This window comes from Peribacillus butanolivorans (assembly GCF_001273755.1).
GTDB lineage: Bacteria > Bacillota > Bacilli > Bacillales > DSM-1321 > Peribacillus > Peribacillus butanolivorans.
Map to the genome: position 1 here is coordinate 1,916,262 of NZ_LGYA01000001.1, position 57,671 is coordinate 1,973,932.

45 protein-coding genes and 8 pseudogenes (1 of these 53 only partly in view) are annotated in these 57,671 nt (G+C 36.5%); 41 read left to right on the forward strand and 12 right to left on the reverse strand.

Features of this window, described 5'->3' with window-relative positions; all coding sequences use genetic code 11:
- Window positions 1-177, reverse strand: a pseudogene (locus AKG34_RS09020) (IS110 family transposase); the annotation flags it as partial.
- A 588-nt stretch (window positions 178-765) separates the two neighbouring features.
- On the opposite strand from AKG34_RS09020, the gene AKG34_RS09025 reads away from it, so the two are divergent.
- Window positions 766-1,473, forward strand: a complete 708-nt coding sequence (locus tag AKG34_RS09025; RefSeq protein ID WP_053345770.1) for a DUF421 domain-containing protein — start codon at window positions 766-768, stop codon at window positions 1,471-1,473.
- A 53-nt stretch (window positions 1,474-1,526) separates the two neighbouring features.
- Here the strand turns inward: AKG34_RS09025 and AKG34_RS09030 are convergent, their stop codons facing one another.
- A complete protein-coding gene (locus tag AKG34_RS09030; protein ID WP_053345771.1) occupies window positions 1,527-1,859 on the reverse strand; it encodes a YmaF family protein in 333 nt (110 codons plus the stop codon).
- A 52-nt stretch (window positions 1,860-1,911) separates the two neighbouring features.
- Complete coding sequence (locus AKG34_RS29265; protein ID WP_269083727.1) at window positions 1,912-2,046, reverse strand: hypothetical protein; 135 nt, start codon at window positions 2,044-2,046, stop codon at window positions 1,912-1,914.
- A gap of 633 nt (window positions 2,047-2,679) precedes the next feature.
- On the opposite strand from AKG34_RS29265, the pseudogene AKG34_RS28715 reads away from it, so the two are divergent.
- The 13 genes and pseudogenes from AKG34_RS28715 to AKG34_RS26755 all read left to right on the forward strand — a co-directional run.
- Window positions 2,680-3,264 (forward strand): annotated as a pseudogene (locus AKG34_RS28715) (sigma 54-interacting transcriptional regulator).
- Window positions 3,249-3,473, forward strand: a pseudogene (locus tag AKG34_RS29810) (AAA-type ATPase lid domain-containing protein); the annotation flags it as partial. The pseudogenes AKG34_RS28715 and AKG34_RS29810, both read left to right, overlap by 16 nt.
- Window positions 3,392-3,628 (forward strand): helix-turn-helix domain-containing protein, encoded by a 237-nt coding sequence (locus tag AKG34_RS29605; RefSeq protein WP_053345772.1) that lies wholly within the window; start codon window positions 3,392-3,394, stop codon window positions 3,626-3,628. The pseudogene AKG34_RS29810 and the gene AKG34_RS29605, both read left to right, overlap by 82 nt.
- A gap of 504 nt (window positions 3,629-4,132) precedes the next feature.
- Window positions 4,133-4,759 (forward strand): YitT family protein, encoded by a 627-nt coding sequence (locus AKG34_RS09040; RefSeq protein ID WP_083450734.1) that lies wholly within the window; start codon window positions 4,133-4,135, stop codon window positions 4,757-4,759.
- A gap of 514 nt (window positions 4,760-5,273) precedes the next feature.
- Window positions 5,274-6,686: an amino acid permease gene (locus AKG34_RS09045; protein WP_053345773.1), complete on the forward strand. Its 1,413-nt coding sequence runs from the start codon at window positions 5,274-5,276 to the stop codon at window positions 6,684-6,686.
- A gap of 318 nt (window positions 6,687-7,004) precedes the next feature.
- Window positions 7,005-7,824: pseudogene (gene phnX / locus AKG34_RS09050) on the forward strand (phosphonoacetaldehyde hydrolase).
- Window positions 7,825-8,018: 194 nt separating this feature from the next.
- Window positions 8,019-9,782, forward strand: coding sequence for a sulfoacetaldehyde acetyltransferase (xsc, locus tag AKG34_RS09055; RefSeq protein ID WP_053345774.1), 1,764 nt, complete (start codon window positions 8,019-8,021; stop codon window positions 9,780-9,782).
- A 175-nt stretch (window positions 9,783-9,957) separates the two neighbouring features.
- Entirely contained in the window at window positions 9,958-11,316 is a 1,359-nt protein-coding gene (locus AKG34_RS09060; RefSeq protein WP_176527411.1) for an aminotransferase, read from the forward strand.
- 135 nt (window positions 11,317-11,451) lie between these two features.
- A complete protein-coding gene (locus tag AKG34_RS09065; RefSeq protein WP_053345775.1) occupies window positions 11,452-12,195 on the forward strand; it encodes a PIG-L family deacetylase in 744 nt (247 codons plus the stop codon).
- 72 nt (window positions 12,196-12,267) lie between these two features.
- Window positions 12,268-13,338: a YeiH family protein gene (locus tag AKG34_RS09070; protein ID WP_053345776.1), complete on the forward strand. Its 1,071-nt coding sequence runs from the start codon at window positions 12,268-12,270 to the stop codon at window positions 13,336-13,338.
- 461 nt (window positions 13,339-13,799) lie between these two features.
- Entirely contained in the window at window positions 13,800-14,510 is a 711-nt protein-coding gene (locus AKG34_RS09075) for a GntR family transcriptional regulator (RefSeq protein WP_053345777.1), read from the forward strand.
- 284 nt (window positions 14,511-14,794) lie between these two features.
- The gene (locus tag AKG34_RS09080) at window positions 14,795-15,796 is read left to right on the forward strand and encodes an LLM class flavin-dependent oxidoreductase (protein ID WP_053345778.1); all 1,002 of its coding nucleotides are present in this window, start codon (window positions 14,795-14,797) and stop codon (window positions 15,794-15,796) included.
- 330 nt (window positions 15,797-16,126) lie between these two features.
- Window positions 16,127-16,265 (forward strand): annotated as a pseudogene (locus AKG34_RS26755) (DDE-type integrase/transposase/recombinase); the annotation flags it as partial.
- A gap of 326 nt (window positions 16,266-16,591) precedes the next feature.
- Here AKG34_RS26755 and AKG34_RS09085 read toward each other — a convergent pair.
- The gene (locus tag AKG34_RS09085; protein WP_407946250.1) at window positions 16,592-17,242 is read right to left on the reverse strand and encodes a YczE/YyaS/YitT family protein; all 651 of its coding nucleotides are present in this window, start codon (window positions 17,240-17,242) and stop codon (window positions 16,592-16,594) included.
- 2 nt (window positions 17,243-17,244) lie between these two features.
- A complete protein-coding gene (locus AKG34_RS09090) occupies window positions 17,245-17,682 on the reverse strand; it encodes a GNAT family N-acetyltransferase (protein ID WP_053345779.1) in 438 nt (145 codons plus the stop codon).
- A 123-nt stretch (window positions 17,683-17,805) separates the two neighbouring features.
- On the opposite strand from AKG34_RS09090, the gene AKG34_RS09095 reads away from it, so the two are divergent.
- Window positions 17,806-18,258 carry a MarR family winged helix-turn-helix transcriptional regulator gene (locus AKG34_RS09095; protein WP_053345780.1) on the forward strand — a complete coding sequence of 151 codons (453 nt, stop codon included), beginning with the start codon at window positions 17,806-17,808 and terminating at the stop codon, window positions 18,256-18,258.
- Window positions 18,259-18,528: 270 nt separating this feature from the next.
- Here AKG34_RS09095 and AKG34_RS09100 read toward each other — a convergent pair whose 3' ends face one another.
- The 3 genes from AKG34_RS09100 to AKG34_RS09110 are packed head-to-tail and all read right to left on the reverse strand — an operon-like array spanning window position 18,529 to window position 22,588.
- Window positions 18,529-20,388: an ABC transporter ATP-binding protein gene (locus tag AKG34_RS09100; protein WP_053345781.1), complete on the reverse strand. Its 1,860-nt coding sequence runs from the start codon at window positions 20,386-20,388 to the stop codon at window positions 18,529-18,531.
- Window positions 20,385-22,109 carry an ABC transporter ATP-binding protein gene (locus AKG34_RS09105; protein ID WP_053345782.1) on the reverse strand — a complete coding sequence of 575 codons (1,725 nt, stop codon included), beginning with the start codon at window positions 22,107-22,109 and terminating at the stop codon, window positions 20,385-20,387. The genes AKG34_RS09100 and AKG34_RS09105 overlap by 4 nt, the downstream gene beginning before the upstream one ends.
- On the reverse strand, window positions 22,106-22,588 hold the full coding sequence (locus tag AKG34_RS09110; RefSeq protein ID WP_053345783.1) for a MarR family winged helix-turn-helix transcriptional regulator: 483 nt from the start codon (window positions 22,586-22,588) through the stop codon (window positions 22,106-22,108). The genes AKG34_RS09105 and AKG34_RS09110 overlap by 4 nt, the downstream gene beginning before the upstream one ends.
- A gap of 860 nt (window positions 22,589-23,448) precedes the next feature.
- On the opposite strand from AKG34_RS09110, the gene AKG34_RS09115 reads away from it, so the two are divergent.
- The 7 genes from AKG34_RS09115 (at window position 23,449) to AKG34_RS09145 (ending at window position 30,821) form a co-directional block, all read left to right on the forward strand.
- Window positions 23,449-24,444, forward strand: coding sequence for a thiamine pyrophosphate-dependent dehydrogenase E1 component subunit alpha (locus AKG34_RS09115; protein ID WP_053345784.1), 996 nt, complete (start codon window positions 23,449-23,451; stop codon window positions 24,442-24,444).
- A gap of 12 nt (window positions 24,445-24,456) precedes the next feature.
- The gene (locus tag AKG34_RS09120) at window positions 24,457-25,440 is read left to right on the forward strand and encodes an alpha-ketoacid dehydrogenase subunit beta (protein WP_053345785.1); all 984 of its coding nucleotides are present in this window, start codon (window positions 24,457-24,459) and stop codon (window positions 25,438-25,440) included.
- 25 nt (window positions 25,441-25,465) lie between these two features.
- Window positions 25,466-26,728, forward strand: a complete 1,263-nt coding sequence (locus AKG34_RS09125; RefSeq protein ID WP_053345786.1) for a dihydrolipoamide acetyltransferase family protein — start codon at window positions 25,466-25,468, stop codon at window positions 26,726-26,728.
- Window positions 26,729-26,779: 51 nt separating this feature from the next.
- On the forward strand, window positions 26,780-27,649 hold the full coding sequence (locus AKG34_RS09130; protein ID WP_053345787.1) for an aminoglycoside 6-adenylyltransferase: 870 nt from the start codon (window positions 26,780-26,782) through the stop codon (window positions 27,647-27,649).
- 405 nt (window positions 27,650-28,054) lie between these two features.
- Window positions 28,055-28,654 carry a nitroreductase family protein gene (locus tag AKG34_RS09135; RefSeq protein WP_053345788.1) on the forward strand — a complete coding sequence of 200 codons (600 nt, stop codon included), beginning with the start codon at window positions 28,055-28,057 and terminating at the stop codon, window positions 28,652-28,654.
- 464 nt (window positions 28,655-29,118) lie between these two features.
- Complete coding sequence (locus tag AKG34_RS09140) at window positions 29,119-30,096, forward strand: ring-cleaving dioxygenase (RefSeq protein WP_053345789.1); 978 nt, start codon at window positions 29,119-29,121, stop codon at window positions 30,094-30,096.
- A 125-nt stretch (window positions 30,097-30,221) separates the two neighbouring features.
- The gene (locus tag AKG34_RS09145; RefSeq protein WP_053345790.1) at window positions 30,222-30,821 is read left to right on the forward strand and encodes a nitroreductase family protein; all 600 of its coding nucleotides are present in this window, start codon (window positions 30,222-30,224) and stop codon (window positions 30,819-30,821) included.
- A gap of 152 nt (window positions 30,822-30,973) precedes the next feature.
- Here the strand turns inward: AKG34_RS09145 and AKG34_RS09150 are convergent, their stop codons facing one another.
- Window positions 30,974-32,317, reverse strand: a complete 1,344-nt coding sequence (locus AKG34_RS09150; protein ID WP_053345791.1) for an aminotransferase-like domain-containing protein — start codon at window positions 32,315-32,317, stop codon at window positions 30,974-30,976.
- A 116-nt stretch (window positions 32,318-32,433) separates the two neighbouring features.
- Between AKG34_RS09150 and AKG34_RS09155 the strand changes: the two genes are divergently transcribed.
- Both AKG34_RS09155 and AKG34_RS09160 read left to right on the forward strand, forming a co-directional pair.
- Entirely contained in the window at window positions 32,434-33,402 is a 969-nt protein-coding gene (locus AKG34_RS09155; protein WP_053345792.1) for a DMT family transporter, read from the forward strand.
- Complete coding sequence (locus AKG34_RS09160) at window positions 33,395-34,279, forward strand: DMT family transporter (RefSeq protein WP_053345793.1); 885 nt, start codon at window positions 33,395-33,397, stop codon at window positions 34,277-34,279. The genes AKG34_RS09155 and AKG34_RS09160 overlap by 8 nt, the downstream gene beginning before the upstream one ends.
- A gap of 268 nt (window positions 34,280-34,547) precedes the next feature.
- On the opposite strand, the gene AKG34_RS09165 is transcribed toward AKG34_RS09160, so the two are convergent.
- The 3 genes from AKG34_RS09165 to AKG34_RS09175 form a co-directional block, all read right to left on the reverse strand.
- Window positions 34,548-35,105: an MFS transporter gene (locus AKG34_RS09165; protein WP_053345794.1), complete on the reverse strand. Its 558-nt coding sequence runs from the start codon at window positions 35,103-35,105 to the stop codon at window positions 34,548-34,550.
- Window positions 35,102-36,532, reverse strand: a complete 1,431-nt coding sequence (locus tag AKG34_RS09170; protein WP_053345795.1) for an FAD-binding oxidoreductase — start codon at window positions 36,530-36,532, stop codon at window positions 35,102-35,104. Before AKG34_RS09170 ends, AKG34_RS09165 begins: the two co-directional genes overlap by 4 nt.
- 159 nt (window positions 36,533-36,691) lie before the next feature.
- Window positions 36,692-37,300: a TetR/AcrR family transcriptional regulator gene (locus tag AKG34_RS09175; RefSeq protein WP_053345796.1), complete on the reverse strand. Its 609-nt coding sequence runs from the start codon at window positions 37,298-37,300 to the stop codon at window positions 36,692-36,694.
- Window positions 37,301-37,791: 491 nt separating this feature from the next.
- On the opposite strand from AKG34_RS09175, the gene AKG34_RS09180 reads away from it, so the two are divergent.
- The 17 genes and pseudogenes from AKG34_RS09180 to AKG34_RS09250 form a co-directional block, all read left to right on the forward strand.
- Window positions 37,792-39,111 carry an MFS transporter gene (locus tag AKG34_RS09180; protein ID WP_053345797.1) on the forward strand — a complete coding sequence of 440 codons (1,320 nt, stop codon included), beginning with the start codon at window positions 37,792-37,794 and terminating at the stop codon, window positions 39,109-39,111.
- A 506-nt stretch (window positions 39,112-39,617) separates the two neighbouring features.
- Window positions 39,618-41,087: a response regulator transcription factor gene (locus AKG34_RS09185; RefSeq protein ID WP_053345798.1), complete on the forward strand. Its 1,470-nt coding sequence runs from the start codon at window positions 39,618-39,620 to the stop codon at window positions 41,085-41,087.
- A gap of 192 nt (window positions 41,088-41,279) precedes the next feature.
- On the forward strand, window positions 41,280-42,959 hold the full coding sequence (hutU, locus tag AKG34_RS09190) for a urocanate hydratase (RefSeq protein WP_053345799.1): 1,680 nt from the start codon (window positions 41,280-41,282) through the stop codon (window positions 42,957-42,959).
- Entirely contained in the window at window positions 42,956-44,215 is a 1,260-nt protein-coding gene (gene hutI / locus AKG34_RS09195) for an imidazolonepropionase (RefSeq protein WP_053345800.1), read from the forward strand. The genes hutU and hutI overlap by 4 nt, the downstream gene beginning before the upstream one ends.
- Window positions 44,216-44,490: 275 nt before the next feature.
- On the forward strand, window positions 44,491-44,661 hold the full coding sequence (locus AKG34_RS28720; protein ID WP_236694898.1) for a hypothetical protein: 171 nt from the start codon (window positions 44,491-44,493) through the stop codon (window positions 44,659-44,661).
- A gap of 83 nt (window positions 44,662-44,744) precedes the next feature.
- On the forward strand, window positions 44,745-46,067 hold the full coding sequence (locus tag AKG34_RS09200) for an MFS transporter (protein ID WP_053345801.1): 1,323 nt from the start codon (window positions 44,745-44,747) through the stop codon (window positions 46,065-46,067).
- 408 nt (window positions 46,068-46,475) lie between these two features.
- A pseudogene (locus AKG34_RS09205) lies at window positions 46,476-46,700 on the forward strand (glutamate dehydrogenase); the annotation flags it as partial.
- Window positions 46,701-47,524: 824 nt separating this feature from the next.
- Window positions 47,525-48,910 (forward strand): MFS transporter, encoded by a 1,386-nt coding sequence (locus AKG34_RS09210; RefSeq protein WP_053345803.1) that lies wholly within the window; start codon window positions 47,525-47,527, stop codon window positions 48,908-48,910.
- A 93-nt stretch (window positions 48,911-49,003) separates the two neighbouring features.
- The gene (gene hutH, locus AKG34_RS09215; protein ID WP_053345804.1) at window positions 49,004-50,563 is read left to right on the forward strand and encodes a histidine ammonia-lyase; all 1,560 of its coding nucleotides are present in this window, start codon (window positions 49,004-49,006) and stop codon (window positions 50,561-50,563) included.
- 174 nt (window positions 50,564-50,737) lie between these two features.
- Window positions 50,738-51,106 (forward strand): annotated as a pseudogene (locus AKG34_RS28725) (FAD-dependent oxidoreductase); the annotation flags it as partial.
- Between the two features lies 1 nt (window position 51,107).
- Window positions 51,108-51,862 (forward strand): annotated as a pseudogene (gene solA / locus AKG34_RS09220) (N-methyl-L-tryptophan oxidase); the annotation flags it as partial.
- Between the two features lie 463 nt (window positions 51,863-52,325).
- Window positions 52,326-53,087: a 5-oxoprolinase subunit PpxA gene (locus AKG34_RS09225; protein WP_053345805.1), complete on the forward strand. Its 762-nt coding sequence runs from the start codon at window positions 52,326-52,328 to the stop codon at window positions 53,085-53,087.
- A 122-nt stretch (window positions 53,088-53,209) separates the two neighbouring features.
- Window positions 53,210-54,352: an NRAMP family divalent metal transporter gene (locus AKG34_RS09230; protein WP_152952354.1), complete on the forward strand. Its 1,143-nt coding sequence runs from the start codon at window positions 53,210-53,212 to the stop codon at window positions 54,350-54,352.
- A gap of 73 nt (window positions 54,353-54,425) precedes the next feature.
- Window positions 54,426-55,217 (forward strand): putative hydro-lyase, encoded by a 792-nt coding sequence (locus AKG34_RS09235; RefSeq protein ID WP_053345807.1) that lies wholly within the window; start codon window positions 54,426-54,428, stop codon window positions 55,215-55,217.
- 13 nt (window positions 55,218-55,230) lie between these two features.
- Window positions 55,231-55,998: a 5-oxoprolinase subunit PxpB gene (gene pxpB / locus AKG34_RS09240; protein ID WP_152952264.1), complete on the forward strand. Its 768-nt coding sequence runs from the start codon at window positions 55,231-55,233 to the stop codon at window positions 55,996-55,998.
- Window positions 55,995-56,990, forward strand: coding sequence for a 5-oxoprolinase subunit C family protein (locus AKG34_RS09245; RefSeq protein ID WP_053345809.1), 996 nt, complete (start codon window positions 55,995-55,997; stop codon window positions 56,988-56,990). The genes pxpB and AKG34_RS09245 overlap by 4 nt, the downstream gene beginning before the upstream one ends.
- Before the next feature lie 324 nt (window positions 56,991-57,314).
- Window positions 57,315-57,671: the 5' end (the start) of a hypothetical protein gene (locus tag AKG34_RS09250; protein ID WP_053345810.1), read on the forward strand. Its footprint extends 726 nt past the window's final position; 357 of the gene's 1,083 nt are visible here — the first part of the coding sequence; it begins with the start codon at window positions 57,315-57,317; the stop codon falls past the right edge of the window.

Here is a 57,671-nt window from a genome sequence, read left to right on the forward strand (position 1 = left end):
CATCACAACATCGGATACCTGAAGGGTAGTTAACCAATCACTTAAAGCCAAGAGTCCTGTTGTTGTAGTTGAAAACGTTTCAATAGAGGTATTTGGCTTTTTATCTAATGGACCAAATAATACACAGGCTACTACTGTTTCTTGGTGTACATCTAGGCCAGCACACCGTTCAATCATTGCTTCCAAAGGAGAATCACCTCAATAAAAGATTAACAATACATATGACAGGAGATTTGTTGCAAAAATTTTTGTATACGTACTTGTAGTACACTAAATGGTTCTTCAATACTGTCACAACCAGTTTCTTATACAGGGTATCTTCCTTAAGATCCACCAAAAAAGGTTCAGCCTAGTTGTATTGTTATCATCCATTATCGTCAAGGTGTTAAAGAGTTAGACTCTATTTTGAGTATAGATTTTCGTAGTAGATGGTGGCGGCGAGGAGCGCCGCCATAGAAGTTTCTTATGGAGCTAAAGGGGCAGTTTTGTTGAAGAAGGTGTCTCAGTAAAAATAGAGAAATATTATATGAAGCTACCTATGCCATGGTAATACTGAAATGAGGAGCTACCTATATCTTTTTTTCAAGAAGTTTAATTGAACATATTGAGCATTTAAGTCGTGTTTGTCTAAAATGATTTACTTGACTTTTGCAAATCCAAAATATCCGGTTTAGATACGAATTAAATTTCTAATACTAAAGATATCTTTTATTCAGTTAGGACGTTTGATAAAAGTTGAGAATTTTTATAAGAGGTGATGCAAAATTGGAAACATTTTACCGTGCATTCTTGATTTTTGTTGTAGGATATTTATTTTTAAGGTTGAGTGGAAAAAAAGCAGTAGCTCAAATGCACTCATTCGATTTATTGTATATTCTTGTCCTAACCAATATCATCAGTACCCCAGTAGAGGTTAGTAATATGGGAAAGGCTATTACCTATGCTGGAATCACAGTAATTCTATATAAAATCTTTATACGTTTATCCCTACATAATAAATTAAGATGGATCTTATATGAAAGTCCAACGGTATTAATTCAAAACGGAGATATTGATAGAAAAGGGTTGAAAAAGGTACGTATGCCAATAAATGAATTACTGTCACATTTAAGAGAAAAAGGGTATACCGATACTCGAAACATTGCCATTGCAGTGATGGAGGAAACAGGAAGTATTAGTGTTATCCCCAAGTCGGAATATCGACCAGTTCAACCAAATGATTTAAATTTACAAGTAAAGAAAGAATATCTTCCTATCCCACTCATACTGGACAGTCAAATTGTTTACCATAATTTAAAATATCTACAATTAAACCAAAGTTGGCTAATTAACGAGCTCGAAAAAATGGGTGAAAAAATAGAGAATATTACATTAGCAACTTTTTTAGAAGATGGAAAGTTATTTATAGATAATAATGAAATTAAGGAACATAAAAGCGATCCTTATTACTACAAGCCAGGGAGAGACAATTAATTACAGAGAAGCATTAATAAAAAAGTAAAGGTGTTTGAAACAGTTGGATTACTTTACTTGTTTCCTCGGGCTGGCTGGTCAACGCTCTTCACTCGATGGCGTTGTCCATTGGCTTCTGTTGCATAAAAATCATAATAAAGAACATGCATTCCATTTCCTACAGGAAAAGCAGGGCCGGAGTATTTCTGGTAATAGTGAGTATGGCCATCTTCATAGACAACATATCCTTCCGTGTAATGCACATAGTTATCATCTTTACTCATAACAGGAGGAGAAGTTACATCTAAACACTGATGAACATGGCCAGCATCAACAGATGTATAGTAAACGGATCCATGATTATGGTTTGGCACAAATCCTTGAATAAAATCATTCTTTCCTACCATTTATCCACTCCCAATCATCTCACTTTTTCAATACATATAGATTTCGGTTTTTTTACTGTTCACTCATATTCATACGTTTTTCCAATACCTTAATCAAGTAAAAGCCATGTTCACTTATTACCTCATCATGAATCTGGCATGTTTGAATTAACACTAATGTTTGGTCTTGATATAGTGTTTTTCCCATCTTTTCCCCTCCCTAACATAAATATAATCATATAATTGATTCCAATTATGAAAATATAGAAAAATTACAATATACCAATATAATTTTTATCATTCTAAGAAGGGGAAGGACAACCAAAAGGGTTGATTTCCTATATATAACGCTTTATTACTAGTATCCCAATTAGCAAAATTGACATCTCTTAAAACTTATCGCTTGAGTGTGTAAGCATCTTTCATGTGAGCTGTATTTGATACATGCCTGACAGAGGTAAACTTTTTTCATACAGTTGGAAATAGGGAGTGCAGTGCATATCTCTATAAAAGACGAACATATCGTTATAAAGAACACCTATTTAAGAAAGTGACATCTATTTAATCTCTAGGTGTCATTTTTTCTTTTATGTTTAAGGAGTTTGTACTATTGATTTACTGATGCAAGAACTATGCCGAAGTTTGAATGTTCGTAATATTTAGGGGTTATATATCAACTTAAATAATAATGGTGTTGAATTGTCACCAACCTGGTAATAAAATGACTACAAAAGGAGAGTGGATAATGGTGGAAATAATTGAACCTGATAAAGAAATTGAAGCAAAACAAAGAATTAATTCTTCACAAATTGTTATTAGAAGTCAGGAAATGCAAAATTAAATGGAAAAGGTAAAAAAGGTTGCTGCTTTCCCTACATCTGTACCTATCACAGGTGATTCCGGAACAGGAAAAGAAGTGTTAGCAAATTATATTCATTAGTATAGTCCTCAAAAGGATGCCCCCTTTATTAAAATCAATTGTGCTGCGATTCCAGCTGAATTATTTGAGTCTGAATTATTTGGATATGCTGAAGGAGCCTTTACTGGGCCCAAAAAAGGAGGGAAGGCTGGTCTTTTTGAAAAAGCTAATACAGGCACCATACTCTTAGATGAAATTGGTGAACTACCAAAGTTGATGCAAGCTAAATTGCTTCGTGTTCTTCAAGATTAAGCAATTACTCGAATAGGTGATTCGAAGCTAATTCCTCTTACGTTTCGGTTAGTTTGTTCTACCAATAGAGACCTCAGGGATCTTGTTAATAAAAAACAATTCAGAGAAGACTTGTGGTACCGAATTAATGTGATTCATTTGAATATTCCACCGTTATACAAGCGGAAATCCGACATTTTACCTCTTATTGACGTTTACCTTACAATGCTTTGTGAGCAGTACGGAATAAAAAAACAAATCATGCCGAATCTTTAAAGATTATGGAAAGCTATCAATGGCCTGGTAATGTTCGTGAATTAAAAAATATTATAGAGTTTTTAGTAGTATCAACATCAGTACCATTCATAACCCATAGAGACTTGCCAGAACATATAAGAGATTATTGGAAATTAGAAATTCCCCAAGAAAGTTCCGCGATGAAAAGTCAGATAATAATCTATTATCCACAAATAATCTTAATCTAAAGGAAGCCATGGCTCAATTTGAATCTCAGATGATCTTAAATGCCCTTCAATCTTCACAAAGCCTTAGAAAAGCTGCCATTAAGCTCGACATTGACCATGCAAATCTGATAAGGAGAATGAAACATCTCGGAATCCAATTTTCATACAAAAGATAAGATTCTTAATTTTAGCAATAATATTCTTCAATTGAGTATTCCCTCAGAATAGGTTTGGTTTGCAAGAATATACTCTTATGCTTTCTCGAACATATCTGATAGTTCTGGAAGAAATGTTGCTGACTGTCACTTGATAACTCCGCGATTTTTTACTTTGTCTCCCATTGTATTTACTACTTTTGATAATGAATCAGATTCTGAGAGTAGGACTATTTCAAAAAATTAGATTCTTTTTAGGTTTAATACAATTCTTGTCAGGTTACCTAAATTCTTACGGTAATTAGGAGGGAAGAGAGCTTCTAGCAAGGGGTTCATTCTACTTTTATCAAAAAGCAGTGGCGGTAAAGACTTAATGTAACTTAAACGAATCTTTAATATTTGAACTTAGTAATGAATGTTGTTCATATAGTTCAAGTATAAATATATATATCGAAGGAGGAGAAAGCTTTAACTATCTAATTTTTAGACTTTTTCTTAAATTGTTATAGAAAGGTGACAAAATTAATGAAGGACTTAATTAAAATTATTGTGGGAAATATTTCAATGACCTTTGCCTATGCTTATTTAATTGTACCGAATGAAATTATTAATGGTGGTGTGACGAGTTCCGCGTTACTATTAAATGCTTTATCTGGCTATAACATAGCCATGCTTGCTAATTTTGTTACAGGACTATTATTAATTATATGTTTAGTTTTTCTAGGGAAAGAATACTTTTTCAAATCAATAGTAAGTTCCCTTAGTTATATGCTTTTTTTTAACTTATTTTATTCACTGAGTATAAGCATTGATGTAAACATCATTGTAGTAATTATTATTTCGGCGATTTTGATAGCACTAGGATACTATTTATGTATAACAGCAAATGCATCCACTGTTGGGTTTGATGTTATAGCTTTAATTTTACATCACAAAAATAAAAAAATAGATATAGCAGCGACAATCAGGATAATTAATCTTATCGTACTATTATTGGGTCTGCTTGTTTATGGTTATACTTCGATCATTAAGGGTGTTGCGTTTACGCTGATCTTTTCGTCACTTTTAAAGAAAATGCTTAATAGAAATCAGAAGGCAGTAATGATAGATATCGAAGGGCAATTGGACAAAACAGCTAAAACGGAAAAATAGAATTACGAGATCAGGAGTCAGTCTGGTGTTTTGTAAACATTAAAATTATGTTCTTATAATGATTCCTGAACGGTTGTCCAAATATTCTGATTTTTAAATTGACTTTAAAAAAGTCAGAGTGTATTATACACATAGAAAGTGGTACTAACATCATGACGTTGTGATCTTAGTTCCATTTCGATTGTCATAATAAACTATATGGAGGAGGAAATAGGATAACAGAAAATCTAGAGCTTCGTCTCTTTGGTTGCGTGAATAATATTAAGCAATAAGCTGAAAAGACCTATTCTTATGTGTCTATACACATAAGAATAACGCTAGTGTTTGTTTCGAAAATGTCTATTTATTGGTAAATCTGCACCGTTTTATGGTTATGTATGATTTTTTGCACTATTTTGTGAGTATGTAAGGGAAAAGTAGTTTATGTAGTTGTGTTAGAGTAGCCTGGCTTTTTAAGTAGATGTAAGCGTTATCAATAAGTGGTTCCCTAAATTACTGAAAGTTGGTGGAGGTTATGAAACATCAACAAGAAGAATTGAAACCTGGTCTTAAACAAAGACATTTAACAATGATATCTTTGAGTGGTGTAATAGGAGCTGGTTTATTCGTAGGAAGCGGTATTATTATTGGTCAAACAGGCCCCGGAGCGATTTTATCATACGTATTAGCAGGCTTAATCGTTGTTTTAGTCATGAGAATGCTCGGAGAAATGGCTACAGTAAACCCTAATACAGGATCTTTTGCTGTTTATGCAAGAGAAGGGATTGGTGAGTGGGCCGGTTTTACTACAGGTTGGTTATATTGGTTTTTTTGGGTTATTGTAATTGCACTAGAAGCAACAGCAGGGGCAGCGATAATACATGAGTGGCTTCCTTCAGTTCCAGTCTGGTTAATAAGTCTCTCATTAATAATTCTATTAAAACTAACAAATATATTTTCTGTTAAATCATTTGGCGAATTTGAATATTGGTTTTCTATTATTAAAATAGTCAGTATTATTCTATTCTTATGTCTAGGAGTAGCGGTGATATTGGGTTTAATACCAACTATTAAGTCACCTGGCGCCTCTAATCTTTTAAACTTTGGTGGTTTTATTCCTAACGGGATTAGTTCAGTACTAGTTGGTGTTGCGATTGTCTTTCACGCTTTCGTTGGAGTCGAGATTCCCGCCATTGCAGCAGGGGAGACTAGTGATCCAGTAAAGTCTGTAAGAAGTGCATTAAATAGCGTGGTATGGCGTATACTTATTTTTTATATCGGTTCAATTGCTATACTAGTGACACTTTTACCTTGGAATTCAGCATCTTTGCTGAAAAGTCCTTTTGTTGCTGTTCTTGAAATGATGGGTATTCCTTCGGCTGCTTTAATTATGAATATCGTAGTTCTAACGGCTTTGCTTTCCTGCTTAAATTCAGGACTTTATACGAGCTCTCGTATGTTATTTTCTCTTGCAAAAAAGGGTGATGCGCCAAAATTATTTTCAAAAGTGAGCAAGAATGGGGTCCCTGTTCTTGCAGTAATTGCAAGTACAGTGTTTGCCTTTATTAGCACAATTTTTAGTTATATTTCTCCTGACAAAATATTTTTCTTTTTAGTAAATTCTTCTGGTGGAATTGGAATTCTTGTCTATCTAGCCATTGCGATTTCTCATCTCCGCTTAAGGAAAAGGATGGAAAAAGAGAATCCTGGGATTTTCAAGATAAAAATGTGGTTATTTCCGTATTTAACTTATGCAACCATCATTTCTATGATTTCCGTTTTAATATTAATGGCATTTATAGATTCACAGCGTCCACAGTTTATTTTTACGATGCTATTCAGTTTTATAGTTATTTGTTCTTTCTTTTTATTTCGACGAAAAAAAGCGAAGTATATGGAGAATGAATTAAATATTGTTCCTAGGCCCCCTAATTCTGAGAAATTCTAAATATAATTAATATACACTTCTACGCCATCAATAGACATTGGTAATATGGCAATTACAAAGCTAGTTCGATTCAACTTAACAAATTAAATCAGTATATTTATTGCTATGTTTGCTTCTATGGATTTCCTCAGATGAACATTCTTCAATTATCTGCATTTTTTAGCTAGACTATATGTTTTAAAAAAATGAGACATTCCTTCATTGTCAGTCCACAATTACCGCAAAGTCTCAAGAGGACTTTACGTGCTTTTTTAGAATAAGCCCTTTTTGTGAGGGAATAAATGGGGAGGGGGAAACAGATTGGAAAGTACAAATGAACTGAATGGGAGGGTTCAGGCAGTTATATTTGATTGGGCTGGCACAACGGTTGATTATGGTTGTTTTGCACCGGTCCAAGTGTTTGTAGAAGTATTTAGTATAAGGGGGATTGATATTACCATTGAGGAAGCAAGAAAACCAATGGGCTTATTAAAAATTGACCACATAAGGGAACTCCTGAAAATGACTAGGATCTCGAATTTATGGGTTACAGCATTTGGGAAAGAACCAAATGAAAAAGATGTAAATGCTCTATATAGGGACTTTGAGGATTTGTTATTCAAGGTTCTCCAAAATTACGCCAAGCCTGTACCTGGTTTAATTGAACTCGTTAGCAGTTTAAGACAACAAGGAATAAAAATTGGTTCAACAACTGGCTATACTCGTGAAATGATAGATGTTGTAGCAGGAGAGGCAAAAAAGTGGGGCTATCAACCAGACTCTATTGTCGCGTCTTCAGAAGTGCCTACAGGACGTCCCGATCCTTGGATGTGCTTTCAAACGGCTATAAACCTACAAGTATATCCACTAAGTAAGATTGTAAAGGTTGGTGATACAATCAGTGACATCAAAGAGGGGGATTCATGCTGGAATGTGGACTGTTGGTGTATTAAAAGGCGGCAGCGAAATAGGCCTTTCTGAACAAGAAATCAACGAAATGGATCCGTATGAGCTCAAAAAGCGAATGAAGAATGCTGAGAATCGTTTTCTAAATGCAGGTGCCGACTTTGTTATTGATGAAATAGGAGATTTATTAGAAATAATTGATAGAATTAATTACAGATTGACAGAAAAAAAAGATGCATTTATCAGCGGCTAAAAAAGATATATTAATAAAAAATGTGATAGTACCACTTTTATCTGTACGTGCTAGGATATTAATTTTAAATAAATTCAAAATATTCAATTTATTCATTGACTGTTCGATGGAATGGTAGTATTATACATCTTATAACTGGTACGGACGTTGCAACGTCATTATCAGAAATACATTAAAGTTAAGGAGAATGTGCAATGGTCGAAACAAAAATGTTAAGAGGAACGAAAGTAAAAATGACACCAAGTGAAGCTATTGTTGAGACATTAGTGGCAGAGGGAGTCAAACATATATCGGGAATTCTAGGTTCTGCTTTTATGGATATGCTGGATTTATTGCCAACAGCAGGCATTCGATTTATTGGAGTTCGACATGAACAAAGTGCTGCTCATATGGAAGATGCTTATTGTCGTGTCTCAGGTGTTGCTGGGGTTGTTATCGGTCAAAACGGACCAGGAATGACCAATATGGTAACCTCTGTAGCAGCGGCCAATCAAGCTCATACTCCTATGGTAGTAATATCTCCTTCAGCAGGTACACCAACTGTTGGATGGGATGGTTTTCAGGAATGTGATCAGGTTTCCATTTTCAAGGCTATCACAAAAGAAACGGTGAGAGTGACCCACCCAGGTCGAGTCGCTGATTGTCTACGGACAGCATTTCGAATTGCTTATGCTGAAAGAGGACCTGTATTATTTGATATCCCTCGTGATTATTTCTATGGTGAAGTGGAGGATCAAATTCTTCAACCACATCAATATCGCGTAGATTCACGAGGATGCGGGTCATCTGAATCCTTGGATAGAGCAGCTGAAATTTTAGCTGAGGCTGAGTATCCAGTTATTATTTCAGGTAGAGGGACAGTTGATTCAGATGGTATTGAGGAAATTAAGAATATAGCAGAACACTTGACAGCTCCGGTAGCTGTATCCTATATGCATAATGATGCATTTCCTGCAGATCATCCGTTAGCTGTTGGCCCAATAGGATATATGGGATCAAAAGCTGCTATGAATACACTAAAGAAAGCAGATGTTATTTTAGCGGTTGGTACAAGATTATCCGTATTTGGTACATTACCATGTTATGACATTGAATATTTCCCTAAAGAGGCAAAAATAATTCAAATAGATATTAATCCAAGGCAAATCGCTAGAACCCACCCAGTTGAAGTTGGTATTATCGGTGATGCTCGTGAAGCTAGTCGAGAAATTATGAAACGGTTAAAGGAAATTAAACCTAACCTAAAACAAGAAAAAGCGCGGATGGTAGAGGTAACAAATGAAAAACAAAAATGGGAAGAAGAACTAGTAGAACTTGCGATGATAGATGGGACGCCAATTAACCCGCGTCGCGCCCTCTTAGAATTAACAAAAGTGTTACCTGAGAATGCTATTGTTTCAACAGATATTGGTAATGTATCATCAACTGCAAACGCTTACTTGAAATTTAACCAGAGTCGTAGACACATCGCTGCCCTTACATTCGGAAACACCGGTTTTGCTTATCCATCTGCACTTGGTGCCAAATTAGCTGAGCCGAATACACCTGTTTTAGCAATCGTTGGAGATGGAGCATGGGGAATGAGCTTACATGAAGTAAGTACAGCAGTTGAAGAAAACATTCCAGTCATCGCGTGCGTCTTTAATAATAATGCATGGTGTGCAGAGAAAAAGAACCAAGTCGATTTTTATAATAATCGTTTTGTGGGGGCAGATATCCAAAATCCAGATTTTGCAGAGGTTGCTCGTTCGATGGGGGCAGTTGGAATTAGAGTGGAAAAACCTGAAGAATTAGGGCCTGTCATAGAAGCGGCAATAAAATCAAACAAACCTACCGTCATTGATATTCAGGTGGATGGAACACAATTAGCGCCTCCATTTAGAAAAGACGCTTTAAAAATGCCTACTAGATTATTAGAAAAGTACGCTCATTTAGATCATAAAAACTGGGATAAATAATTACTAAAAAAGAATGTGGTAATGGGCGCGATACTTAATGGATGTATTTTGAGTTATCGCGTCTATTTACTCCTTAACATCAATATTTTTATACTCTTGTTTTCTATTTTGGGTTGGATCGGTATAGGTTACTTAACTAAAATTCATTTCAATAAATAAAAAGGGGGTTTCAATATTGAAATTAGAAACTGAAACGAAAGACCTTGTTCAAATGGATAAAGATCATTTATGGCATGCGATGCATCGTTATAACGAAAAGGAAAGTCCCATGATTGCAACGGAAGGAAGCGGCTCATGGTTTACCGATACAAAAGGGGATAAATATTTAGATGGGGTTTCTGGATTATGGTGCTTGAATTTAGGACATGGACGAAAAGAAATTGCTCAGGCAGCGTATGAGCAAATGGTGAATTTATCTTACTTCCCATTAACTTTAAGCCATAAGCCAGCTATTGAACTATCTTCTAAAATAAGTGAACATTTAAAAGGTTCATATACAACCTTTTTCACTAACAGTGGATCTGAAGCGAATGAGACCGCTTTTAAAATCGCTCGCCAATATCATTCTCAAAATGGAAACCCGGGGAAATACAAATTCATCTCTAGGTATCGTGCCTATCATGGTAATACTTTCGGTGCTTTAAGTGCAACAGCTCAGGCGAATCGGAGAGTGAAATATGACCCAGCGGTTCCGGGTTTTCTACATGTGCCACCACCATATAGTTATCGAAGCCCATTTGGAGAAAACGCAGAGAACTCTGACCTCCTTGCAGCAGAATATCTTGATCAGGTTATTAACTTTGAAGGATCAGAGACTGTAGCTGGCGTTATACTTGAACCATTCATTTCAGGCGGCGGGGTCCTTATTCCTTCAAAAGAGTACTTAACAAAAGTTTCGGAAATTTGTAAGAAGCATGATGTTCTTTTAATTGTGGATGAAGTGGTTTCAGGATTTGGCAGAACAGGAAAAATGTTTGGATTTATGCACTCTGATGGGGTTCAACCTGATATTGTAACAATGGCAAAGGGATTGACCAGCGGTTATCTTCCACTAGGAGCAACAGCTGTGAACTCTAGGATTTATGAAAAATTTAAGGAGAACGGAAATTTAAATCATTTTAGACATGTGTCAACCTACGGAGGGCACCCTGCATCTTGCGCAGTTGCCCTCAAGAACATTGAAATTATCGAAAATGAAAATATTGTTCAACGAGTATCTGAACTCAGTGAATCAACACTAAGTGAACTCTTTGAATTGACTGCTCTAGAAAAAGTTGGAGAAGTGCGAGGAATTGGATTTTTATATGGAATTGAACTAGTAGAAGATAAAAAATCAAAAACACCTGTATCTGAAGAGCTAATGGGAAAGGTAATTGGGGCTTGTAAGAAAAAAGGCCTGATTATTGGCCGAAACGGAGATACAGTTCCTGGATACGGGAATGTATTAATTATTGCACCGCCTTTATCCTCAACTGTTGAAGATTTACACTTTGTCATTGAAACTGTTAAATCTGTTTTGTATGAATTGTGTTAACCCTTAATGTAGATAAAGGCTTCAGATAACTTTATTGGTCACCATTAAAGTGGGCATGATATGTCTAACAGTTTTGACATCCATGTCCGTTTTTTTATATAAATGCTGATAGACTAATACAAAAGCGGAGGTATTATGGTATCTCAAGAAAAGTTATTGGTAATACTTGCGCATCCTGATGATGAGTCATTTCTTTGTGGAGGAACGATCGCCAAAATTTCTAAACTTGGTGTACAGATAACCTTACTTTGCGCAACAAAAGGTGAGATGGGCAGGCGTATGGGCAATCCCATTCTTACAACGAGAGAATCATTGCCGAAATTACGAGAACTAGAGTTAAAAAACGCATGCGAAGTATTAGGGATTAACGACCTGCGTTATTTAAATTTAAGGGATAAAACAATTGAGTTTGAAGATATAGATTTATTAGTGGAGCGAATTGTAAAAGTGATTCGAGAAATTAAACCTCAAGTAATAGTAACGTTTAATGAGAAATACGGGGGACATCCAGACCATTGTGCAATTGGTCGTGCAGCGACATTAGCATTTTCAAAATCAGGTGATTCAGATTTTTATCCAGATTCTGTTTTCTCTGCCTTTAAGGCTCAGAGACTGTACTTTGTCCTTTGGCATACATATTATGAAAAATGGATAAAAGAGAGCATGCTGAAAAGTGTGACTAAAGTAAATATCTCAGAAACTCTGCAAAAAAAGATTCGGGCTTTAAGGTCTCATCGTTCCCAAACTTTAGCCGTTCCTGAATTATGGGATAATAAAAAACCTACTTTACCTTTTTTAACAGAATACGAGTATTTTATTAAAGGAAATCCCCCCTATATTATAGAAGAAACTGATCTTTTTCAAACAATAGAAATGTAGCGATGATACATGATTTTTAAAGCAAACCGGGTTACAGTGGTCTTAATTTATCTGGAAAGGAGGAAGGAATGAATGCAATTAGAAAAATATAAGCCCCTAGAGGAAACAAGTGAGGAACAACAATATTCAAAATTACCTCTTCAAGAAAAGAAATCAAGCTTACTATTGTGGATTGGTGGTATTGCTTTTACATTTTTTATCGCACTTTTAGGTTTGGGGCTGTCCAAAATTACAGGATTTGATCGAATTGGACCGCTTGCTTGCTCAATTATTATTGCGGTCATTTATCGCCAAATTGCAGGCTATCCAGAAAAATTCCGTAAGGGCATTGAATTTTCCGCTAAAAAACTTCTCCGTTTTGCAATTATTTTATATGGTTTGAAATTAAATATTGATGTGATTTTTAATCAAGGTTTGCCATTATTGGTTCGTGACATAGGAACCGTAGCTTTTGCGATAATCGTAATGGTTCTGATTGCAAAGTGGTTAAAAGCTGATCCTTCAATTTCGCTTCTTCTCGCGGTAGGAACGGGTGTGTGCGGTGCAGCAGCAATCGCAGCAATATCTCCTATCGTGAAAGCAAAAGAAGAAGATACGGCCATAGGTGTAGGTATAATCGCCTTAATGGGGACACTTTTTTCTATAATTTATACCCTAATACGACCTATCCTTCCGATATCAGCGATGGATTATGGTATATGGTCTGGTATCAGTCTTCATGAAATAGCTCATGTTGCATTGGCAGGAGCCCCAGCAGGTGAAGATGCGCTAGCTATTGCGCTATTGGCAAAATTAGGTCGTGTCTTTTTACTTATCCCATTATGCTTCATTTTTATGTATTGGATGAAAAAACGTTCATCGGAAAAAACGGGTAAAGATGCAAAAATTGATTTTCCATGGTTCCTCGTTGGTTTTATAATGATGAGTTTAATTGGAAGCTATGTGTTTGGAACATATATCTCAGTTTCTCCAATCGTAATGGAGGGTATTTCTAAAACTACTACATTTATTTTGACTATGGCGATGATTGGTCTTGGACTTAATGTCAGTTTGCAGGCTCTTCGTACAAAAGCCATGCGTCCACTTTTGGCAATGACCATTACCTCGTTGCTACTTTCTATAATCTCGTACTTTATAGTATAGAGCTAGAGGATCTTATAATTGGAGGGGACAGCCTTCCAGTGTTGTCTATAGAATCACAAGGGTATTATTGAATACAGATGACATCATACGGAAGTGAGGGTATTTTTTGAACGAAAACATCTTTTCCCATTTTGAACTGTACCCTGAATAGTTGGCACTATTCAGGGTTTTCTATATCCATAGATACTCGTTTAATTCATGCGAAGAGTTTGAACATAGGAAATTATTTATAATAATCATTGGAACCGTTTAGAGACCAAACACTGTACAAAACTTTTCTGATTGTTCGAAAGTGAGAGTTGTAATAGAACACAAGACAGGGAACATCTCAGTTAATTTCAAAACTAGATAAGTATAAGAATCAATTGATGCCGATTTATTTGAATATTATTACAATTTGGTTTACAATATAATCACTGATACGAACATCACAATGTCTTTTTCTGTTTGGAGGAAATTTTATGGAGCTAGACTTTAACAATCCAATCCCATTACATGTTCAATTAAAAATAATATTAGAAGACCAAATTTTACAAGGTTATTATAAGGACAAGATCCCAAGTGAAAGAGAACTCATGGATATGTATTCTGTTAGTAGAAGCACTGTAAGAGAAGCTGTATCTATTTTAGTTCGTGATGGGATATTAGAAAAAAGGCATGGTAAGGGGACCTTTGTATCTCTTAAACCAGTTCAAGAATGGCTTAAGATGATTAGTTTTACTGAGACGACTAAAAATATGGGGATTAAATTACTAAATCATGGTCGTGTATTGACTCCTGAAAATATAGCCGATGCAAATGGGTTTGAGGATGAATCATACCATATTAAGAGGCTACGGTTACAGGGGGATTTACCAATCGCAATTGAATTGCATTACTATTCTTTAGAACTTGGACAAAAATTAACGAAATTTGATTTAAGTACTACTGTTTTGTATGATGCGCTCGAAGGTGATCTAAACATTAACTTTTGTGAAGCAGAACAAATTATAACATGCGGATTTCCAACAAAAGAAGATGCTGAACATTTAGGTATATCAGAAGCTATGTGCTTGCTAATTACAGAACGAATGATTTTTGATTCTGATGGTAATTTAGTAGAATATTATAAAGGTTTATTCCGATCAGATATGTACTCATTTGCGATGAAAATGTCCCGAAAGAACAACTAATTTTGTAAATGTACTAATAAGTATTACCGACTGGATAAAATAACCTAAGCCTTTCTAAGAAAGTAGAGAGGCTTAGGTTATTTTTGGTTCTCTAATCGTTAATGTAGATTTAGATGGTTTTGAACAGGTAAAAACGCCAGTCAAGTTATTCCTTTAAAGGGCCTGATTGACCAACCTGAGGCACTAATTATGCATTTGATTTCCACCCAAGCATTTAAGTTTGTTTCTAGGGTTTCAATTGTTAGTATAGAATTGAAACTTTATCAAGAAAGGACAAATTTTAAATGTCAAAAATACAAATACCTGTATCGGTCTTAAATTTGGCCCCTATTCGCAAAGGGCAGGGGGCTAAAGAAGCCATTGATGCAATGGTTGATTTGGCGCAAGCCACTGAGAAAATGGGTTATAAACGATATTGGGTTGCAGAGCATCATAATACGCCAACACTAGTGAGCTCAGCTACTTCGATTTTAATTAAACATATCTTGGAACATACAGAACACATACGAGTTGGGTCTGGCGGAATTATGCTGCCTAACCATTCTCCTTTGGTAGTAGCCGAACAATTTGGAACCATGGCAACTATCTATCCTAATCGATTGGACTTGGGTCTTGGCCGGGCTCCTGGTACAGATATGATGACCGCAAGTGCATTGAGACGTTCTCAAAATGATTCAGTCTACACATTTCCAAAAGATGTAAAGGATTTGCTTGCTTATTTTGGGCCCGAAGAGCTTCAAGGTTATATAAAAGCTTATCCAGGTGTTGGCACGAATCTTCCGATTTATATCCTCGGTTCATCAACGGATTCAGCGGTTTTAGCAGCTAAATTAGGTTTGCCGTATGTATTTGCTTCCCACTTTGCACCAAGGTATATGGATGAAGCCATTTCAATTTATCGTAATCAATTCCAGCCATCAGAATATCTGGACTCTCCATATATGATAGTATGTCTTAATGTGATTGCAGCAGAAAGTGATGAAGAGGCCAAATTTGAATCGACAACGATGCAGCAATTTTTCTTGAATGTTGTGCGAGGCTCACGAACACTGTTAAGTCCTCCAATTGAAAACATGGATCACATTTGGAGTCAGCCAGAGAAAGAAATGGCTACATCGATGTCCAGTGTGACTTTGTTAGGAAGTAAACTTTCGATACGAGAACAGTTAACGAGTTTTCAAGAGAAGTATAACGTGGACGAAATCATGGCCGTATCTTATATTTATAATCCTGACAAACAAAAACGTTCTTATGAACTTTTAAAAGAAGTGGTTGATGGCAATTAACGAAAAAAGTAAAAAGCAAACCCTGTCTAAGCGATAGGGTTTGCTTTTTATTAGAAGGACCATATCGTAGATTGGATTGTTATTCAACAATCGGGGCGCTATAGTTGAAGATTATTGTATAAGCTAACTTCCTATGCGAAATACCTTTTGTTTACATAGAACAGAATATTGGCAATTTAAAAGTTTTTATACTCAAAATAAAAAGTTTGAGAATCAACTTCTGTTAATTAAAGCTATTTTAGTTTTTCTTGAGGATTAGTATTCAACTATCATTATAATTTTATATTACTTTATTGATATTCTTAAGCAGCTACCATAAATGACTCCTGAAGAGTCGACAAAACGTATATCAAGTAAAAGGTCAATAAATGTATCTGTATCGTGCAGTGGATTCCAAAGGAAACACGATTGATTTTTATCTCAGTAAAACAAGAGACAAAAAGGCTGCAAACACTTCTTCAAGAAAGCTTAACGGTCTTTTCATGTTTCTAAACCTCGCGTCATTACGTAAAATGGGGTTTAGGTGGATAAATTCAAGGTTATACATACTCTATACTTTCGGATTCAATAGTATTTTGCTTGAGCACCAAAACAGATGGAGAGTATAAGGTTAAGGCGAATGAATATCACTGATTTACTGATTTTTTCTGTGGTTTTAGGTTGTCTTTAAGGCAGCTTTTTCATTATTAAACTGAGGGAGTTCAAGAGTGCATGTTGATCTTTGTTCATGCCAGATTTGTGGACTAAAGATTATTGTGCAAACTATAGGATAATTCTTTGCAAATAAAAACCATTCTATATCGAATGGTTTTTATCTGTATCTCTATTTGCTGTTGGATTAGGGTTATCTAATAAACTACCAATTAGTGGGATGAAATAATTGAGAATTGGACCTCCTAAACAAACGGTTAATAGAGTTCCGATACCAATTGGTCCATTGAATGTAATTGCCGCTATTAAGAAAACAAGATAAATTAATGTTTTTGAAAACACTATATTCATTCCAGTTAAATCTTGAATGATTAACATCAAACGGTCTACAGGAAGTGGGGCAAAGTTTGCATGTAAGTAGATAGCCGTTCCTAGTCCTATAACAACTAATCCACCCCCTAAACAAACAAGTTTAATGAGTATTTGTTCTGGCTGTACCAAGTTTTGTAATAAAAAAAGCCATATATCAATACCAAGACCTGTTATAAAAGCAGTTAGTAATCCAAAAAATTCTGGTTTTTGTCTTTTTAAAAGTGAGTTACAAAATATCATGATAAATGCTATTATGAATTCCCAGCTTCCAACCGTAAGACCTACTTGTATAGAAAGGCCTACCAAAAGGGCATCAAATGGTGATGTTCCAAGGTCTGATTGTATCGTTAAAGAACAACCAAGGGCTAATATTATGATTCCTAACACATAGAGGATAAATTTGGTTTTACTCACATTTAACACATTTATTCATTAGCTAATTCTTTTATCATTAAAATATGTGGACTACCATCTTCCATAAAAACATTTGATGAAGTTTGGTAGCCGAGTTTTTTATAAAAACCCTCTGCTTGTGTTTGCCCATGTAATTTAACCTGGGATATTTCCTTTTCTTTTGCGATTTCTTCTAATGTTTTAATAATTATTTTTCCAAGACCAAATTTACGGAAAGGCTCTAAGATACATATTCTCTCCAATTTACCTAAACCATCAACAACTCTTAACCTTCCAGTTCCGACAGGTTGTTCATTATGATAGACTAAAATGTGTTCAGAACCATTAAGTGTATCAAATTCATCAAATTCATCTTCTAATGAGAATCCTTGTTCCTCAACAAATACTTCTTTTCTTATATGAAAAGCATTTTTTAAATCGCTATCTACTGTTATTCTCTTTGAATCCAATGATCTTTCCCCCTTTTCTAGATTTATTTAATTAGACAAGTCATAATAACTTTATGACCTTTTATTAGTATAAATGAAATTATTTTTGTTGTAAATACAACAAAAAAGTTAGGGGTTTTTTTGATGAAGGAAATACTTCGTGAAATTGGAATGATAGCAAGGGCATTGGACTCTATAAGTAATATAGAATTTAAAGAATTTGACCTTACAAAAGGGCAGTATTTGTATCTTGTTCGAATATGTGAAAATCCTGGTATCATTCAAGAAAAGTTAGCAGAAATGATAAAAGTGGATCGCACGACAGCAGCTCGTGCAATTAAAAAACTGGAGATTCAAGGTTTTATTGAAAAGAAAAATGATGATAACAACAAAAAAATTAAAAAGTTATATCCAACTGATAAGGGCGAAAATGTTTATCCCTTTTTAAAGAAAGAAGGAGAGTATACCGACAAGGTTGCATTATCTGGATTTTCTTTTGAAGAAACAGAAACAATATTTCATCTTCTTCAAAAGGTCAGAAAAAATATTGAGGTAGATTGGGAATTTGTAAAAAAAGGAAATAAAAGAGGGTATTGATATAGGCTTATATATTATCCCTGCTTCATAGATGACTAAATGGGGCATTAGTTGAAGCAACATAAGCTAATTTGCATCTGTACTTCTAAGTTGAGAAAGATATGTAAAGTGAATAAAGTAAAAACCTCCAACACCTGTAACCCGTTCTGGAGATTAATTTGGATAACCTTTGTGTTGTAAGATGGAGTTGTTCAAAATTTTATATAGTTGTGGATATGAATTTAATAGAAAGAGGCTCGAATTTCGATTTGAAATTGAGCCTCTTTCTTATTATCCAGCTACATTTTCAGTAAACTGACTATTGTAAAGATCTGCGTAGAAACCATTTACCTCTAAAAGTTCTGAATGTGTTCCTTGCTCAATCACCTTTCCTTGATCCATAACAAGAATCAAATCTGCATCCTTAATCGTTGAGAGACGATGGGCAATTACAAAGCTAGTACGTCCTTCCATCAGTCGCTTCATCGCCTTTTGGATAAAGACTTCGGTCCTAGTGTCCACACTTGACGTCGCTTCATCCAATATCATAATTGGTGGATCTGCCAGGACAGCTCGTGCGATTGTCAAAAGCTGCTTTTGACCTTGTGAGATGTTCGAGGCTTCTTCGTTTAAGACTGTCTCATAACCATCTGGTAGTGTCCGAATGAAATGATCGGCATGTGCCGTACGAGCAGCTGCGAAAATTTCTTCATCTGTTGCTCCATTTTTTCCATAAGCGATATTGTCTTTAATCGTACCATTAAAGAGCCAGGTGTCTTGAAGCACCATCCCAAAGTTCTTTCGAAGGTCATTCCGAGACATATTCCGTGTATCTAGACCATCAATCTTAATCTTTCCGCCATTGAGTTCATAAAATCTCATCAAGAGATTTATCATTGTCGTTTTTCCAGCACCAGTCGGTCCAACAATTGCGACCGTCTGTCCAGACAAGACATCAATGTTCATATCTTTAATTAACAAGTCTTCACCGTATCCAAAATCTACATGTTCAAAAGTTACATCGCCATTTGCTCTCATTATACTAGCTGTCGTTTTTTCTTTCATTTCCTCTTCTTCATCGAGTAGCTCAAAGACACGCTCAGCTGCAGCAACCGTCGACTGAATAATGTTTGCAATGTTAGCTGTTTGTGTGATCGGCTGGGTGAACTGCTTTGAATATGTGATAAATGCTTGAATATCACCAATTGAGATCGAACGTTGCGTTACCAATATCCCGCCGACAACGCTGATAAGGACATAACTCAAATTTCCGATAAAGAACATCATAGGCATGATGATACCAGATATAAACTGTGCTTTCCTTCCCGCTTTATACAATTCTTCATTAACCAAAACAAACTGGGCGCTTGCCTTTTTTTCATGTCCGAATGCTTTAACGACTTGATGGCCAGTATACATTTCTTCAATGTGACCATTTAATTGTCCAAGTGTGCGCTGTTGATCGGCAAAATGTTTTTGGGATCTTTTTAAAATGGGCCGAATTGCAAATATTGACAAAGGTAAGCTGACAATCGAGATTAATGTCAATAACGGGCTAATCGAAAGCATCATAATGATAATCCCCAAAATTGTTACAATTGATGTGATGAACTGCGTTAAGCTTTGTTGAAGGGTGCTCCCGATTGTATCAATGTCATTTGTCATTCGGCTTAGTGTTTCTCCGTTAGGACGTCCTTCAAAATATTTGAGAGGAAGTTTCTCAAGCTTTTTATTAACATCTTCTCGAAGATCATATACTGTATCTTGTGCAACACTAGACATAATGTATTGTTGTACATAGTTGAAAAGACTGCTTAAGACATACAGTCCAGCAAGTAGTAGAAGAATCTGGCCAATTTTATCAAAGTTAATAGTTGCTCCTGGTATTCCTTGGAATTTCCCGTAAGCTCCTTCGAATAATTCTGTAATCGCCGTTCCCATGATTTTTGGCCCTACAATCATAAAAATTGTACTCATGATTGCAGCGAAGAACACGGCAATTAATTTGTTGCGTCGGGGTTTTAAATAAGCCAAGAGACGTCTTAGTGTTCCTTTAAAATCTTTTGCTTTTTGACCCATCATCATCATGTTACCGCCACCAGGGCCATGCCCCATTTGCCCGCCGCTTTGAGGTTTTTTTTGATTACTCATGCAATTTCCTCCTCTGAGAGCTGTGATAAGGCGATTTCACGGTATACGTCGTTTGTACTAAGCAACTCTTGGTGTGTACCCATGCCTACAATGTGTCCTTCATCTAACACGATGATTCGGTCAGCGTCTACAACCGTACTAACACGCTGTGCAACAAGTAATACCGTCGCATTTTTTGTTTCATCTTTCAGGGCTGCACGAAGGTTGGCATCTGTCTTGAAATCAAGTGCAGAAAAGCTATCATCGAATATATAAATATCTGGTTTTCGAATGAGTGCTCTTGCAATCGAGAGTCGTTGTTTTTGTCCACCTGATAGGTTTGAGCCGCCTTGTTCGATTTCTGCATAATAGCCGTCTTTCATTTTGCTTATAAAATCTTCTGCTTGCGCAATGCGAGCCGCATGCTCAATTTCCTCCTGTGTGGCGGTTTGTTTTCCAAAGCGAATGTTGTCAGCAATAGTACCCGTAAAGAGGATGGCTTTTTGTGGCACAAAGCCAATTTTTGAACGAATTTCATCTTGTGATGCCATACGAATATCAACACCATTAACGCGAATAGATCCACTTGAAATATCATAAAAGCGAGGGATCAAATTGACGAGCGTTGATTTTCCTGAACCTGTTCCACCGATGATTGCGGTGATCTCACCAGGTCTTGCAGAAAAACTAATATCCGATAATGCAGGTTCTTCTGCTCCTGGGTAACTGAAGGTTACATGTTCAAATTCAAGTGTACCGTGTTCACGATCTGCCTTATCTGTTCCCTCATCTAGGAATGAAGGTTTCATGTCAAGGACTTCGTTTATCCGAGTTGCCGACACAGCCGCACGAGGAACCATAACGAACATCATGGATGCCATAACAAGTGCGAACATAATTTGCATCACATATTGGATAAAGGCCATTAAGTCCCCAATCTGCATACCGCCGTTATCAATTCGAACTCCACCAAACCAAATGATACCAACAACCGTCAAGTTCATGACAAGCATCATTATAGGCATCATAAAGGCCATAACTTTATTTACTTTAATCGAGACATCTGTCAATTCTTTATTAGCTTTCTTAAGGCGTTCCTTCTCTTGGGTTTCACGATTAAAGGCACGAATGACGCGAATCCCAGTTAAATTTTCTCGTAATACAAGGTTCAACCGGTCTAATCGTTTTTGCACCGTTTGAAAAAGAGGCACACCTTTATATAGAATAAGCAGGATCGAACCAATCAACACAGGCATTGCGACGACAATAACAAGGGATAATTTGGCATCCTTCGAAACGGCCATAATCACTCCGCCGACTAGCATAATAGGTGCACTGATAACCATACGAAGCATCATAATAACCACTTGCTGGACTTGTGTTATATCATTGGTCGTCCGTGTAATTAGTGACGCGGTACCGACTTCGTCAAATTCTTGTAACGAAAATTTTTCAACATGATTAAAGACTTTCAGGCGGACATCGCGTCCCATTCCCATTGCTGCTTTTGACGAATAGTAGCTTGCGATAATGGAAGCACAAGCGCCAAGAGCTGAAACTAACAACATCAAACCACCAATTTTCCAAATGTAGGAGGTGTCTCCAGGAACGACACCTTTGTCAATAATATCGGCCATTAGTGTAGGCAAAAAGAGGTCCGACATTGATTGAACAAAGACTAGACCGAAAACTGCTAAAATAATCCACTTATATACGGATAAATTTTTCAGTATTTTTATCATTTTGTACACTCTCCTTGTTCTGTTGCTTGTGCTTCCAAATAGTTTGTAATTTGAAGATGCGTTTCAAGTAACTCTTCAAACTGTTCTTCAGTAAGCAATTCAATGACCGTTTGAAAGATTTGGTGAATACTACCTTCATGCATATGAATCGTTTTTAACAAATTTTTTCCCTTTTCGGTGATGGACAACTGGATTTCACGCCGGTTGCCCTCCACATGCTCACGATGGAGCATGCCAGCTCGAACGAGACCATCGACAGCTTGGCTCAGTGTGCTTTTTGGAAGAAATGTTTTCTCCCCAACGTTTTTTTGAGTCATATCTTCGTGAAGAATAATAGCCATCAAAATAGAATATTGGGGAACTGTTAATCCATTTTCTACTGCTGTTTTTTGAACGAATCGCATGATATTTTTCTGCACGTTCGAAAATGAACGTAATAGTTGTACTGAACGCATTAATTCTTGATTTTCACTCTCCACTCAACATCACCATTCTTCCTATTTTGAACTGTTCCATAGCGAACAGTTCATTTAATGAATTATTTAAATTTACATCTATTTTTCCGCTTAGTCAAGCAAAAAACAATTGCATCATTTCAGTGTGTATCTTGCCCTTAGTGCTAACATAAAAAGCAAGTTTTAAACTTCAGTCAAGTACTAAACTTATTCAACAAAGGAGGTAAGGGGTTTATCTATGCGACTCGATTATTCGGTTAGGTATATGGACAACTAATTCAATAATTGAGTTCTGGAATACAGACTAAAAAAATTGATAAATAAGGAAATCTTCGAATTTGATAGAGCTAGGGTGCTTTATTGATTTACAATATTAAACTGCGTACTAGAGTGGTTTTTTTATAGTATATAGAGTTCTCTTTTGACTAAAATCCGTTTGCTACCCTAGAAAGCGTTATGAAAGTGGAAGGAAGAATAGTGATAAAGCAGTGCTCTTAACGATGCCTTGTGGATTGTTTGATTTGCTCTTAATTCAAAAAGACAAGAAAATAATCTGATTACCAAAGTGGAATTAGTTGAAAATGTGAGATAGAAAGTGTTAGGATAATATTACTAAAGTTAGTACCAGGTAATAATACTAGATGATAACGTAAATGAGAATGTAATGGTGTTAAATAGAAAGCATGTATTACATAATAGGAACTTTTCATCCCTGGTGGGTACATAACCAAATTTAATTTTGTCGAGACAGTCAAAATCAGTTAAAGAGAAAGTATTGTGTTTCAGGTTACAGCGCTCCGTTTTGTATTTAAGGGTGCGAGTATGAGGACTAACATTCGGTTTTAAAAGAAAAATGTACTAATTATTAGGAGGGATGATGACGTATGGGTGAAAACCGTCATCTACAGGTAGGTCTCAGTGATGAAAAAGTGCTTGAGATGTATAAAGTGATGTTATTAGCAAGACGTATAGATGAGCGGATGTGGTTGTTAAACCGATCAGGGAAAATTCCATTTGTTGTTTCTTGTCAAGGACAAGAAGCCGCTCAAGTAGGGGCTGCGTTTGCATTAAATCGTGAAAAGGATTATGTACTTCCCTACTATCGAGATCTTGGAGTAGTGCTTGCGTTTGGGATGACCGCTAAAGATTTAATGTTATCCAGTTTTGCAAAAGCAGAAGACCCGAATTCAGGGGGGCGTCAAATGCCTGGTCATTTCGGGCAAAAAAAGAATCGCATCGTGACGGGTTCATCGCCTGTTACAACTCAAGTACCACATGCGGTTGGAATTGCACTAGCTGCAAAAATGGAAGGGAAAGATATCGTTTCATTTGTTACTTTTGGAGAAGGTTCATCTAATCAAGGTGACTTCCATGAAGGAGCAAATTTTGCTGGCGTTCATAAACTCCCGGTTATCTTGATGTGTGAGAATAATCAATATGCCATTTCCGTTCCAATTGAAAAACAGTTAGCGTGTAAAAAAGTATCGGATCGGGCCATTGGTTATGGAATGCCAGGTGTAACGGTTGACGGAAATGATCCGATTGAAGTATACAAGGTGGTAAAAGAAGCCGCCGAAAGAGGCAGACGAGGCGATGGGCCAAGTTTAATAGAAACGGTTTCATATAGGTTAACACCCCACTCAAGCGATGATGATGACAGTATGTATCGCTCACCTGATGAAGTGGCAGAAGCAAAAAAAATAGATTCGATTATTACATTTGGTGCCTATTTAAAAGCAACAGGGGTCCTAGATGATCAACTTGAGAAACAAATTAATGACGAGATAATGGACGTTGTGAACGAAGCGACTGATTATGCAGAAAACGCTCCATATGCAAACGAAGAAACGCTCTCGAAATACGTTTATGCAGATAAGTAAGGAGGAAAGAAGATGGCTGTAATTTCTTATATAGATGCAGTGATAATGGCTATACGCGAAGAAATGGAACGCGATTCGCGTGTATTTGTACTAGGGGAGGATGTAGGGAAAAAAGGTGGCGTTTTTAAAGCAACAACAGGTTTATACGAACAATTCGGAGAACAACGGGTTATTGATACTCCACTTGCTGAATCGGCTATAGCAGGTGTTGGCATTGGTGCAGCTATGTATGGAATGAGGCCGATTGCAGAAATGCAATTTGCTGATTTTATCATGCCTGCAATCAACCAAATTATTTCAGAGGCTGCAAAAATTCGTTATCGCTCTAATAATGACTGGCAATGTCCAATAGTCATTAGAGCTCCATACGGCGGCGGAGTCCATGGGGCGCTATATCATTCACAATCCGTAGAAGCTATTTTTGCCAATCAACCAGGGCTAAAAATTGTCATGCCATCCACGCCATATGACGTGAAAGGATTATTGAAAGCAGCTATTCGCGATGAAGACCCAGTTCTTTTCTTTGAACATAAACGTGCTTATCGCCTAATTAAAGAAGAAGTACCGACTGATGATTATGTATTACCTATTGGCAAAGCAGATGTGAAGCGTTACGGTGAGGATGTTACCGTGATTACTTACGGCCTTTGTGTTCATTTTGCGCTTCAGGCAGCTGAAAAATTGGCCAGTGATGGGATATCTGTTTATATTCTTGATTTACGAACCATTTATCCATTAGATCAAGAAGCCATTATTGAAGCAGCATGCAAAACTGGAAAAGTTCTATTAATTACAGAAGATAATAAAGAAGGAAGCATTATTAGTGAAGTGTCAGCCATAATTGCAGAAAAGTGTCTTTTTGATCTGGATGCACCGATAATGAGACTCGCCGGTCCGGATGTTCCAGCCATGCCATATTCTCCACCATTGGAAAAATCTTTTATGGTGAATCCTGAAAAAGTAGAAAAAGCTATACGGGATCTTGCAGCCTATTAAATTATTGGCAGGGAGGGTATGAAAATTGAAAATACAACAAATGAAAATGCCTCAGCTAGGGGAAAGTGTTACGGAAGGAACAATCAGCAAGTGGCTCGTTAGGCCCGGAGACCATGTGAATAAATATGATTCAATTGCGGAAGTGATGACTGATAAAGTCACAGCGGAAATCCCTTCGTCTTTTACCGGAAAGATTATAGAAATTTTTGCAAAAGAAAATGAGACAATGGTAGTTGGCGAAGTGATTTGTACGATTGAAGTGGAAAATGTCAGTGAAAAGAAGGAAGACAGTGACCAACAATTAGTCGAAAGCCTGAAAACGATTGAAACAACAACTAGCTCTAATCACCTTAAAACAAGATATTCACCAGCCGTATTAAAAATTTCACAGGAAAATGGCATTGATTTAACTAAAATCAAAGGATCGGGAAGAGACGGAAGAATCACCCGGAAAGATTTAGTGAAACTTCTTGAAAAAGGAGTGAATAAAATTGAAGAAAATCAGGAATTGGCACCAACATTTATTGCTTCAAAACAAGATCCTGCTGAAAAATCGTTTTCTTCCATTGAGACATTAGTCCATTCAGTTGGCGATATAGAGATTCCTATTACAGGAATCAGAAAAACAATTGCAGCCAATATGGTGAAAAGTAAACATGAAGTCCCGCACGCTTGGATGATGGTCGAAGTCGATGCAACAAACCTTGTTAAGAATCGCGATTCATTAAAAGCTGAATTCAAGCAAAAAGAAGGCTATAATTTAACATACTTTGCATTTTTCATCAAAGCCGTATCACAAGCTCTAACCGAATTTCCGGAGATGAACTCTATGTGGGCTGGCGATAAAATCATTCAAAAAAAGGATATTAATATATCCATTGCTGTAGCTGCGAGTAATGCTCTTTTTGTTCCAGTGATTAAACATGCGGACGAAAAATCAATTAAGGGACTAGCCAGGGAGGTTCATGAACTCGCTCAAAAAACGCGAACAGGAAAGTTGAAACCAGAAGATATGCAGAACGGGACATTTACGGTTAATAACACGGGGGCATTCGGATCTATTCAGTCGATGGGGATTATTAACCATCCACAGGCAGCCATCCTTCAAGTTGAGTCTATCGTCAAACGTCCAGTAATCATTGATGATATGATCGCGGTAAGGAATATGGTGAATTTATGTTTGTCGATTGACCATCGGGTACTTGATGGTTTAGTATGCGGTAAATTTTTAGCTAGAATAAAAGAAATTATTGAAACTGCCTTTCAGGAAGGTGCCTCCATTTATTGAGAAAAATATACCTTACATATAAGGCGTGTTTAATTAACTGGAGGTAAATGTATGCGGACTGAAGCTGACATGATTGAATTAATAGTAAAAATTGCAGAAAAAGATGATCGAGTCCGTGCTGTGGGAATGAATGGTTCACGAACGAATCCGAAAGTTCCAAAAGATGTGTTTCAGGATTATGATATCGTTTATATTGTGACCGAAATGGAATCTTTCATACGAGACCATAAATGGATTGATGTTTTTGGTGAACGACTCATTATGCAAAAACCTGAAGAAATGTCATTATTTCCACCAGAATTAGGAGGGCGTTTCTCTTATTTAATGCAGTTTACAGACGGAAACCGTATTGACTTATTATTAGTTCCTTTCGATGAAAAAGATGTTTATTGCAAAGAGGATAAACTTACGATTATTTTAATGGACAAGGATAATTCCCTTCCTTCAATTCCTAATCCGACCGATGTAGATTATTGGATTAAAAAACCTTCTACCGAATTCTTTGATGATTGTTGCAATGAATTTTGGTGGGTATCAACTTATGTAGCAAAGGGTTTATGGAGAAAGGAAATTATATATGCACAAGAGCATCTTAACAATGTCAGATCAATGCTCATTCAAATGCTAGAATGGCAGGTAGGTATTGAAACGAACTTTTCAGTAAGCGTTGGTAAACACGGCAAATATTTGGAGGGTTTTTTGACAGAAAAGAGTTGGCAGAAGCTTCTTTCCACTTATGCAGATGGAAGTTATGATGGTGTTTGGAGAGCATTATTTTCAATGTGTGATCTTTTTGATAGTACAGCGATGTATGTTGGAAAACATTTGAATTATGAATATCCTTATGAAAATGAAAAGAGTGTTATTACATACCTAAAACATATCCAAAACTTATCGCCCAATGCTACTGACATTTTTTAAGTTTTTTTAGCAAACATGTAAGTTCAAATGAATTGGGGAATATAGGATGTATTTCTAAACAAGTGAAGTATAAGGTAATTGGAAGCTGATTTTTCCGATACTAGAGACATCTCCAATTACCTGTTCCCCCAAAACTGAACCTTCATGAAACTAGCCTCCTATTAATTCAAATTAAGCAACTTCTCAATTTATCCCATATACAATCACTCATCATTTATAGCCCAGCCTCGGATAAGCAGGCATTACTAAGGACTTCTCAGAAGAAACGACAGCCTTTTCCTGTCAGTAATACAACTAGATCAGTATGAAATGTTTGACATTATTTTTTTTTATGTTTAAAATTACTTTGAAATAGAGATATATGTATTCGAGATAAATATAAAGAATTCTGGAGGAATAAACGTTATGACAAAAGATTTTTACACGGCTATTAAAGAAAGACGTTCTTATTATGGAATCAATAAAGAAGTACAAGTTTCAGATGACAAAATAAAGGACATTGTTGAATTTGCAGTAAAATACACTCCATCAGCTTTCAATTCTCAATCAGCACGCCTTGTTGTGTTAACAGGTGAAGCACATGATAAATTATGGGACATCACGACTGAAACGTTGAGAAAAGCAGTTGGAGAAGGAGATTTTACAGGTACTCAACAAAAAATGGATTCCTTTAAATCCGGTTATGGAACCGTATTATTCTTTGAAGATATGGCGGTTGTGAAATCTCTTCAAGAACAATTCGCTTTATATGCTGATAATTTCCCAATTTGGTCACAACAAGCTTCAGGTATGCATCAATTAGTTGTGTGGACAGCATTGGAAACAGAAGGATTAGGAGCAACATTACAGCATTATAATCCACTAATTGATGATGAAGTGAAAAATGAATGGAACATCCCAAGTAACTGGAAACTAATTGCTCAAATTCCATTTGGTAATCCAACAGCTCCAGTGGGAGAAAAAGAATTTCAACCACTTGAAGATCGTGTTAAATTTTATAAATAAAATGGATTAGGAAGAAATAACTTTTAGTAGCTGCATTACGTATTAGCGAAAAGTTATATATCTAAGAAGTTCATGACCCCCTAATGGCAGCGACACTAAAAAAGTCTTCTATTCGGGTTTTTCTTTGCCAATAGATAGAGAACTATTAATAAATGGATTTTATTATGATGAGTAACAGCGAGTAAAAAGATTGAGTTCAAGTAAGGTCATATTAACAAAGGTTGCATAATTGTAATCATAATCCATATTTGTTGACAGAGAATGATATCCATGATAAATTATCTTTAAATGAAGATATATTAATTCGAGATAATTGACTGAAGATAAAACTCTAAACACAATATCACTTGAATAGACAATCGACCTTAAAGGAAAAATGTAGTAACCGATTACGAATGAGTGAATCAGCAAAAAGCAGCAGTACCCAATAAGCCAAATTGTCGATTTTAGTAGGAGGAATATAAATGAATGAATTAAAAGGAATCCACCACGTAACAGCCATTACAAGTAGTGCAGAAAAGAATTACGAATTTTTCACTTATATATTAGGAATGCGTTTAGTTAAAAAAACGGTTAACCAAGATGATATTCAAACATATCACCTATTTTTTGCAGATGATGTTGGTGGTCCAGGTACAGATATGACTTTCTTCGACTTCCCTGGTATTCCAAAAGGAGTACATGGCACTAATGAAATTTCAAAAACATCTTTCCGTGTACCAAATGATGAAGCATTAGAATATTGGGTTAAACGTTTTGATCGCCTAGAGGTTAAAAATACCGGAATTCAAGAACAATTTGGTAAAAAAATCATTTCATTTGTTGATTTTGATGACCAGCAATATCAATTGATTTCAGATGAAAACAATGCAGGCGTTGCTGCGGGTATACCATGGCAAAAAGGACCTATTCCTTTAGAATATGCTATTACAGGATTAGGCCCCATTTTTATACGGATTGCCAACTTTGATTATTTTAAAGAAATGTTGGAAAAAGTTTTATTATTTAAAGAAATAGGGAATGAAGGATCATTTCATTTATTTGAAGTTGGAGAAGGTGGGAATGGTGCTCAAGTAATTGTAGAGCATAATGCGATTCTTCCTCAAGCACGGCAAGGTTTTGGTACTGTTCATCATACTGCATTCCGTGTTGAAGACCGTTCTGTTTTAGAAGAATGGATTAAAAGAATGGAAAGCTTCCAATTTCAAACGTCTGGTTATGTAGACCGCCACTTTTTTGAGTCACTTTACGTAAGAGTGGCACCGCAAATTTTATTCGAATTTGCAACAGATGGCCCTGGCTTTATGGGAGATGAGCCATACGAAGCGTTAGGAGAAAAATTATCTTTACCGCCATTCTTAGAACCAAAACGTGAACAAATCGAAAAATTAGTTCGTCCAATTGATACAGTAAGAAGTACAAAGGAATTCATTAAAGAATAATTGATGTGAATTACATCTTTAAACGAATTATATGCTGGTTTGTTCCTAATACTAAAACAGGTAGAAATAAGTATGAAAAGAATGATTCAGGATACATTTTAAAAATAGTTCAGGAGGAATGAGTTATGACTAAAGATTTTTATACAGCTATTAAAGAAAGACGTTCTATTTATGGAATAAATAATGAGGTAAAAGTATCAGATGAAAAGATTAAAGAGATTGTTGAATTTGCTGTAAAACATACCCCATCGGCATTTAATTCTCAATCTTCCCGTCTTGTTGTGTTAACTGGTGAAGCACATAATAAATTATGGGATATTACGACTGAAACGTTAAGAAAAGCGGTTGGAGGGGGAGATTTTACAGGTACTCAACAAAAAATGGATTCCTTTAAATCTGGATACGGAACAATATTATTCTTGGAAGATGAATCTGTTGTGAAATCGCTTCAAGAACAATTTGCAACATATGCTGATAACTTCCCAATCTGGTCACAACACACCTCAGGTATGCATCAATTGGTTGTTTGGACAGCACTGGAAGCAGAAGGATTAGGAGCAACTTTGCAGCATTATAATCCACTAATTGATGATGAAGTGAAAAAAGAATGGAGTATACCAAATAATTGGAAACTGATTGCGCAAATGCCATTTGGTAATCCAACTGCTTCAGCGGGAGAAAAAGAATTCCAACCACTTGAAGACCGTATTAAATTTTACAAATAAAGTGGGCTAGGAAAAAAAACTTTGTTGAGAGCCAATTCTAAATTGGCTCTTTCTTTGTTTGTACTCATTTTGCACATGCTTTTTCAGAATCACAAATGTAAATGTTATCCTGAAATGATATTTTAAAATGTAAAGCTGCATGTTAAGTTAGTTTATAGGTAATAGTTCTGTTTGTTATTCAATTCTTTAAAAATGAGAGCTATTCCTTGGTCTAGCTTTTGTATATTTGTATTGGACACATTTAATTTTAATATTTTTTCTTGGTGAAAGCCGTCAATATAATTTTGACCTATCGTCTCTACAAGAATTTGTTGATTCTGTAAGTTTTTTATGAGGTTAGCATTATTTAAACGATGAGGTAGCACGATATGAGAATTCATACATATGGATGCTGGGCGATAAAAGCCAAGGGTAGAGTGCTTTTCTAGAGCATCATATAGCAAGTTTGCACGCATTAAATAGGACAGACGTACTTTGTTTCTATGACGTTCAAACATGCCGCTTTTTATGTAGATTTCCAAGGCTGCTTGTGAAATCATTGAACTATCAATATCAGCTGTTCTTTTATAAAGTTGGAAGCTGTCTGCTAATGATTTAGGCAATACAGCGACACCTATGCGTAATCCTGGAAACATTATTTTAGAGAAACTTTTTAAATAAATGACCATTTGATGAGTATCCTCGGAAAAAATAGGGTCTACCTTCAAATTTTCTTCGAAATCTGCTAAATAATCATCTTCTACAATATAAACACCATACTTTACAGCAAGTTTTAGTATCTCTTCTCTGTCCTTTTTAGAGTAAGAAGTCCCTAACGGATTATGAAAACGAGGCATCGAATAAAAAAATTTAATATCCTGACTTCTAAATATCCTCTCTAATTCCCCTAAATCAATACCTTCTGCTGTTCTTTGGATTCCTAGCACGGAAATCTTGTACGCTTTCAATTGTTCCATAAATAGATGATAGCTGGGCTGTTCCACAAGTATATGGGTACGTTCATTTGGAAAGGGGATGAACGTTAATAAGGAAAGTGCTTGTTGCACGCCAGAAGTAATGAAAATCTGTTCTTCTTTTGCGAATACCTGATATTGCTCTAATTGTTTTTGTATTACTTTAATTAAAGAGGGTAGTCCTTTTGGAGTGCCATAGATAAACAATTCTTGCTGATAGGTATCGATAGCTTTGTTGATACAATGTTGAAAGTCATGATACGGAAATTGATGCCAAGCAGGAGCGGAGGTAACAAAATCGATTTCCGAAGTTGGTTCACTTTTAGCATCAAATTCTTTTTGCACGACATAATATCCACTTTTAGGAACCGCGTAGATTAAATGCCTCTTTTCCAATTCTTGCAGGGCTTTCAAGACTGTACTTTTACTACATTGATGTTTATCGCTTAATTGACGAATAGATGGGAGTTTAAAGCCCGCTTTGAGCTGTCCATTCTGGATGAGAGATTCAAATTCATTAAACAAAGCTACGTATTTTAGCATGAATACCTCCTATAAACTGTACCGTTACAGATGCTTCTTATTTGTATTGTATCGTAGTGGAACTTTTAATACGATACTAACAACCGGCCGGGTGATGAAAAGGAGGATTTACACATATGTCAGAACAAAAAAAAGCCTATTTTGCGGCGATAGTATATGCCATTATTATTGGATTTTCATTTATCTTTACAAAAATATCATTAATAGAAGCGAGTCCGCTAGATACTTTAGCACATCGATTTACGATGGCTTTTTTGATCGCTATAATTTTAAAGCTGTTGTATAGGAGGACTTCAGTGAAGATGAGGGCAAAGGATACTTTGAAAATTCTTCCGTTGGTGTTCCTTTATCCAATTTTATTCTTTACATTTCAAGTGTTTGGTCTCGTTTATACCTCATCTTCAGAAGCGGGTATTATCCAAGCGACCATACCAATTTTTACGTTATTATCAGCTTCATTATTTTTGAAAGAATATGCTGGTAAAGGTCAAAAATTTTTTCTTTATTTATCTGTGATGGGGGTTATCTTTATCTTTGTCATGAACGACTTGCAACTTGAGGCTCATAGTTTGAAAGGAACGATACTGATCTTATTATCCTCGATTGCTGCCGCTTTCTATAATGTGGTAGCAAGGACATTATCAAAGCAATATTCACTATTTACGTTAACTTATGTGATGACGTTCGTTGGTTTTGTTGCTTTTAATAGTATGGCCATCATCAACCATATAATTAACCAATCAATTAGTAGCTTTTTTTTACCCTTAACAAGTAGTTCATTTCTCATTTCAATCGTATATCTTGGTGCATTATCGTCACTGCTTACTGGGTTTTTATCAAACTATGCATTATCTATATTACCTGCCTCTAAAATGAGCGTTTTTAGTAATTTAGCAACATTGATTACGATCATAGCTGGGGTGATTTTCTTACATGAATCCATTCACTATTATCACGTTGTAGGTGCGATGATTATTCTTGTTGGTGTAATTGGCACGAACTATTTTGGTAGTAATCGGTCAAAGCATATTAGTAAGACTATTGCCGATCCTTTGATGATAAAGGGGAGTAAAGTGAATGAATAAATATGTTTTATTACTCTTGATTAGTTGTATATGGGGATCTCAATTCTTCTTTATTGCATTAGTTATAGATGATGTTGGGGTTATTACTTTGTCAGCCATCAAAGCATGTATTGGTGGTATCTGTTTACTCTTCATTGGCTTTTTTTTATCGAAAGAAGAGCGAAGAGTAAATAAGAGTTATTATAAATGGTATATAATCATTGCGGTTTTCGAGGTTGTACTCCCATTTGCATTCATTGCACAAGGCCAGAAAACGGTGCCTAGTAGTGTCGCAGCGATGTTGATTGGAATGGTTCCTGTTTTTACTATCCTCTTTTTAATAGCATTTTTCAAAAGAAAAAGCACAATGCCGGAGATTACAAGTATCCTATTCGGATTTGCAGGTATTGTCTTTCTTTCCTGGCCAACACACGGTTTTCAAGATCTTTTCAACAGCATTCAGGGTAATATCCTATTGATATTAGCAGCTATGAGTTTTGGATTATCATTGATTATCCTGGAGAAATTAAACGAGGGATCTTCCGTTATTCATATGAGAAATGTATTACTGATTGCCAGTGCAATGCTCATCCCAATGTCCCTTGTGTTTGAGCAATCTTTCGAATTGGATTTAGAACGACCTCAAACTATTTACTTAGTCATTTTAGGCATTTTCCACGCTGGTGTTGTTTATGCATTATTTAATAGGATGATTCGGCAAGAAGGCGCGTTATTTACGTCATTTAGTAATTATATAGTGCCAGTCATAGGAATGATTTTAGGCTTTTTCTTTTTACATGAAGCATTGTCTATTCAACAGTTGATTGGAATGGGTGTTATTATGATGTCATTAGTTTTATCAGACGAAAAAATAATAACCATGTTGATAAGAAAGTAGTTTTTTATATTAAGTGCTATTGTTCGTTAGTCTTTAATTGTACTAATAAACGGAGTAATTTTAGAATTGCGTATATTTAACGAAATCAAATTGAGAAAAGGGGAGCAGGTTTAATATATCTTTGTTAGTTCATTTTTTGTTTTTTGATCCGCAAATGATTTATATAGTAGAAGAAGCATCTGCTGAGGTTAATGCAGATGCTTCTTCTACTAAAAGGGGTAACTGATTTATTAGTGCTAACTAGTAATAAATCCTAATATTTTTTTATTTATTCTACATTATATAGTGAAGTGTTTTTCTCCATCTTCATTATAATAAAACCACTCCAGGCAAAAATTAGGGATGCTAGATAAAAAATGCTGCCAATCGTTAAAAAGTCCACTAAATACCCGGTTGCGATTACGGCAGTAGCTGCGCCAATGGATGTCCAGACATGGTAGTTTCCAATTTCCTCACCCGCTGTTGTCTTCGTAACATATCTTGCAAGTACCGTTTTTTCAGTGTTTTTTTGTACAGCTCCAAGGAGCCCCATTATGATCTGCAGGAGATAGACATGCCAAATTTCATATGCGAGAGGAAAGGCAAGAAGGATTAGTGCCATTCCCCATGAATAGAAAAGGAGAAATGCTTTGTCACCCGCTTTGTCAGTGAATTTTCCGATTAAAGGATAGCTAAGTGCTGCAGTCAGTGAGAATATTCCATATGCCCATCCGAATTGCGAATAACTGGTGCCTACATTTTTGATTAGCAAAATATAAAAAGGGAAAATCATGCTGGCAGCCATTCCAACAGTGCCTTGGTAAAAAACAAAACGTTTATAATTCATGGATGATACTCCTTATAGAAAAGATTCATGAAGCGATTATCAGGATCATATTTCTTCTTTAATCGAAAGAATTCATCGGTACGCGGATACGCTTCAAATAATTGTGTCTTTGTTGGATACCCATAATAGGGCAAATAGTAGCTGCCGTTATGGTCAAGCGTCACATTAATCATGTTACGGATGACCCTTCCCGTATTTTCCTTACTTTCGTTATCTGTACCTTGATTGATGAGCATTACAAGAGCGAACATATCATCCTTGGCATAGGACATGAGTGATTCATCATTATGTTCCACATAACGAATGGTAATATTTAATAAATTAAACTCTTTTTCATCAGATAAGGTTTTTCTTAAATCATCGATATAATCAGCAAATTGATCAATCGGAACGAAATATTCTTGCAGAACTTCAGTTTTGGAGGGGTGGCTGTAATCCATAAAAGCAGAGTCAGACCGCATCACATTATTTCTGGAAATCAAGTTACCATCAATATTGGCCGTGTAGGTTTCTTGAGTTTCCCAAAACCTTTTTTTACCCCAGTCATTATAACGGGAGAGGCCAAGAAAGAATTTAGGCACGGCAATGATCGTTTCTCGTTTGAGAGTATTGTAGTTAGATAGCTGTGTTTGGTCATTTGCCCTATAATAATCCGTTACATACATTTCATCCAAATAGGAGTCAGGAGCAACCGATATTCTTGCCAGATGCATTTTAACATCATCGTTTTGAAGAACATCTCTTTTAAAGTACGACGTATATTCATCATAATGGAGTGATTTAGTTTTAATTTTATAAAGTTCGTCATCGGTAAGTTGGAGTGTCACGTCGAGTATTACTCCAAACAAACCATACCCGCCAATAACCGAATAGAAGAGCTCCGAATTTTCTTTGCGGCTCACTGTTAGGATTTGTCCTTTTGCGTTTAGCAATCTAAAAGACTCCACAGTTTCTATCAAGGCATGATGCCGAATATCGCGGCCGTGGACATTAACGCTCAAAGAACCGCCTATGGTAAAAATGTTTTGAGATTGACTGACCTTCAGTGCAAGTCCATATGGGTTGATATATTCCTGGAGAACAGCCCAGGTTGCTCCGCTTTGGACCGTGATGCGTTTTTCTTTTACATCCAAATCAAGTATTTTATCATATTGTTTCATATCTAGCAGAATACCGTTTGGATATAATGTCTGTCCTCCTTGGCTATGCTGCATTCCGGCAATGGAAATATGGTCATCGTTTTTTGCGGCTTCTAAAACGACTTTTTTGATTGCTTCTTCACTATCTTCTGCCTTTATCGCTTTCATTTTAACTGGCATCAGCCGGCTGATATCTTCTGCAATAGGGTGGTCAAGCTTGAAATTAAAAGCCTGCAGTGATAATCCAAATAAGATTGCATATAGGATGATAAAGAAAAATCGTTTCATAATATCTGGCTTTCGACTCCTCGTTTAAAATGTCTGACACTCAAGTGAAAAATGAAAATGTATGAACTTTATAGATTAATGGAGTTACCCTGACCATTCAATGAGATTGGGGTTAATATTGAATTAAATGTCAGATTTTTTGAAAATGAATCTTTTGATTTATGTATTAGTTCTTTTCAGCCCATTAATGATTGTTTCGGTTAGCGGTATGGATAGTGATTCCAAGCTTTGTTCTGAGTTGTTTAATCCCCAATGATAGATGATTCCCATCAGGCTTTGGGTGATAAGTTGTGAAATTTCGTTAACTGATTGGTCAGTGCCAATGTCGTTTTGTTCTTTCGCCTCTTCAATTAATGAACGAATAATTTGGACGAGTGAGCGATTTGAATTTAAAAAGTAAGTATGTTCTTTTGAATCTAAAGCGGAACTGTAAATCACTTTCATTAAATCTTTGCCCATTTCTTCTTCCAGAAAACGCATCAATTTGCGTATGAAAATAAACAATTTCTCGGTAGGGTCCATATCGACTGGGAACGAACGGAAGACTTCGCGATAGTAATCATCGACTTCTGTGAATCTCACTAAAAAGATGTCCGATTTCGCTGAAAAGTGTTGATAAAATGACCCTTTTGATGTGCCACTTTTTTTCACGATTTCGTCAACGGTAACTTTATCATAACCTTTTTCGCTAAATAGCTTTAAAGATATTTTTAAAATTTTTTCACGAGTCTTTTCTCCCCTAAGCTGTTTCTTTCTGGGTTCAATCATAAAAAACCTCCAAATGTTAATTGACAGAATATTCCTATGTAGTTTAATATCAGACTACAGTCTAGTTAAAGGATTGGTGTTCTATTTAATCTAACGTAGATCATGAATAATCACAACGCTTTCTTAATTGCATTTTTTACACATTTAGAAGGCGTTTACAAAATTCAAGATAAGTATGGGGGAGGTTCATTCAGTTTAAATAGGAGGTTTTTCAAAGTAGAAGAATTAGGTGAAAAGGTTCGTTAGATTTTTCTGAAGATTCCTATACAATCGATTACTGTCATGTAGAAAGGCTTATTCCTCTTTAGCCCTGAGTATATGGATTGTATTTATAATATTGTTGGATTCAGTATATGTAAATGGAGGGAGGTGGTATCAGGACAAATTGATAGTCCTAGGAATGAACCAGAGAGTCGGGAAGCACGAAAAGAGATGTGCAGTCAACGGATTATTTTTTGGGAAATAGTAGCATGAAAAGGGAGGAAATAATCATGAATCATTCCAGTGGTGAAATAGAGAAAAGAACGATCAGTAAAACGATGAAACGGATTCTTCCATTTATCTTGATCCTTTATATCATTGCTTACTTGGACAGGGTCAATTTAGGCTATGCTGCTTTACAAATGAATGCTGAATTAGCCTTATCCGCTGAAGTTTTTGGATTGCTTTCTGGTATTTTCTTCATAGGCTATTTCTTTTTTGAAGTTCCAAGCAACATGATCATGCATAAAGTGGGAGCTCGGATGTGGATTGCCCGTATAATGATTTCGTGGGGACTCGTGGTAATATTAACAGGTTTTGCACAAACAACGATGCATTTATACATTCTCCGTTTTTTATTAGGTGTCGCCGAAGCGGGTTTTTTTCCTGGTATAATTTTGTATTTAACTTATTGGTTCAGGGCCCGCGAAAGAGGACGGGCAACAGCGGTTTTGCTTTTAGCCTTACCAATTGGCGGATTGATTGGTGCGCCTGTGTCGACGTGGATTCTTGACAATATTTCCTGGTTTGGTATGGCAGGCTGGAGATGGATGTTCATCCTTGAGGGCATTCCGGCCATTATTATTGGAATTGTTGTTGTTTTCTATTTAACTAATAGACCGACTAACGCTAAATGGTTATCTAAGGAAGAAAGTGATTGGTTAGAAGGGGAATTGAGTGCGGAAAGAAAACTAAGCTCGAAAATAAATAAAGTCACTAAGCTTGATATGCTGAAAGATTCGAAAATATGGAAGTTGGCACTTTTCTATTTTGCAGGGTACACATCTATCTATGGATTGTCATTCTGGATGCCAACCATCATAAAATCTTTATCGGAAAATGCAACAACCAATTTAGAAATTGGATGGTTAGCGATGATTCCATCGTTAGTCGGTATACCTGCCGTTATGTTTGTAGGCTGGAATTCAGATCGGACCAATGCACATAAATCACACTTGCTCGTTTGTCTCATGATAGCAGTTATCGGTTTTATTGGATGCGGCTTTTCAGATAGTGTCTTTATGATGGTGCTTATGTTAACGATTACATCTTTCGGGTTATACGGTTTCAGTGGATGTTTCTTTGCATATATGACATTTTTCTTCACTGAATCCACTGCACCAGTTGGAATAGCCCTAGTCAATTCATTTGCGGCTTTAGGTGGTTTTGTAGGACCGATGATTCTCGGAACTGTTGCTTTTACTCAAGGTATGTTTATCTTATCTGGATTACTTGTAATAGGAGTCATCACCCTATTATCATTAAAATTGACAAGTGCTTCAGATGAAAACATCGTAAAAGAAGTTGAAGTCAATATTAATCAATTATAACTGATTTAAATGAAAATTAAATTGTGGGTCTTAAAAGGGATATAAAAAGAAACACCATTGAAAAGTGTAAGATTTTTCTCTGGTGTTTCTTTTTATTTTTTAATATAGTTGTATCGTAAAGAAAGAACAAGCTCTTTTACTGCCCCACCCATTTTTTAGAAAGCGTGAATTGAAAACTTGGAAAGACGGTTAATATACTAAGAATAAGAAACTCATGAACGAACAATGACTCGTATTTAGATAAATGGTAAGTCTTTGTAAGATAGCAGTTATCTTCAGTAGTTGCTCTTAATGTTAGTTCCTTCTGTAAAAACTTTTAATAAATCCGAATGGATGAAGCTGCTCAACAAGACTTGTTCTTAACATTCTGTGTGGAATAGAATTGAAGGAAAGGTGAAAGCTTCTTAGAAAATAATTGTATTATTCATTTTCTTTTAAGGGCGACTTTAATGTATAGGTACGTTTCCTTGATGAAAGTTAAATGCAAGAAGAGATGAGGGAATAATGTGGAAATCCATTTGGTGGCAAAAGATGAGATAGAAGCTCAAGGAATCCGGTGGATAGTGGAGTCTCATCTTACTGGAGTTCGATTAATTCTGTGGAAAACAATTGAGGAATTTGAAGTGGGTATGCAAAATCAGCATCCAGAATTCGTCATTTTGGATATGGATTTATGGACGAGTGAAAGTGAGATGTTGGGTGTGAAGTTAAAGCAACGAGGTATTCGATGGTTAGGAGTTTCATCTGAGCGAATCTTTCAAACTGCATATCGAGCGCTTCGTTTTCGTGCGGAAGATGTTTTATTCCGTCCTTTTTCTTCTGTAGACTTAGTAAAACATATTCAACAATTACGTTATCAATTGAGAAACGGTCAAGGTTATCTCTCAAATAACACAATGGAAGTAGAGAATACGTTGGCCATCGGTTACCCTGATTTCTTTTTGACAGAGCGGAGACATAACAGTAGGTTAACGATGGTCGCATTTTTGACACCTCATCATAACACGCTTCCTTTAGTTTATGATGAATTACAACGTTATTCTTTTACTGGCAATAATCAAATATTTGCGTTATCGGATTTTATTTTATGCGTCCAGGAAACTAAGGAAGTCGATGTATATAAGGAAGAGTATCAAGCGTTTCTTGCTCACTGGAAAGAACGTATGGATGAGCCTCTTGCCATAATAATCAAAGTAGCAACTTCAGATGATTCGTTAAAAAATACATACCAGCAAACTCGTGAATTGACGAGGCGAATTTTTTTCGAAGGTTATGATATTATTTTAGCAGAAAGTCAACAAATGTCCTCTCAAGAGATGGATCCATTTCTCACTCCTCTGGAACAACGGCAATGGATTGAAATGCTTGAAAGACGAGATACGAAAGCGATTAGGAATTGGGTCGAGCATGAATTTCTGACTTTTCAGCAACCATACCCTGATCCTGAAATAGTTCGCATTCGCCTTACAAGTGTTCTTGCGCAGATCAGGAGGCATATGAAATCATACAACCTCCAAAACTCATCTTTAGAAGCAATCTATCATGAAGTTTTTCAGCAAATAGTACATAAACCAGTTATTTATCAAATTGTTAAAGAGCTGCTTATGTTTACCACCCGTTTGCTTCTTCAGGATCATGAGCAATTACAAAATGGGGCGCGCACACTTGTCGAAAAAGCAAGGGAGTTGATAGAGTCTAACTATTGGGATGCCCAATGGAGTTTATCAACATGCGCTGATGCGCTTCGTATTAATAAAAGCACTCTAAGCCGTCGTTTTGCAGCCGAATCCGGTCAGTCTTTTCGTAATACCCTGCATCAAGTTCGAATTAGAGAGGCTAAACGTCTATTAAAGGAATCGGATTTATCATTGGAAGAAATTGCACAATTAACGGGTTATTCACATCAAACATATTTTAATGCAAAATTCAAACTGCTTGAAGCATGTACACCATCTGCTTATCGGTCTGGATTATGAAAAAAGGCGATTCAGCTAATACTGAATCGTTTTTTTATTGGGCTACAAATGAAAAAAATGAAATTGTTTATAAAAATATAAAACAAATAAAAAAATATGAAAACCATTCATAAAAATATCATCAAATTATAATAAATTATTTGAATTTTTAGTTTAAAATGAAAATATAACACATCAAGGAGGTAGTAAAAAATGAATGCTAATACAAAAAACAAGGTTATACGATATGAAGGTACAGATTTGAATACAAAAGGGTGGCAACAAGAGGCCGTTCTTCGAATGTTGATGAATAATTTAGATCCAGAAGTAGCTGAACGCCCAGAAGATCTTGTGGTATACGGTGGAATTGGAAAAGCAGCTCGTAACTGGGAGTGCTTTGATGCAATTGTCAAATCACTGAAAGAACTGGAAGACAATGAAACTTTACTTGTTCAATCTGGAAAACCGGTGGCTATTTTTAAAACTCATACAGATGCACCACGTGTACTTATTGCAAATTCGAACATTGTCCCGGCTTATGCAAATTGGGAAACATTCCATGAACTCGATAAAAAAGGGTTGATGATGTATGGACAAATGACAGCTGGCAGCTGGATATATATCGGTTCTCAAGGAATTGTACAAGGAACTTACGAAACATTCGCGGAGCTAGCGAAGCAGCATTTCAATAATACCTTAAGAGGCACTATCACAGTAACAGCGGGTCTTGGCGGTATGGGTGGGGCACAGCCGCTAGCCGTAACAATGAACGGCGGTGTCTGTATCGGAATTGATGTAGATGAGACAAGAATTGACCGGAGAATTGAAACTCGTTACACGGATGTGAAAACGGATTCATTAGAAGAGGCCATCCGTTTAGCCATAGAAGCAAAACAAGCAGGAAAAGCTTTATCCATTGGTCTGATTGGGAATGCTTCTGACATTCTTCCTGAAATGATTGCGAGAAACTTTATCCCGGACGTGTTAACCGATCAAACATCTGCACATGACCCACTAAACGGTTATACACCTTCAAGTATGTCATTTGAAGCAGCAGCTGAATTGCGCAAATCGAATCCAGAAGAGTATGTAAAACGCTCTAAAGCTTCTATGGCCAAACATGTAAGAGCAATGCTTGAAATGATGGAAAAAGGTGCAGTGACGTTTGACTATGGTAATAACATTAGACAAGTGGCGAAAGATGAAGGGGTGGAAAATGCATTTGACTTCCCTGGATTTGTTCCAGCTTATATCCGCCCACAATTCTGTGAAGGAAAAGGGCCTTTCCGCTGGGTAGCACTGTCTGGAGATCCTGAAGACATATATAAAACAGATCAGGCGATTTTACGTGAATTTGCAGATAATGAACATTTATGCAATTGGATTAAAATGGCTCAGGAAAAAATTCAATTCCAAGGCCTCCCTTCTAGGATTTGCTGGCTGGGGTATGGCGAGCGTGCCCGTTTCGGAAAAATTCTAAATGATATGGTCGCGAGCGGAGAATTAAAGGCACCAATAGTAATTGGGCGTGATCATCTGGATTCAGGCTCTGTTGCTTCGCCAAATCGTGAAACTGAAGCTATGAAAGACGGATCAGATGTGGTAGCTGACTGGCCAATTTTAAATGCCATGGTGAACGCAGTCGGTGGAGCTACCTGGGTATCCGTACATCACGGTGGTGGAGTAGGAATGGGTTACTCACTTCATGCAGGTGTGGTTATTGTGGCTGACGGTACAAAAGAAGCAGGGGCTCGCATTGAACGTGTATTAACAACAGACCCGGGTATGGGTGTAGTGCGACATGTGGATGCAGGATATGAATTGGCAGAGAACACTGCTCGTGAAAAAGGAATTAATATCCCAATGCTTGATAAAGGAAAAGATAAGTCATGACAAAACCAATTTGGATAAAATATGCAGCAAATCTCGCTACTCTTGCATCAGTAAAAAAAGGTCCCCGTTCAAAAGAGGCTATGTCTGACCTTGGATTGATCGAAGATGGCAGCTTGTGGATGGAAAATGGCTTGATTCAAGCTGTCGGTACGACTAAAGAAATAGAGGAGCTTTATGCAGATAGATTGCATGAAGCTGAAGTTTTCGATGCGTCTGGCTACCTTGTAACACCGGGTCTAGTGGATCCCCATACGCATGTTGTATATGGCGGGAGTCGAGCAAGTGAATTTGAAATGCGTCTTGAAGGTGCAACATATATGGACATTATGAATGCGGGTGGCGGTATCCATGCAACCACCCGTATGACAAGGGAAGCAAGTGAAGAAGAATTGATGGAACAAACCATACATCGACTTGATTCGTTTCTCGCTCATGGTGTGACAACGGTGGAAGGGAAAAGCGGTTACGGTATGAATCTGGAAACCGAGTTGAAACAGTTGCGTGTGATGAAAAAGCTTCAGGAAAAGCACCCGATTGATCTTGTTCCAACTTTTATGGGAGCACATGCGGTGCCGAATGAGTTTAAAGGTCGTGAAGATGACTTTGTCGATCATTTGATTAATGAAATGCTTCCCATTGTAGCAAAAGAAAAGCTGGCAGAGTTTAATGATGTATTTTGTGAAAAAGGCGTCTTTACACCTGAACAATCGGAGCGGATTCTAGAGGCGGGAAAAAATTACGGTTTGATTCCTAAAATTCATGCTGATGAAATTGAGTCTTATGGTGGCGCAGAATTAGCTGCGAAAATAGGAGCTATTTCAGCCGAGCATTTATTGAAAGCTTCAGAAGAGGGCATTCAAGATATGGCCAAATCAGGAACGATTGCCTGTCTCCTTCCAGCAACAGCGCTGTATTTACGTGAAGAGGCGGCTGCAGGAAGACGGATGATTGATGAAGGTGTAGCGGTGGCCATTTCGACGGATTGCAATCCCGGGTCCTCACCGACGACTTCTATGCCCCTTGTTATGAATCTAGCATGCATCTCGATGCGGCTCACCCCAGCAGAAGCATTAACGGCGGCGACATACAATGCTGCTTGTGCGATCAATAGGCAGGAAAAGGTAGGATCGCTGGAAGTCGGAAAACAAGCAGATGTTGTTTTATGGAATGTAGAAAACTATCAGGAATTGCAATATTTATTTGGAGTTAACCACGTTAAGTCCGTATGGAAAAAGGGCGTACAAGTGGTGAAATAATATAGAGAAAGAATGGCTTCAAAAGCCTGATGATCTTGGAATGTACCAGAAGAAGATACGCCTTACCTTATCCTTTATGGAGCACCCATTTCACGGTCCTCAATCAGTGTATCAGGAGCCTTTTTATATCCGCTGGAATTTCGGCGGATGTGAAAAGGCTTTGTTACCTACATCTTGGATGAAAAAGTGGATCTAACAAAATTAAGAGTTGTCAATGCAGGAGATATACTTGATATTTTAGTTGCGCTGGGTGTACATGCTCTACCCATGGTGGAATGCCAGCTAATGAGTTGATTGATATTTTACTAGATATTGGCCAGCACCCGATTGTCATGCAAATTGATTTCGTCTGTCTTGATCCGAGCAAAGCCTATAAGGGTGCCGAAACAGTCAAAGTCAGGGGATGCATGGCTGCAATTTATTACAGGTTGCATAATACAGACTAGATAAAGGGTCTTATGATTACTGTTTTTATGTTTAAAATCAGTAAGTATTGCTGCTCTCTATCACACATCAAGGGGGGAACTACATGTTGAGAAATAAATATCGTTATTTTATTATTTTTATGATTATTCTTATTACAATCATAAATTATATTGATAGAGGTGCACTTTCATATGCCCAAGCTGAAATCATCAAGGAGTTCAATTTAGATCCAGTAAGTTGGGGAGCAATCTTAGGTTATTTTGGATATGGTTATATATTCGGAGCGCTATTTGGTGGTGCTTTAGCAGATAAGAAAGGTCCTAAATTTATGTGGATCATTGCTGGAACTACATGGTCTTTTTTTGAAATTGGGACAATATTCGCAGGTCATATAGGTGCAGCATTATTTGGAGGTTCTGCATTGGCAGGATTTGCGGTGTTTCGTGTTTTATTTGGGTTCGCTGAAGGACCTACCTTATCAACAATGAACCGAACTATGGCAAACTGGGTATCTCCTAAAGAAAAAGGGTTTGCTGTAGCACTTGGATTAGTTGGGACGCCAATTGGAGCATTAATTACTGCACCCATCGTAGTAGGTCTTCTAACATTCACTAACTGGAAAGTAACATTTGTTATTCTCGGTTTATTAGGTTTTATTTGGGTAGTAATTTGGAACAAAGTATTTACAAACCTACCTGAAGATCATCCAAGAGTCTCGAAAACCGAACTAGAAGAAATTCGAAGAGCAGATATATTAATTAAAGGCGAAACGAAATTAGACGAACAAATAAATGTACCGTGGTACCATTTTTTTAAAAACCCTACGTTAGTAATGAATGCCATTGGATATTTTGCCTTTTTATATGTAAATATTTTATTACTTACATGGACTCCCAAATATCTGCAAGATGAATTTAATTATTCACTTTCATCTCTTTCATATATTGGTATGATTCCCTGGGTAGGAGCTATTATCACTGGATTATTAGGTGGTAAAATCTCGGATATATTACGTAGAAAAACAGGGAATTTACGTATTGCTAGATCTTGGTTCACAGTAGTTTCCTTATTTTGTACAGCTGTTTGTTTTATGTTGATCCCAACTGTTGAGAGTGCAGCAGCAGTACTTGCATTAATGTGTATAGGCAATGCCTTTAATTATTTACCAAATTCTATCTATTGGATTGTTGTTCTTGATACAGAGCCAAATAAAGCAGGAACTTTTGGGGGAGTAACTCATTTTATTGCGAATCTAGCTACTATTATTGCACCGACCCTAACAGGAAGTCTTGTAGCAAAACATGGATATAATGCAATGTTTATTGCAGCATCCATTGCAGTAACAATAGGAATGATAGCCATGGTTTTTGTGAAACCAGGTAAACAAAGTAACTCGTCTAAATCAACCAATGATATGGTCAGTTAAAACATAGTCTTTCTAGGAAATAGGGTTTCAACAAAGATAGTAAATTAGAAAGAAGAGATTAAGACCAATAAATAAGAACTTACAGCTTATAAGGAGCAATGGTTACGGCGATTGCTCCTTTTTTGTAAGATGATGCTAAAAGAGAAACAATAAATATTGATATAAGAGAGGTTGGATTAGCTTCTTAATCCAAGATAAGTGGATGATGCATTAGATGGATTCTTTTTTGACAATCCTATACACATCCTTTCTCTTGATTTCCGCTTCATGGATTAGTACGAGACACAAAGCAAATGTTCTATTTGTATGATGCGTCTCAAAATTGTTTTTCTAAATAGGTTTAATCCTCCACTGCAATAGAAAAGAAAATGAGGGATAAATTTAATTACTAATAATGGGGTGGATATCATGTCAATTATAAAGACTTCGGAGAGCTTATCCGAGGAACAGAAAAAGGAAAATGAATCATTTGATTTATTTCTTTCAACACAAACGGTCATCAAAGAGGCGCTGAATAAACTAGGTTACTCAAATGAATTATTTGAATTATTAAAAGAGCCTCTTCGAATGCTGACAGTTCGTATACCTGTCAAAATGGACGATGGTTCTGTTAAAACCGCACAGGTTTATAAAGTGGATATGCGTTTAGCCGCCTATATGGTTGGAATTAAAAAGTCGGCTGAAGCTTCGTCTTTCCGTGGCTGGGTATAAAATGTAAAAATCTCTATTTAAATAGGAAAATAAGGGGTTTAAAATAAAATCTTCTAAGGGGAGAGAATTTTTATGTGGATAATCACTGTCCATGCGAAGAACAGTATAAAAATGTTTGAGTATGACACTGAAAAGGAAGCACGGGCAAAATTTGAGAGAATACAAGGGTGTAAAATCCTTAGTGAAGTCATTTATTTCAATGATTATTGTTTAGCTTAATCATGATAGCTTCGGTTCCATAGGTGATTTGGTAGAAGACTCTTTTATAGAAAATTGAGGAGAATGAGGATAGTTGCAAGTATTTGCAAAATGATGAATTCTATAATACTTGAGTTACATTAGTTTGGCACAAAAGAGATAATACTAGCGAAATTTTCGTAATAAGTGTTTATATTTATAAATGTTTTGTGTTTTTTTAATAAAAATACAATAGAAATATAATATCATAATATAAATAATAAGATAATCATTAATTTATAATATTTTTTGTGAGATTTTCATAATAAAATTAAGTTCATAGCTAGGAGGTAAAAGTATATCAAAGCGATAACAAATGGTGAAATAATGAATGTACAGTACAGCATGCTGGAGTTGGCAATTTGTATATTGATTATTCATTTTGAATTAGTTGTTGCGAAGGCCCGAAAATTTAGTAATTTTGTTGGAATATGTCCTAACTGATATTTCATTGTAAAGTATTTTTTTAAGTTGATATATCTGAAAAATCTAAAAATGGAGGGGATTCTTTGAGCGAACAAAAATTCACGATTGACGATGTACCATTTAAAAAGTTTCATTTTCGTATTGCTGGCCTTACTTTTGGATCAAGCTTCTGTGATGGTTATTCACTTGGAATCATCGCGATGGCTCTGACAGTACTTGGTCCTCAATTGGAGCTAAATGCAATGTGGACGGGATTGATCGGAAGTTCTGCATTAGTCGGTCTATTTGCGGGAGCTTTGGTACTTGGAAGGCTTTCTGATCGTATAGGCAGGCAGAAAATCTTTCTCGTAAACTTTTTACTTATCACGATCGCTACTATTTTACAATTTTTTGTTAGTAGTCCAGAAGAGCTTTTGATTTTACGGTTACTAATTGGTTTTGGACTTGGAGGAGATTACGCTGTCGGTACGACTTTACTCGCCGAGTTTTCACCAAAAAAGTATCGCTCCTCGCTCCTCGCGTCTATAAACGTAGTATGGACGCTTGGATATGTAGCATCAAACTTTGTGGGTCATTACTTGGGACAGGTTGGTTCAGACTCATGGCGTTGGATGCTTGTTAGTGCTGCTATTCCCGCTATTGTGGTTTTAATCTTACGAATAGGAACGCCTGAATCACCAAGATGGCTTGTCAGCATGGGGCGTGTCGAAGAAGCTCGCCAGATTGTAAAGAAACACCTTGGATCGAACGTTGAAATGGGTGAAACGACTACTGGTACTGAAAATCAAAAGACTCTAGGATTTCGTGGACTTTTCAGTGAAAAGCTTCGTAAGCGTTTGGCTTTTGGTGGAATATTCAAATTAACTCTTGTCATTCCGTACTTTGCAATCTACACTTTCCTACCGTCCATACTAAGTACAATGGGTTTTGAACAAAACTTTTTTGCCGATACAATGTTAAATCTATTCTTGCTTATTGGGGCAATTGTTGGTCTTTGGTTGCTTGCGAAATTTTCACGTAGAGGATTTACCATCGGGGCCTTTACTATCCTTACTGTTTCATTGTTTTCACTCAGCTTCTTACACAATGGTTCTCAATTCTTAATGTTGATAGCCTTCTTGATCTTTACTTTTTTCATGTCAGCAGCATCAAACCTTACATTAGTATACCCAGCAGAGCTTTTTCCAACTGAGATTCGTGGATCTGGAATAGGTATGGTAACAGCAATTAGTCGGATTGGTTCTGCAATTGGAACATTTCTGCTGCCTATTAGTCTAAATTCATTCGGATTGGGTACTTCAATGATTGGTATGGCTGTAGTTCTGCTAATCGGTTTGATTGTATCGATTGCCTGGGCACCTGAAACGAAGAATCTTTCCTTACATGAAGCAAGTGACCCTTTGCTTGAAGCGGGGAACTCTCCGAAGGAAACCGATATTCCCTTTACAGAAAATAAGAAAATAACTTAAGATTATTTTCTAGTAAATAATTGAGAAGAAACGTTTCTATCGTCTCCTTGTTTAATCTTGAATATATTTTCGAAAGGAGAGGAGTGTTGAATCATGACAACAATAAATTGTATACACCCTAAAGATATTAAAGAGGTTGTACTTGGGGATGGTGCTATCTCAATCCAAGAAGTGATTGCGGTTGCTAGATATGGGGCGATCGTTTCCTTTACTCAAACATATTGTGATAGGGTGGATAAATCCCGTAGCCTAATAGACAAGTTTTTAGATGAAAATCGATTGATTTATGGTGTAACAACAGGATTTGGCAGTAATATGACAGAGGTAATTTCTTCTGAAGATGCAGAAACTCTTCAACGAAATATTATTCGTTCTCATGCAGTTTCTGTTGGACAGCCTCTAGAAAGAGAAGTAGTGAGAGCCATTCAATTGATGATTCTTGTGAATTTAGGTCAAGGTTTTTCAGGAGTCAGATTAAAAGTATTAAATCTAATTGCTTCACTTTTAAATCACGATATTCTTCCGTTTGTTCCAGGTGATGGGTCAGTGGGATATCTTTCTCCTGAAGCTCACATGGCCTTAGTAGTGATTGGAGAGGGGAAGGCATGGTATAAAGATGAGCTCATCCCTGGAATAGAAGCGTTAGAGAAAGCTGGATTAGCACCTGTTACGTTGGGGGCTAAAGAAGGATTGGCACTTACAAGTGGAACTACTTCTGTCACAGCTATGGCTATCTTGGCCTTATACAATAGCATGCAAGCAGCGAAAACTGCCGACATTACGGGAGCTATGTCCTTAGAAGTGCTAAAAGGTACAATTAAAGCATTTGATCCTCGTTCCCACACCGTAAAGAAACATGAGGAACAGGCTAAGACAGCCAGAAATGTAACAAGAATACTTGAGGGCAGCCAAATCATTGATACATACAAGGAACATAGATTACAAGATGCGCTTAGCATACGATGTATTCCACAAGTTCATGGTGCCATAAAGAGAGTATTGAAGGACGCTGCGGTTACTATTGAGAATGAGATGAACTCTGCAAGTGACAATCCAATTATATTTCCGGAAGAGGAAGATGGAATTGCACTCATGGGTGGAAATTTTGATGGTTCCTACGTAGGAATCTACGCGGATACGATGTGCATTGCCTTAGCGAATTTAGCGAAAATTACCGAAAGAAGAATTGATCGTCTAGTAAACCATCACCTTAGTGAACTTCCTAATTTCTTAGTAGTTAATCCAGGGTTAAATAGCGGCTACATGATTCCACAATATACAGCTGCGGGACTATTGAATGAGATTAGAGTTCTTTCACATCCTGCAACCGTAGATAATGTTCCAACATGCGCTAACCAAGAAGACCTGATAAGTTTTGCCTATTATGCTTCGAAGAAAGCATATCAGATTTCAAAGAAACTTGAATATATTTTAGCCATTGAGCTTATGACGGCCACGCAAGCAATGGATTTTCATCACCCCTTGAAACCGTCGCCGATTACGGAAAGTGTGTACCATTTAATACGCGACCAAGTCCCAATGGTAAAAGAAGATCGATTCTTTTATCCTGACATTGAAATAATAAATAGGCAAATTCATGAAGGGGAAATAGTCAATCTTGTCGAAATGGCTATTGGAGAAATTGAATTCTAAAACTATAATGGAAGATGTTTTACACTCACCATTTTAAGTGAATCGGCTTCCTTTTTCATCAAGTAAGGAATTTATTTAATATCTTCACACCTATAGCAGAAAGCATAGTTTTTTGACACTTCTTACTTTCTAAAATGTGTGATAATCATCTTAGTCAGGAGGAGTAAAGTAAAAATGCATTATGATGTAATTGTAATTGGAGCTGGATCTATGGGAATGTCCGCAGGATATTTCCTATCTAAAAATGGAAAAAAGGTATTATTATTAGACTCTTTTGTTCCTCCTCATAATAAAGGTAGTCATCATGGAGAAACAAGAATTATAAGACATGCTTATGGTGAAGGGGAAGAGTATGTTTCTTTGGCACTTAAATCTCAAAAACTATGGAATGACTTAGAAAAACTTACGGATAAACAGTTATTTCTTCCAACAGGTGTACTGAATGCAGGCAGTCAAAAATCCACATTTATTAAGCAAGTAATCGCAAGTTCAAATAAATTTAATTTACCATTAGAAATCCTAGATTCAAATCCATGAAAGATGNAAAGATGGCCAGGTATCTCACTACCAGAAGATTATATAGGCTGCTTTGAATCGACTTCAGGTGTGTTAAAAAGTGAAGACTGTATTCGAGCGTATCAGCAACTTGCAGAGTCACATGGTGCTAACATCATTGTGAATAGCCAAGTAAGGAAGATATGTGTTCATAATAATGGGGTTACGATTAAAACTGATGAACAGACTTTCTACGCAGAGGCATTAGTTGTTGCAGCAGGAGCATGGTCACCAAAACTTTTAGCGATGTTAGACTTAAATGTTCCTCTAGCCCCTATCAGAAAAACATTTGCATGGTTTGAAGCAAATGAATTATATAATTACAAAAACTTTCCAGCCTTCACTTTTGATACGTCTGTAGGTACATACTATGGCTTTCCAAGTATAAATGACAGTGGTTTAAAATTAGGGAGACATGATGGGGGAAATTACATTAATCCTGATGATTCTATAGCAGGGTTTGGTGAATTAGATGAAGATGAGGGAGATTTGGTACAGTTCCTACAACAATTTATGCCTACCGGTCAAAAAATAAAATATGGGAAAAACTGCATCTATACAATGACCCCTGATGAGAACTTTATAGTGGATACCCATCCTAATTATCCACACATTGCTATTGCAGCAGGTTTCTCTGGGCACGGGTTTAAATTCAGTAGTGTTATTGGAGAGATTTTAAGTGACCTTATTATTTCAGGTAAGAGTGAGAATGATATCTCAGTATTTTCTATAAATCGATTTTAATTAAAAATGAGAAGACTTGAAAAAAATATTTTGCCATCGGGATAAAAATACAAAGTCGCAAGTTTAACATGAACCTACATATAGAATGAAAATCCAAGTCGTTGATTCCTTATCATAGGAATCAACGACTTTTTTTAGGAAAAAAAGGCTTAGTATATGTTTTTGCCGGTCTATAAATAATACACCTATATATTATTTTTTCACTTTAATCTATGTACATAATCTTCTGACATCAATGATATTCAAGATTAATGAAAAAATACAAAAACATATGTTAGGTTAGCTAACAATTGTATTGTCGAAATAAAAAAAACATGCTAGAATAAGAATATTCCGAAATATGAAACGTCAATTCCGAATTTCGGAATTTTATGAAATTTAATGAAAGTGAAATACTTATTTTTTTATCTAAATATTTATAGGTTTTATTGTTCGAAATTTCTGTAAATAGGAGGAGTGTACAATGAATACAGTTGATTTGAATTGTGATTTAGGAGAGAGCTTTGGTACATATCGAATTGGAAATGATGCAGAGATTTTGGATTATGTAACATCTGTCAATGTTGCTTGTGGATTTCATGCTGGCGATCCGACCGTTATGAGAAAAACGGTTCAACTTGCTTTAGAGAAAGATGTAAAAATTGGTGCCCACCCTGGATTACAAGATTTAATAGGTTTTGGCCGACGCAATATTAATATTTCACCACAGGAAGCTTATGATATTGTTGTCTATCAAATTGGTGCGTTAAATGGCTTCTTGCAATCTGAAGGCGGGAATATGCAACATGTTAAACCACATGGTGCTTTGTACAATATGGCGGCAAAGAATAAAGAGTTGTCTCTTGCCATAGCTGAAGCTGTATACAAAATTAATCCTGAGCTCATTTTATTTGGCTTGTCGGGCAGTGAATTAATACGTGCTGGACAGACCATTGGATTACAAACGGCTAGTGAAGTGTTTGCGGATCGGACATATCAACAAGATGGTTCATTGACTTCTCGTATGAAAGCGCATGCAATGATAGAAAATGATGATGATGCTGTTGCACAAGTAATTCGAATGGTTAAAGAAGGAAAGGTTTTGTCACAGCAAGGAACTGATGTGACTTTAAAGGCAGATACAATTTGTATTCATGGGGATGGAGCACATGCTTTAACCTTTGCTCATCATGTAAAAAAATCCTTAGAAATATCTGAAATTACAGTTAAGTCTATTTCTAAATAAAATCACAAACATCTAGGAGGTAGATTCCATTGGAGCCAATCAAAAATACAACAACTGACCAGACAAAAAATCAATCTAAGCCAAAAACTAACCGGACATTATTGCTAGGTGCAGCATTTCTTATGGCAACATCAGCCATAGGACCAGGTTTTTTAATGCAGACAACTGTTTATACCCAAAGTCTTGCAGCAAGTTTTGGGTTTGTTATTCTTATTTCCGTAATTCTTGATATTTTTGCACAAACAAATGTATGGCGCATTATTGCTGTATCTGAAAAACGAGGACAAGAGATTGCAAACATGGTTCTTCCAGGACTAGGTTATGTTCTAGCGGCACTCATAGTTATGGGGGGGCTAGCATTTAATATAGGGAACATCGCAGGAGCTGGACTTGGTCTAAATGCGATGACTGGAATTTCCCCAACTGCTGGAGCGGCAATTAGTGCCGTCATTGCAATATTAATTTTTGTTGTAAAAGAAGCAGGTAAAGCGATGGACCGTTTTACACAAATTGCCGGCTTTTTTATGATATGTTTGATGATATATGTTGCATGGACAACTTCTCCTCCAGTTGGAGAAGCAGTAGTTAAGACATTTGCACCTGATAAGATTGATATTATCGCAATCGTTACATTAGTTGGAGGATCTGTGGGTGGCTATATTACATTTGCTGGCGGTCATCGTCTATTGGATGCAGGCGTGAAAGGTGTCGGAGCACTGCCAGAAGTCACAAAGAGTTCAGTAATGGGTATTTTAATAACTACAGTTATGCGAGTTGCATTATTTTTAGCAGTTCTCGGTGTTGTATCTAAAGGCTTGCAAATTGATTCAGGAAACCCTGCGGCATCCGTTTTTCAACTTGCTGCTGGAAATGTTGGTTATAAAATCTTTGGTGTTGTTATGTGGGCTGCAGCAATCACATCAGTAGTAGGTGCTGCATATACTTCCGTTTCGTTTATTAGAACATTCAGTGAAAAAATAAATAAAAAGGCTAACTGGATTATAATTGGCTTTATAGTACTTTCAACAATTTGCTTTTTGTTAATTGGTAAACCGGTAAAAGTACTACTTGTAGTGGGGGCAATTAATGGTCTGATTTTACCAATTGCACTTGGAACATTATTAATTGCTGCTTATAAGAAAAACATTGTGGGTGAATATAAACATCCTTTATGGTTGACGATATCAGGTGTATTTGTGGTAGTTGTTATGGCGTTAATGGGTGGCTATACTTTATTTACTCAGCTACCATTACTATTTAAATAACTATAGATTCAATCTAATTATTACGACTAGCAGTTTGTGAAAAACTGCTAGTTACTTATAGGAGATGTATAATATGATTAATCTTTCGCAAGCAACCCCGGCTGAATTGCGCGCAATGATCCGCAACAATGAATTGATTAAACCGACTGCTGGAATGGCAAACGGGTATGCACAAGCAAACTTAGCCATCTTAAAAAAAGAGCATGCTTTTGATTTTTTATTATTTTGTCAGCGTAATCCTAAGTCTTGTCCACTTTTAGACGTGACAGAGATTGGTTCCCCTATTCCTAAATTTGCTGCTCAGTCTGGTGATATCCGTACAGATATTCCAAAATATCGGATATATAAATATGGTGAATTAGTGGAAGAAGTAACGGATATTTCAGATTATTGGGAAGATGATATGGTTGGATTTTTAATAGGTTGCAGCTTTACATTTGAACATGCCCTTTTAAACAATGATATTTCCATTCGTCATATTGAAGAGGACTGTAATGTACCAATGTATAAAACGAATATTTCATGTACTGAAGCCGGGATCTTTCACGGGAAAATGGTAGCAAGCATGCGTCCGATTCCTCAGCAAGATGTGGTGCGAGCGGCTCAAGTTACATCGCGTTTTCCTGCTGTTCATGGTGGTCCAATCCATATTGGAGATCCGGGGGCGATTGGTGTTTCTAACATACAGCAGCCTGATTTTGGTGATGCAGTAACGATTCGTGAAGGAGAAGTGCCAGTCTTCTGGGCTTGTGGAGTAACGCCTCAATCTATCGCAATGGAAACAAAACCGGCGATTATGATTACGCATGCACCAGGACATATGTTTATAACGGATATTCGTGATGAAAAATTAGGCGTTTTATAACTAACAGAAAGAGATGAGTTCTATGCCGGAAAAGCTATTGAATAAAACTACATGCGTACTGTCTCCCTTAGGCGATTCCGCAATCGTGATTACATTTGGGAATGAAATTAAATACGACATTCACAAAAAAATTAAAATGTTTATGGATTTGCTTGAAGATGAACCTTTTGTTGGATTTATAGAATGTGTGCCGGCTTTTACAAATTTGACAGTTTTTTATGATCCTCTAGTTATCTATAAGAAACAAAAACAAAGCAATAACCATGAATGTATTTCTCCATATGAAGTGGTTCGTTCTATCCTGGAAAGGAAACTACAGTGGTTAAAAGAAGATAAAAAGCTAACACATCGAACTGTTTCTATTCCTGTATGTTATGGGGGGGAATATGGCCCGGATTTGGAATATGTAGCTCGTTATAATAATTTAACTACTGCTGAAGTCATCCATATTCATTCAAATGGTGAGTACTTAGCCTATATGATTGGATTTGCTCCAGGTTTTCCGTTTCTCGGTGGACTATCAGAAAAAATTGCAACGCCTAGACGATCCTCTCCTAGAATGACGATACCAACAGGAGCAGTTGGAATTGCAGGTATGCAAACGGGTGTATATCCAATATCTACGCCTGGAGGGTGGCAATTAATTGGACAAACGCCAACCAAACTCTTTTTACCAAATGTAAATCCTCCTAGCCTATTACAAGCAGGAGACATTGTGAAATTCCATCCAATTTCTAATCAAGAGTATAATGAAATTATTCTTAAGGAGGGGTTACAGTGAGCCTGCGTGTAATCAAACCGGGATTATTAACTAGTATTCAGGATCTTGGAAGAAAAGGATTTCAGCAACATGGAGTGATTGTAAGCGGCGCAATGGATGCATATTCCCTACGAATTGCCAATATGTTAGTTGGCAATAAAGAAGGTGAAGCGGCCCTGGAAATTACGTTAATGGGACCGACTCTTAAAATAGAAAAAAATTGCTTGATCGCGATAACAGGTGGAAATTTATCACCTACTATAGACAGTCAGGCTGTTCCAATGTGGAAGCCTGTTTATGTAAAAAAAGGCACGATTCTTCGATTCGCGGGATGTAAATCAGGTTGTAGAACTTATTTGTCTGTAGCGGGAGGATACGCTATTTCTACAGTTATGAATAGTAAAAGTACATATCTAAGAGGGGAAATTGGCGGCTATAAGGGAAGAGCATTAAAAGTAGATGATGTTGTGGATTTTAATGAAACTTCTACGATTCTAGATAACCGGGAGTTTAAGGAAGCGTTTATCGCTCCATTGTGGTTTGTCAATGAAAAGGAGTTTATGCCAAATCGCATGCCAGTTATTCGTTTCGTAGATGGAAGCCAGTACGATTATTTTACGGACTCTAGTAAAGTTAGTTTTGCAGAGAATTTGTTTAAAGTTTCAAACCAATCTGATCGTATGGGCTATAGAATATCAGGTCCTTTGTTAGAGTTACAGGATAAAAGGGAACTATTGTCTGAAGCAGTAACTAACGGGTCTGTTCAAGTTCCTCCTGATGGAAACCCTATCATTCTTCTTGCGGATAGCCAAACAACGGGAGGGTATCCTAAGATAGCTCAAGTGATTACAGCAGATTTACCATTAATTGCTCAGGTCAAACCAGGGGAAGCTATTCAATTTTCACGAGTAACCTTAAAAGAAGCCGAGCAGCTTTTCCTTCAAAAAGAACAACAATTAAATGAATTAAAGGTTTCGATTTCATTAGCTCTAAAAAAACAGCATATTATATAGTTATTTCACATCAAGAAGTAGCAAAAAGGAAGAGAGTGCTCTTATTAAAAGGGCACTTTCTTTTTTTTGTTTATTCTCCGAAAACAGCCTAACTTCAAGAAAAAATTCCATCAGTATTTCCTCCTATATAATATAAATTACGAAAAACTGGAAAAGAGCAAGTTTATAATAAAGTACAGGCAGTTCTGCACATCAGAGCTGTTTTTTTATTTTCAAAGATAGGGGAATTTTTCCCTTATGATAGGGAAGTTCCCCGATATGGAAAAATCGGGGCACCTCTTACAATAAGGGTATGGTAATTGTTTGTAATGAGGAGGAATAGTAATGCAGGCAAAAGTCGCAGCAAATCAAAAAACAGGAAAATCAATTGATAATGCATTTGCATCACATTTTGCTAAGTCTATGTTTCTAGCAGTTTGCGGACTTGTAACCTTATCGTTTTTTGGCACAAGAATGTTTACACACGTAGATTTAAACCTTTATGGCTATATGGTGGGGACGATTATTTTTATTGGGGGGTTCTTTTACAGGTTTATCGCATGGGGAGAAAGGCCGCCAACAAAGATTTTTATAAAAAAAGGCATCAAACTTCTATTTAGAAAATCAACGCCTAAAACATCAGTTGAACATTTAGCAACATACAATTTCATCTGGAATAGGGGAATTTACCGATGGACTCAG

What these genes read in the sequence shown, in the direction of transcription:
- AKG34_RS09075 (WP_053345777.1), top strand. Translation starts at nt 13,800, where the DNA reads ATGGAGCTAGACTTTAACAATCCAATCCCATTACATGTTCAATTAAAA.
- AKG34_RS09155 (WP_053345792.1), top strand. Translation starts at nt 32,434, where the DNA reads ATGTCAGAACAAAAAAAAGCCTATTTTGCGGCGATAGTATATGCCATT.
- AKG34_RS09150 (WP_053345791.1), bottom strand. Translation starts at nt 32,317, where the DNA reads ATGCTAAAATACGTAGCTTTGTTTAATGAATTTGAATCTCTCATCCAG.
- AKG34_RS28720 (WP_236694898.1), top strand. Translation starts at nt 44,491, where the DNA reads ATGCCAGCTAATGAGTTGATTGATATTTTACTAGATATTGGCCAGCAC.
- AKG34_RS09100 (WP_053345781.1), bottom strand. Translation starts at nt 20,388, where the DNA reads ATGAGTAATCAAAAAAAACCTCAAAGCGGCGGGCAAATGGGGCATGGC.
- hutH (WP_053345804.1), top strand. Translation starts at nt 49,004, where the DNA reads ATGACAACAATAAATTGTATACACCCTAAAGATATTAAAGAGGTTGTA.
- AKG34_RS09120 (WP_053345785.1), top strand. Translation starts at nt 24,457, where the DNA reads ATGGCTGTAATTTCTTATATAGATGCAGTGATAATGGCTATACGCGAA.
- hutI (WP_053345800.1), top strand. Translation starts at nt 42,956, where the DNA reads ATGACAAAACCAATTTGGATAAAATATGCAGCAAATCTCGCTACTCTT.
- AKG34_RS09175 (WP_053345796.1), bottom strand. Translation starts at nt 37,300, where the DNA reads ATGATTGAACCCAGAAAGAAACAGCTTAGGGGAGAAAAGACTCGTGAA.
- AKG34_RS09065 (WP_053345775.1), top strand. Translation starts at nt 11,452, where the DNA reads ATGGTATCTCAAGAAAAGTTATTGGTAATACTTGCGCATCCTGATGAT.
- AKG34_RS09160 (WP_053345793.1), top strand. Translation starts at nt 33,395, where the DNA reads ATGAATAAATATGTTTTATTACTCTTGATTAGTTGTATATGGGGATCT.
- pxpB (WP_152952264.1), top strand. Translation starts at nt 55,231, where the DNA reads ATGAGTTCTATGCCGGAAAAGCTATTGAATAAAACTACATGCGTACTG.
- AKG34_RS09095 (WP_053345780.1), top strand. Translation starts at nt 17,806, where the DNA reads ATGAAGGAAATACTTCGTGAAATTGGAATGATAGCAAGGGCATTGGAC.
- AKG34_RS09145 (WP_053345790.1), top strand. Translation starts at nt 30,222, where the DNA reads ATGACTAAAGATTTTTATACAGCTATTAAAGAAAGACGTTCTATTTAT.
- AKG34_RS09045 (WP_053345773.1), top strand. Translation starts at nt 5,274, where the DNA reads ATGAAACATCAACAAGAAGAATTGAAACCTGGTCTTAAACAAAGACAT.
- AKG34_RS09105 (WP_053345782.1), bottom strand. Translation starts at nt 22,109, where the DNA reads ATGATAAAAATACTGAAAAATTTATCCGTATATAAGTGGATTATTTTA.
- AKG34_RS09080 (WP_053345778.1), top strand. Translation starts at nt 14,795, where the DNA reads ATGTCAAAAATACAAATACCTGTATCGGTCTTAAATTTGGCCCCTATT.
- AKG34_RS09040 (WP_083450734.1), top strand. Translation starts at nt 4,133, where the DNA reads ATGAAGGACTTAATTAAAATTATTGTGGGAAATATTTCAATGACCTTT.
- AKG34_RS09180 (WP_053345797.1), top strand. Translation starts at nt 37,792, where the DNA reads ATGAATCATTCCAGTGGTGAAATAGAGAAAAGAACGATCAGTAAAACG.
- AKG34_RS09115 (WP_053345784.1), top strand. Translation starts at nt 23,449, where the DNA reads ATGGGTGAAAACCGTCATCTACAGGTAGGTCTCAGTGATGAAAAAGTG.
- AKG34_RS09225 (WP_053345805.1), top strand. Translation starts at nt 52,326, where the DNA reads ATGAATACAGTTGATTTGAATTGTGATTTAGGAGAGAGCTTTGGTACA.
- AKG34_RS09135 (WP_053345788.1), top strand. Translation starts at nt 28,055, where the DNA reads ATGACAAAAGATTTTTACACGGCTATTAAAGAAAGACGTTCTTATTAT.
- AKG34_RS09130 (WP_053345787.1), top strand. Translation starts at nt 26,780, where the DNA reads ATGCGGACTGAAGCTGACATGATTGAATTAATAGTAAAAATTGCAGAA.
- AKG34_RS09200 (WP_053345801.1), top strand. Translation starts at nt 44,745, where the DNA reads ATGTTGAGAAATAAATATCGTTATTTTATTATTTTTATGATTATTCTT.
- AKG34_RS09030 (WP_053345771.1), bottom strand. Translation starts at nt 1,859, where the DNA reads ATGGTAGGAAAGAATGATTTTATTCAAGGATTTGTGCCAAACCATAAT.
- AKG34_RS09165 (WP_053345794.1), bottom strand. Translation starts at nt 35,105, where the DNA reads ATGAATTATAAACGTTTTGTTTTTTACCAAGGCACTGTTGGAATGGCT.
- AKG34_RS09170 (WP_053345795.1), bottom strand. Translation starts at nt 36,532, where the DNA reads ATGAAACGATTTTTCTTTATCATCCTATATGCAATCTTATTTGGATTA.
- AKG34_RS09070 (WP_053345776.1), top strand. Translation starts at nt 12,268, where the DNA reads ATGCAATTAGAAAAATATAAGCCCCTAGAGGAAACAAGTGAGGAACAA.
- AKG34_RS09140 (WP_053345789.1), top strand. Translation starts at nt 29,119, where the DNA reads ATGAATGAATTAAAAGGAATCCACCACGTAACAGCCATTACAAGTAGT.
- AKG34_RS29265 (WP_269083727.1), bottom strand. Translation starts at nt 2,046, where the DNA reads ATGGGAAAAACACTATATCAAGACCAAACATTAGTGTTAATTCAAACA.
- AKG34_RS09235 (WP_053345807.1), top strand. Translation starts at nt 54,426, where the DNA reads ATGATTAATCTTTCGCAAGCAACCCCGGCTGAATTGCGCGCAATGATC.
- hutU (WP_053345799.1), top strand. Translation starts at nt 41,280, where the DNA reads ATGAATGCTAATACAAAAAACAAGGTTATACGATATGAAGGTACAGAT.
- AKG34_RS09230 (WP_152952354.1), top strand. Translation starts at nt 53,210, where the DNA reads ATGGCAACATCAGCCATAGGACCAGGTTTTTTAATGCAGACAACTGTT.
- xsc (WP_053345774.1), top strand. Translation starts at nt 8,019, where the DNA reads ATGGTCGAAACAAAAATGTTAAGAGGAACGAAAGTAAAAATGACACCA.